Here is a 42690-nt window from a genome sequence, read left to right as displayed (position 1 = left end):
TTTTCCTCGTTGGCCTCTTCCCTGCCGCGCGAGGTGAACTCGTAGTGATACAGCTCGGCATAGGGCGTAAAGATGGTGCGGTAGCCCGCCTCCCCCTGGCGCCAAATGCCTCGACCGCGAAGCTGTCCAATTCAAGATGGTCGGCATCGGTCCAGGCTCGGAAGCCTCTGAGACGCCCGACTCGTAGTACGTGACCTTGTCTATAAACAGGCTTTCCGCACTCACAGCATAAGAAGGCCCGTGCAACAAAACACAAAGGTAGGCCAGAGCAACAAGCAGGATGCAACGGCGATGATGGCCCAACAAGACAACAGGCATGAGTGCGCCGATCTACACGGCAAGCCAATAAACAGGGTTGGGAAATGCCTGGTGGCAGTACTCATCAGCGTATTAAGATCAAATCCTAGCCCAGACTCATAACAGATCGAATCCCTGCAACAGCGGGAAAAGTCGACGTAAATCGTTTAAGTATGCGGCAAGCGGAGAGAGTGTATGGGCGCTCGCACGCGTCTTTGAATCTTCTAATGAGCAAGAAGAGAGGGATCTAGGAGAGACCTAATAGTTCTTGGAAGCTGGGAATCATCGAACTCACCATCTTTAAACAAGAGGGAATCATATAGCTTCTTATCGTTCTGTCTCGAAAAGATATGAGTGACCAGATGCACATCGTGGGCCTTTGAAAAACAATCTTCGTCCCTTAAAGATTCAGCAATATAACAACCGCCCCTTTAGTTCATGAGTAAGGAAAAGTTCAAGTCTGTTGTTCCAAACTTATAGCACTGCGATTTTGTTGATATGTCTTCGAGCATAAAGCACGCGGAGGTTGCAAAAGAGGCAAGCTGAACAATATGGTTGACTTTTTTGCGACACAGAGCGTAGGGATGGCGATTCGAAAAGTCGATCTGCGACGCAGCAAGTTTTCCTCTGGATGCCAATTTGAAAAACTGCTTAGCCGACAAATGACTATCTACGCCAGTTAAATGCTTGAAATTTTCGGCCTTATAAATAACTTCGATATACCTGTCATCGAAAACGTACATGAATGACTTTCCGACAAGAAAACCGCGATAAAGTTTTGCTGCCTGATTAATTTCCGCAACTATCGCCTTCCGATCTTCAGCCCTACCCATACTGCCCCAATCAAAAAAGCCGGGATAACCCCGGCTGATAATCAAAGAGGCGGTTTTCTGCTGGCTGTCAGCCGCGGCATCCTCACGGAAACCTAGTTGTCGCCGGAATTATAGTCCCCGGCGCGGACTCACCTTATCTCCCCGGTGCGGGCTCGATATCCTCTCGGATATCTAATCGTCTTGGACTTTTTACCTGCCCAAGCACAGTACAGCTTTTACGTGCCGCCACACGGAGCTTAGCTCAAGATTATTATCTATAACTCAAGCCACTAAAGCAAGCTACGCACGGGCATGGTCAAATTAAATTCAAACCTTGGTCATCAATCACATCTACCGCGGGCCGATAACGCCCGCCTCATGTGCTGCGATATAATCAATCTCACTAGAAGCCAAATCAGCAAGCCGAAGGAGCTGACGTGCTAACAATTCACTATGGTGATATGGAAAACGTTATCTACAACACGTCCGTTTACTTCGATAACGTATATTCGCCCCAGTGGTTTCAAGACTCCTTTGCCCAAAGGGTCATAAAATCCATCGACAAAGGCACCGTGGTAGGCCCCAATGCAATCGATACCAAGATTCTAGGCATCATTCCTCCCGAGAAACTATCCAGCGGCACCAAAACGCTACTGCTTATGTACTTTATGCCGCAGAATATATATAACGCCTCAAATTGCGGTGATAATTGCGCCTACTGGATTCTGAGGATCGCCGCGCAAAAGGATTTAGCAATCAATCTCTACCACATAATGGATTTTGGAAACGGCAAATTCACGGTAACCATTGCAAATACGGGCGATATAGTCCACACAATGTTTGACCTTGTCCCCATAGCTGGAAAATGCCTAAGGGAGAACTCCTGATGCGCGGATCATACAAGGTAATTTTTCAAAATAACCGGGTTCAGTTTAAACTGACCATCAATAGAAATCTGACCATCATCCAAGGTAACAGTGCTACAGGCAAGACGACTCTGCTTGATATGGTGGCAGCTCACGAAGAGCTTGGGGCACAAAGCGGCGTAACAGTAAGTTGCAAAGTGCCCTGTAAAACAATATCTGGAAAATATTGGCGTAGAGATCTCCAAGAGATTTCCAGCAGTATTGTTTTTATTGATGAGGGCAATACTTTTGTTCGATCAAGAGAATTTGCCCATGAAGCAAAGCGTAGCTCAAACTACTACGTAATTGTCGCCAGAGAGTCACTGCGCCAACTGCCCTATAGCGTTGATGAAATCTACGGTCTTAAGAACACCAACCGAACCACAACGAAGTATCCCGTTTACTCTCGTGTCTACACCTCTACATATCGTATTTACGGTGATACTGATTTTAGAGGCGAGAGGCCCGAGCTTGTCATTGTCGAGGACACAAATTCGGGCTACGAATTCTTCAGTTTGCTATGCAAAAAGAGCAGCATTAAATGCATCAGCGCGGGAGGCAAATCAAATATTTGCAACTGCATTATGGACGCACCGGAAAACGACATCCTCGTGATTGCCGACGGTGCCGCCTTTGGACCAGAAATTGCGGAAGCAGCTGCTCTATTGCGCCGAAAGAACATCAAGCTATTCCTACCGGAATCGTTTGAATGGCTCGTGTTGAAGTCGGGATTATTCAACAGCAAACACATTAAGGACATGCTGCTTAACCCCGCTGAACATATCGAAAGCTCAAAGTTCTTTAGCTGGGAGAAGTTCTTTACTGCAGAACTCATCGAATGCTCACGAGACACACGTTTTCGATATGACAAGAGCTGCTTGAACGAGGAGTACCTGAACCCCACCGCTCTTGCAGCTCTGGAGGATACTTTGCCGGACCTTGGCATTACTTCGCACTAAAACGAGAAATACTCACTGTCGGAGGATAGGTTTGGTCCGAGCCACGGGTCGCCATCGAGGAAGAACTCAGGCCAGTGCTGCATGAACAGCGCCTGTTCACGTTTCCAGCGGCGCAGTTTTTCCTCGTTGGCCTCTTCCCTGCCGCGCGAGGTGAACTCGTAGTGATACAGCTCGGCATAGGGCGTAAAGATGGTGCGGTAGCCCGCCTCCCACACGCGCAGGCAAAAGTCGGCGTCGTTAAAACCGACGGCGAATTCCTCGTTATAGCCTCCGACCTGCTCAAATACGTCGCGTCGCACCATCTGGCAGGCACCCGTCACGGCGCTAAAGTTGCCCGGGCGCACAGCGCGGGCAAGATAGCCCTCGCGCTTTGCCGAGAAGTCCTGGTTGGCATGGGCAAGTGCGCCACGCACGCCAACCAGAATGCCGGCATGCTGCACCAGATGATCGGCAAAGTAGAGTTTGGCGCCCACCACGCCCGCATCGGGACGCTGCAGATAGCTCATCATCTCTTCGATAAAGTCGGGGCTTATGACCTCGGTATCGTTGTTGAGCAGCAGCAGATAGTCGCCCTTGGCATGCTCCACGCCAAAGTTAATGATCTGGGAGTAATTGAACTCGCCCGGCCAGTACACAACACATGCGCTACCTTTGCCTTCAGATACTGCGGCCACGCGCTCTGGCAGGGTTTCGTAATACGCAAACGTCTCCGGGGCTTCGCTGTTGTTCTCCACCAAAACGATCTCGTAGTTGGCATACGAGGCCTTCTGGGCGATCGACATCACGCAGGCATCGAGCGTCTCAACGTGATCCTTGGTGGGAATCACAATACTCACCAGCGGCGTAGGCTCCGGCAGCGCATAGCGCATGCGATAGACAAATGGTGTCTCGGTCTCCTCGACCGTTCCGCGAACGCCCTGCGCATCAAGGTGGCGCTGCAGCGCCAGGCGCCCGGCTTCAATAGCATACGGCTTGCTATCGGCAGAACCGTCGGCGGTCGATCCCGGATGCACGCGCCAGTGATACAGCACATGCGCAACGTGCTCAAAGCGCGCGCCGGCTGCAAGGCAGCGGAGCGTCAGGTCGTAATCTTGGGCGCCCGCGACGTCTTCCGGCGACATGCCAATGCGATCGATAAGCGCCTTCTCCACCATCAGAAAATGCGTCACGCAGTTATGGCTATAGAGCAAGTCGACGTTGAGTTTGGTCTTAAAGACCGGCTGACCCCACTCCCCCGTTTTCTGGAACATGTCCTCGTCGCAGAACAGGACCTGGGGACGCTCGCCCTCGGCAGCCTTGTTCAGCGCGGCAACATAGTGGAATAACGCGTCCGGTTCCAGGATGTCATCGTGGTCCAAGAACGCGATGTAGTCTCCAGTCGCCTGCTGAATACCTGCGTTGGTGTTGACCACAATGCCGCCATTACCGGGCAGCTCAATACAACGGACGCGCTCATCGTTGACGCCCGCCGCAAGATTGGCAACCGCGTCCCATTCGGGCGAGGCGTCCATAAGCAGCAATTCCCAGTTGTCATAGCTTTGGACCAGCACCGAGTCCAGCAGCTCGCGCAGATAGACCCGATCGGTCTTGTAGCACGGCACCACGATGCTCACGAGCGGCCTATAGGCAAAGGCCGCCGAAGCGACACGCTGGCACGCTAAATCGCCCGGCTTTGCGCGATGTCGCTCAAACCAACGTCGATAAGCTGCGTCGTCTGCACGCGCGTCCTTCATGCGGTTCCAACTGTCATCGACCATGCCGTTGTACAGGCGACCATCCATGGCGCAAAACCCGCTTTGGATCTGGCCCGTGGGATCAGTCGCAATCACGACAAAATCGCGTATATCCTGAGGCATCTCGACGCTCAGATACGTTTTATTGACGCGGCAACCGTTGCGCCGGGGAACATCGACCTGCGACTCAAACACATGCACGGTGGCATCGATGGCGTACATATGCGTATCGAAGATCTGGAGCTCAGGGGTGCACTGGGGGTCTCCCGACCAGGTAACCTCATAACGCCAGACGGCGCCCTCATCTGCCGGTAAATAACGAACGGCATCGATCTCGTATCGACCGCAGCACTCGCCGCGTTGCGCATCGCGAACGAGCGCGCACATCGCAGGCTTTGCTTTGTAGTTAATCTTAGATTCCAGCTTGGCAATACGACTATCAAGGTGAATAGAGCCCAGTCTTTTACCGCCGGACGCAAATGAGATGTCAATCGTAGAGCCGTCCAAAAACGGAAGCACCAAGACGACGAGTTCGCCCTCATAATCGGCAACGGTGGGACAAAGCGCAAGCACGCGGCCATGATCGACCGGCAGCGCCAAAGACGGCACGCAAACGCCATTGGTCGTCGCGTGAGCAAAGGCCTGGGAACCCTCCTGCTCAATAAGCCCCGCGATATCCTGGCCGACAAAACGAAGCAGCACAAACAGGCGACCCTGACTGCGGCAAAGCGCCAAACGCTTGATACTCATCTACACTTCTCGCTTTCCCAGAGCGTTCGCAGCCATGCGCTTGCACGCGCCCAAGCGCCCAAACCTTAAGACGTCGTAATCGAACATGAGCTTTTTGCACGAACGAGTAGCAGGCGCCTTACCGACAAGCGCAGCGCGCACCATAGCGGCAACAGAAGGAGCGCATTGTGCGAGCGCAGCATCACTGTCCACGGCAGAACCATCAAGCGCCGCGGCGACGGCAGCAAACACCTTGCCGCAGCCCGCGCTCAGCAGCCTGAGCGCATCGTACAGCACCAAATCGCACAGGAAGTACGCCAGGTCATCGGCATGCTGATCGTCGAGCCCATCACGGCGCCAATCGGCCAGCACCGCTGAGTAAATCTTCACGTGCTCAAGCAAACGTGTCTCGTCGTCATAGCGCATGGTGTCCATGAGCGAACCTTTGCGTGCCACGCGGTAGTCGTACAGCTTGTTCGAGATAAGCGCGGTCTTGCGGGAGCGACCGTACACGGCAAAATCGAAGACCTGGTCCTCGCCATACTTAACGGTTTCATCGAACACGATCCCGTTGCCCAGTAAAAAAGCGCGCTTACAAGCGGTGCGCCATGCAAAGGGGCGAGACGCTTCCTTAAACAGCAGGTCGGAGCTATAGCCCACAAACGACACATCGCGCGGGCTCAGCACATAGTTAAGCCACGGATACCCCGCCTCCAACGGATACGGGTTCGCGCCAAAGGTCAAAACGTCGCAATCCTCACGCTCAAAGGAATCGACGATTACACGGCACGCATCGGGCGTAAAGCGGTCGTCGGAATCCAAGAACGCGACGATAGGAGCCGAGGACGCAGCGATACCCGCATTGCGGGCGCTCGACAAACCGCCGTTGGGTTTATCGACAAGCTTAAAGCGCGCGTCCTTTTTGCAATAGGCAGCGGCGATGTCGCGCGACCCATCCGGCGAGCCATCGTTAACCAGCACGCCCTCCCAATCGGGCATATCCTGCGCAAGTAGGGAGTCCAGGCACCATGCCAGGCACTCCTCCACCTTGTAGATGGGAACGACGACGGAAATCTTAGGGGTAGCCATAGTCACGCGCTCCTACTGTGCCGCCGGCACGTCATCGGGATGCGGGTTATCGCCGTAGGCGCGCTGATACGTCAGCACGCGCCAAACCAGCGGCAGGCCGCCGATCTTAAAGTAATGTTTAAACGTATTGATCTTGCCAGGCTTTTTAAAGCCAAAGCGCGAATCAATATAAGCGCGGGGCGACTTGACCATCAGTCGCAAGTCGGTCTCGCCGCGCGGGTCGAAGAGCGACAGGTCAAAGCGACCGGCATCCCAATCGGCCTTGAGCTCGGGAGATGCCTTCTCCCAAAACTGCTCACGCAACTCATCGACCAGGCGCTCATCATTCCAGCGATACGTATCGACCTTCATGCGCATTAAAATGCCCTGAAGCTGAGCCTTAAGCTCGGGGCGTTCATCCAAAAAGCGCTGCATCTCGGCATATTCGTCGCACACGCAAAACACCTTGTTGGGCGAATTAACAGAGCTCTTCTCGTTATCCTGGCGATAGCACAAAATGGGATCCGCAATAAACGCAGCACGCTCGGCGCTTGCCCAGACCTTAAAGTTAAAACCCGCATCCTGATACGAGGCACCCGGCGTGGGAAGGAACCGAATCTGATTGTCGTTGAGGAACTCGCGCCGATAGATGGCAGACCAAATGGAAGGCTTGCGGTAGAAGATACCCGGACGATCGGCGGGGCGATACGCCGCACCCGTCATATGCTCGTCGATTATTCCAAACAGCTCGCGGCGCTCGCTGGGCGTGGACCAATACAAGTAAAAGTCACCCTTGACGACATCGGCATGCTCGGCGTCGGCCTTGGCAACCAGCTTTTGAAGCGAATCCTCAAACATAAAGTCATCGGACTCCAAAATGCCCACGTACTCACCGCGCGCCATCTCCAGGCCGCGGTTCATCGAGTCGCCGTAGCCGCTATTGGCCTTGTCGATCATCTTGACGCGCGCATCGCACTCCATGTACTCGCGGATGATATCCGGCGAGCTATCGGTAGAGCCATCGTTGATGCAAATGATCTCAATGTTCTTGAGTGTCTGCGCAACGGCAGAATCGAGGCACTCGCGCAGGTAGCGCTCAACATTGCAGATGGGAACAAGCAGCGAAACTTTAGGGGTATCAGAGTTCTGCAAGAGAACCTCCTGTTGAATAGCGTGTAACAGGGTTATTTTAGCAGCGAAGCAACGGACAACGGCAGCGCCTAGAATTAGATAAAGCGCTCCAGACAGGCTTTGAGACCGCGGGTCGAAAGATAGAACAGCGTGGCGTCTGCCATCGAAACGCCCGAGGTCGCTGCAACGAGCTTATGGGCAACGCGGCGAACGGCGCCCTTAGCAGGCATATCCGCCCACTCCGTTCCCAAAAACGTCGTGAAATCCATATTGACGCGACCGGCCACGCGACGGAAACCATCGGCGTCCAGACGCGCCAAGTCAAACACAATAAGGTCCAAGAACCAAGTGATCAGCTCGCCGGGGCACAGGTCCAAAAGGCCGTAAACCGCCCAATCCTCCAAGACCTCCTCGAGCATTCTCATGTGGGCGTCAAGCTTTTTGGCGCGAGCATCGGCACTGTTGAACTCGTGCGTCGCCGATTCGCTCTCCATCACGTAGTGGTAGAACTTGTCCGGCATGACGACGGTCTTGCGGGCAAGCGCATAGGCCGCAAATTGGAATACGACATCCTCGCCCAAGGCCAAGCCGGGAGCAAAGCGAATGCCTTCGCGATTGAGCAGCTCGCGTGAAAAAGCCGCGCGGCAGGCATAGGGCTGTGCATTTGCGTGGAACAGCAGCTGGGGATCTCGTGCGCCAAAGGTGCCCGCTTTGGGACTCATGAGTTGCTGGACACGCTTGGGTGCGGCGTCGGACGGCTCGCAGACACCACCGAATACGGCGACCTCGGCATCCGACGACTCCATGGCCTGCAGCACGCGCTCCACCGTTCGGGCGTCGATGTAATCGTCGGCGTCTACAAAGAAAACCACCTCGCCCTTGGCGGCATCGATTCCGGCATTTCGAGCGCACGAGACGCCCGCGTTTTCCTGGTCAATCACCAGCACACGGTCGTCGGTCTGCGCAATTTGACGCAAGACGCCCAGCGAATCGTCAACCGAACCGTCGTTGACGCAGACAACCTGAATCGAGCGCTCAGACTGGGCCAGCAGCGAATCGAGACATTGCTGAACCGAGTTTGCAGAGTTGTATACGGGAACGACAATGGTCGCTTTGGGGCTCGTAGCTTCTCCCATACCGACCTACCCCCTCAGCGATTCGATGAGGAAGGCTGCAAGTACGCCGGGGCCTCCAACCGATGCGTAGTATTTGGCGCGTCCCAAGGCACCATCCGTCGCAAAACTCGGATGCTCGTCAACCCAGCCCTCAGGATCTTTGAGGATGGCAGCGAGATTCGCACGCTTCCACGGCTTCAGATCGTCCAGCAAAAACTCCCCAGCGTCCAAGGCCGCTTGGAACTCCTTGGCCATCTGCACCAGGAACTCCTTATAGAACTTAGGCGCCAAGCGCACATAGTTCCACATATACGAATCGTACTTAATGAGCTGATTGAACTTGAGCATGCGCGCGACGTCATCACTTGCGTGGTCGCGGGCATATTCCTCTCTGATCCAACGCTCAATCTCGGCATACTCGGCATTGACGCAAAAGACCTTGGCCGAAGAATTGACCGAGGAGCTCTCGTTGTCCTGACGATACGAAAGCACGGCATCGTGCAGGTAAACGGCCTTATCGGCGCACGCAATCACCTTAAAGGCAAACGACGTGTCCTGAAAGGATGCTCCTGGAGTCGGCAGGAACTTGATGCCGTTGCGCTTAAGAAAATCGCGGCGGTACACGGCCGACCAAATCGACGGCTTTTGCTTAAAGAACTGCGTCGTATCGCTCGGGTGTACCGGCTTGCCGCAGTCCTTGGGCCTAAACATCTCGTGTAGCGAGCGTCGCTCCTCGGGCTTGGACCAGTAAAAGTCAAAATTCGCCTTCGCAAAATCGGCGTTGCAGCGCTCAGCAGCTGACACGAGCTTTTCCAGCGCATCGGGCGCCATAAAGTCATCGGACTCCAGAATGCCGACGTACTTGCCGCGCGCCATATCGAGCCCGCGGTTCATAGAGTCGCCGTAGCCACTGTTGGCCTTATCAATCATCTTCACACGCGCATTACGTTCCATGTACTCGCGGATAATCGCCGGCGATTCGTCGGTAGAGCCGTCGTTGATACAGATAATCTCGATGTCTTTGAGCGTCTGCGCCACGGCGGAATCGAGGCACTCGCGCAGGTAGCGCTCAACATTGTAGATGGGAATAAGCAGCGACAGAACAGGGCTGCCAGAGGAATTAGTAGACAAATGTGCTCCTTAGGAAATACCTGTCGTTTCATGGTATCAAAGGGTCAGCGCGCTAGCGGGCGTTTATATAATCTATGGAGCTCGCAGAGGCAAACCGATAAGAAAGGACGTCATGCAGCCCAAAGCCGCACGCAACATACCCATCGAAGCGCTGCGTTTGGTCGCGGTCGCCGGCATCGCGGTGTTCCACACCTTTCAGTGGACCTTCCAAGCCGTCTGCGTCGGCGCCGTGGAATATGCCCCACTTGCGATATTCCCCTATTCCGGCGCGCTCGGTTTTATTAACTTGCTTGGCTGCTGGGCCAACGAGGTCTTCTTTATGATCTCGGGCTATTTTCTCATCGCTTCGGCCGCGCGTGCTTGGGACGGTGGAGCAACGTGGAAGTCGCAAATGCAACGGACGGCGCAGCGCCTTGGCAAGGTCATTATGCCCACTGCGTTTTATTGCCTCGTGGCGCTCGCGTGGTCCACGGTCGTCTCACCCATTCCTGATGTAGCCCTCAACACGCACAACTGGTATACCCTGGGACTCGAGTTCATTTGGGTCTATGCCGCCACGGTCTTCATGGCGCCATGGTTTGGACTAGCAAGGAGTCGACTCCCCCGGAAGAGCTACACGGCGACGGTCATCGCCGTTGGCATCCTCGCATTTGTTGTTAACGGGTATTTAGCCGCTATGAGTGCGACAAGCGCCGGTGAGTTTTCTTGGCTCCAAAAGTTCATGAGCGCCGTCACGTACGTAGTCGCGTTTTTGATCGGCGGACTGCTCCGCGACGTTACCGATGTCATGGATTCGGACAGGGTGGGCGCCTTGGGCATGCGCTCGCTCGTAACGGTTTTGGTGCTCACCATCATCCTGGAAGGAGCACTCTCCTTCACCGACAACCTCACAGCGATGACAATCCTCTCCTACAAATCGACCTCGCTGATCTCGTTTGCCCTCGCTGCCGCCTGCCTGCTCTTTGCGGCAACCCGACGCAGTGCCTCAGGCAATCCGCGGACTGCAGGTGTCATCGTCACCTTATCGACCGCCACGCTTGGTTTCTATGTGATGCAGTCACTCACCAGTAGCCTGTGGCGTCCCGTCTTCAATACGTTGCTCGCAAACATACTGGTCAGCCAAAACAGCCCGGTAGCTATATACATCGTCACGGGTACCGTCATTAGCATCGTCTTTGCTCTGGCACTTCTCATCATCGATGCAGCCAGAAGCTTTATCGCTCGCAAGCTCAAGCGGCAATAGACACGCTGCCGTCAGACGCTAAAGCCGCTACAGCCGTGGCAGGTTCCTGCGTTTTATTCAAAGCTTGCCGTCAAGGTGCGCCGAGCCTTTACAATAGGACAGTCCCAAGGACGTATTCGATAGCTTCCGTGCAGCGCATGCGCGCCGCGCGTGAAAGGATATATTGCCCCATGCCTTCAACCCTTCCCGCCCCCATCGACAAGCTCGCCATCGTCGTCGTTACGTACAAGCGCCAGGAACTCCTGGCCAACTTGTTCGACTCCATGACCGAGCTCACAGCAACGCCCTGGCGCATCGTGATTGTCGATAACGAAAATTCGCGCGAGACCGAGGCCATGTGCACCGCATTCAACGAGCGCCTGGCTAACCTGTGGGGCATCGACACCGAGCAGCCTGACGCGCAGGGCGGCACCGACCGTGTCATCTACGTCCCGCAGCTCGAAAACGGCGGCGGTGCGGGCGGCTTCTCCGCCGGTACTAAATGCGCCTACGACTTGGGGGCCCAGTGGTTCTGGGTCATGGACGACGACGTGCTCGTCATCCCCGAAGGCATCAAGCGTCTTGCCAAGTGGACCGACCGCTATGATGTCATCCAGGGTTCGCGCCTGGACTTTGACGGCGGCGCCTTCTTTTGGCAGTACCAACTCATCCTTTCGCTCGGCATTCCCAACCCCGTCGCCAAGTGGGACTTGGGTCCAGAGGGTTATCGCGCCATGAACCAGCTGTGCTTTGAGGGCGGCATGTTCTCGCGCCGCGTGGTCGACAAGATCGGCCTGCCCGATGCGCGCTTCTTTATCTACGGCGACGATGCCTGCTACGGCTACGTAGCCAGCCAACACTTCCCCGCCGCCGTTGTTGCCGACGTGGTTCTCAAGCGAGCCCGCGCCGTCTCTAACTGGGATATCGCCGGCAAGCGCCAGCTCAACTCTACGAGCGACACCAACCGCTACTACATCATGCGCAACCGAGGCTTCCTCGCTCGCTATATGCAGATCTACGGTGACTACCACCCCATGCTGTTCCGCCTGGGCAATGCCGCGACCTTCTGCAAGGAATTCATTCGCCTGGCTGCGGTCGATAAGTGCTTTAAGACCGGCATTCCGGCGCTGCGCCGCGGCATGAAGGACGCCCGCAAGATCATCAAGGATCCCAACTGGAAGCCCATGCCGCCCATGAAGGACGCAGAGTAGTAAAGGGCTTTCGTCATCCCCTATAACCGCTGGCACACCACGGACACACGCTGGCCGTCAAAGCCAAACCCCCAGCGCATGCGGCCAACTCCGGGTCGTGGCACACGGATTTCGTCGATGCCGTCGCGCTCTATGTCGAGTAGCGACTGCACGGCCAGCAATTCCAGGCCCAGCGCATCCACATCGGGGTCATACATCAAGTTAATCGTTATCAGCGGGCGCTCGTCCAGCATGCCAATCGTATCTGCTACGTCGAACACAGCGCCCGTAGGGAAAACCTGAATGTCCCAGCGACCCGTGCCACACTTTCGCCTCGAGGCAGGATTGGCATAGCCCGGCAAGCCAAAGCAGAGCCCCTGCAAGAGCAGATGGTATGGCAGCGGCGCATCTGGGTCGATCGCACCGATTCCCGCATCTCCCAGGATGCGGCTTAGCGCCCGCCTCACCGCATCCTCATCCCCACGGCACAACCCGTCGCGAAACGCATCGATGTCACAAACGTCCTCGGTAGCGCACTCAAACCACTCAATAATCACCAGACGCAATACCTGGCGAAGCTCGTTATTGGGCAACCGCAAGGCACGGAGGCGATTGCCATGTTCTGGCTCCTCAGTCATATCTGTCGTCAGGAAACCTGACAGATACAGCGCCGTCCACAGGCCATCATCAGGCGAGGCCTCTAGCCCCGCAGCGCCCAAACAAAGCGGGACCTCAACGCACCCATGGGCCTCGAGCAAATCGAACAAGACCGAAAGACGGTCGAGATTCCACCCGGCAACTACCCTACTCAGGCAATCGGCATATCCATACAGATCGGCACGCACGGGCGCCGTGCAGCCTCGGTCCAGAAAACCGATCACACGCGCTGGATTCGAGCAATAAGCCCTACCAAACCGATATCCCTCGAGCCATTCACGCGCATCATCAAGGTATTCCTCGCGCCCAGCATGATTCAACAGAGCCTCGACCTCGGCATCCGAAAAACCGAACCATCGGTCACACCACGCCGACAGCGGCGTCGTCAGACAATACGAGCAGCCGCGCGAAGAAAGCGCCACTTCGGCAGGACCGGGACGCTCCCCCATCAGACACGTCAGCCGCAACGAATCGCGCGCAGTGGCAATGGCCTCGAAAAGCACGCGATCGAATAGCCCTGCCGGATCGGCGCCGGAAGCGTCCCTCGCGCTCGCACGGCCCAACCACGCCGCGTCGTACCCATCAACGAGCAATACAACCTGCTCATCGCAGGCCATCTCCAGCAGCTCAATGAGCACACCGAGCACCGAGTCAACCTCGTCCGCGCTCGCTACGCCACGCGCGACACGTTCGATGTGACGCACCTTATCTCGAGCTAAATCCGGAGCCTCCAAGAGCGCCAACAAGCGAGCGCACTCGCCCGAAAGGGCATCGCGCACGACGCCGGCAATAGCGGGGCCACGCCTCGCAGCGCCAGAAAAGTCCAGCGATATCACCGGATAGCAAGCATACTCATCCCGATAGCGCCCGCCGTTCGCATCCCAAATCTGAGCATCGGCAAACAAACGCTGACCAGAGCGACCGACCGCTGGACGCTCCAGAAAAGCCCTGAGCATCGACAAGTTCATGCTCTTGCCAAAACCCTCGGGTCGACAGCACACCACAACGGACGCGTCGCAGTCCAACACATCGGCAATAAACATGGTCTTGTCAACCAGCATGCAGCAACCAAGGGCCTCCGCATAGTCGTGCATGCCAATGGGCAAAACCGCATCGTCGGCACAGCCGATCAAGCGCACGCCAAAGCCAGCAGCACAATCAACATTTGCCTGTTCAGACACCAAAACGTTCCCCCTAAATCGCTGCACGATGCCAATTGTAATGACCGCCTCGCGCGTACCGACGACGCCGCGCGAACATATCGGGCAACGGTAGCAACAAGAGGTGTGAGGGGGCATAACTAATCGTTGCACAACAAAACGGGGCCCGATGCATTCGCACCGGACCCCGTCCCGACTCTTTAGTTATCTGGCAACCGAGAGGCTACTCCTCCAAGCCGTCCTCCCCAGAAGCCTTCTTCTGCTGATCGAGCTTATGCTTACCACTTACGATAGACGTAGCGCCCAGCGTGGCCAAGCTCGCACTGGCAAGGCTCGCCATCACAATCAGATCGCCCGTCTTGGGCATGTTGCCGCCCGAGAACTTGGTAGTTGTAGTCGTCGTGGTCGTGGTGGTCACCGTTTTGGAGTCATTTTGCTCCTGGACCTGGTTGTCAGCACCGCTCTTGTCGTCGTCTTCGGACTGTTTCTTTTCGCCCTCGGCCTTCTTCTGTTCGGACTTGTCGCTCTTCTCCTCAGAGCTAGAACCCTTATCGGATTCGGTCTTCTCGGAAGCCTTGTCCTTGGAGTCGCCCTTTGCGGCCTCGGTCTTTTCCGTGGAAACCTGATCAGAGTTGTCCTTGTTCTGGGTCGAGCCGTTATTGACGCCAGCCATCAGCGAAGAGCCCAGCGTAGAACCAAGCTGCACAGAGAAAGAAGGCTTCTTGTCCGGCGAAGCAACGGGAGCGTCCGGCGCCTTATTCGAGTCGTCCTTGGAAGCATCGGAATCAGGGGTTGCGTCAGAGCCGGAGCCGTTGTTAGAGCCGGTGCCAACGGACGAATCGCTCGAGCCAGTGGAAGAGTCAGAGGAACCAGCGTCGGTCGAACCAGAGGCGGCGCTGTCCGTATTGCCGGCAGAGCTTGAAGACGAATCGCCCGCAGCAGAGCCGTTTGAATCGGAGCCGTTCGAGGTAGAGCCGTTGTTGGTAGTGCCACCAGCAGAGCCATCACCGTCAGCATCGGTCGAGGGCGCATCCATCCTGTCATCATTGACATCGTCACTCGAGTCGTCATTCGAATCAGGTGTCGGCGAGGGCGCCGGCGTGGGCTCGGGCTGCACGGGCGTCGCAGCGGCAGCGGCCTCGTCCTCAGCGATATAAACCAAGCAGTCCTTCAGCTCGTTGCGGTAGCGGTTCTTCCAGCCCTCATGATACTGGGGCTGGCTCGAATACTTGGTAGCGACGTTATTGACCACGCTATTGGAGAGCGCCGTCACAAACTCGCGGTCGGACATATCATTGGAGAGATTCGCCCAACGGAAGAAGTCCCTGCAGCCACCGGTGCCGCACATGTTGGTGATGCTCCACACCATGCCCTTGACGCAATCGGCGCGGCCCGAAATATCAATGCCCAAGCCGCTCTTGAGCCACGCCTCGGTCACCGCATAGTACGAGTTGTACGCATACGCATCCTGCAGAGCCGAAAACTCAGCAGGGTCGGTGTTATAAGCGCTCTGGAAGGCCTCCTGCGCAATACGGCCCAGCTCAGTGAGCTGGCCGTTCTCGTACATGGCATTGCTCGTGTTGGAAATCTCGCTGCCGCGATCAATCGCATCCTTGAGCATGCTGTATTTTTCGGGGTTGTAGTTGTAGGCCTGCTTCATAAACGGAATGAGCGACCATCGACGGTCGAACTGGTAATAACCCAGCGCGTTATAGCCGTCGCCATACGAAAAGCCCTGATTATAGTTGCCATGGCTCTCGTACTTGGTAAAGTACTTCATCTCGGGGGTCACGTTAACAAACGAAACGCCCTGGACCGACCTCAGCACGCCCGAGAAGGACTGCTGGGTATAGAGACCCTTATCGATATCGGTCGCATCCGAGGCAACGCCCGGTGTGGGCTCCTCGGCGGCAGCGGGTGCGGGTGCGGTAACGGCGCCAAACGAAAGCGCCAGCGTCAGGCCCGCGACAATCGCAGAATGCTTGGGCTGCATAAGATCCTCCCTGCATTGGTGTAGTTAAAGTGCAGTTTGCAAAGATAAAAGTAAGTATTGCAGCTCGCCCGTTGTTGCACAACAACCCCTCGGTAAACGGCAACAACCCTCCGCGAAATCTTAAGGAATTGCGCTCAACCTACAGCTTAATGTCAAAGTTGGTCTCTGGGACGGCGGCAAGGTCGGCCAACGACACGCCGTCGACGTACTTTTCGATCACGTCGTCCAGACCGCGCCAGAACTTGACCGTGGAGCAAAGATCGCTGCGGGTACAGCTGTTGTCGATGCCATCGCACGCCACCGGAGCCGTGCTGCCCTCAACGGCACGCAGGATGTCGCCGGCACGCACCTCGGCGGGGTCCTTGGCCATCATGTAGCCGCCGCCCTTGCCACGCACGCTCTTAAGTAGGCCCGCCTTCATGAGCGGACGGACCAGCTGCTCCAGATACTTCTGCGAGATGTGCTCACGGTCGGCGACCTCGCGCAGGGCAATCTTGCCCTCGACGTCACCAAGCGCTGCGATATAGATCATCAGCCGGAGGGCATAGCGGCCCTTGGAAGAAATGAGCATACCTACCCTCCCATTGCATCTAGGACAACATAACCAGGTTTGTTTGTCCCAAATCTTAAGTAAGTGGGACAAACACAACAGGTTATTTTGTCCCAGAATTTGAAAAGTCGAGTGGATTAGTCGGGTTTTCCCTTGACTAAAGCCGAACCCATAGTAACTTTATTCCGAGAAGATTCCTAGGGTTTCGTACACCCATGAGTACACCATATACAGAGAGGGACAGCATGAGCGCAAATCCGCTGCTTTCCATCGAAGGTCTGACCGCCTCCGTGGACGAGAAGACCATCCTCCACAACGTAAACCTCAACGTCGCCGCCGGCGAGACCCACGTGCTGATGGGACCCAACGGCGCCGGCAAGTCTACCCTCGGCCACCTGGTCATGGGCGACCCCGTCTACATGGTCAACGACGGACGTATCGTCTTTGACGGCCAGGACATCACCGAGCTCACCACCGACAAGCGTTCGCGCGCCGGCCTGTTTCTGAGCTTCCAGGCCCCGGTCGAGATCCCGGGCGTGCCGCTGTCGAGCTTTTTGCGCGCCAGCATCGCCGGCCGCCCCGGCCTGGAGATGAAGGGCAAGGAATTCCGCCGTCGCGTCAAGGAGCTCGCGGCCGAGCTCAACATGGATACCGCCTACCTCAACCGCGAGCTGGGCGTAGGTTTCTCGGGCGGCGAGAAAAAGAAGGTCGAGATGCTCCAGCTCCTGCTGCTGCAGCCCAAGCTCGCCATCCTGGACGAAACCGACTCCGGCCTGGACGTCGACGCCCTGTCCACCGTCAGCCACGGCATGGACGCGTATCGCAAGAGCTGCGACGGCTCCATGCTCATCATCACGCACAACACGCGCATTTTGGAGCACCTGGATGTCGACCGCGTCCACGTTATGGTCAAGGGCAACATCGTGCGCGAGGACGACGCCTCGCTCATCCCCTGGATCGACAAGAACGGCTTTGAGACCTTCGAGCGCGAGGCCGCCGAGCAGCGCGCCCAGGCCGAGGCCGCCGCTGCCGAGCAGCAGGCGTAAAGGGGCGACGCAATGACCAAGAACCGCACCGAGGTCGCGGACATCGACCGCAGCCTCTACGACTTCACCTATGGCGAGGAGGGATTCGAACGTCTCGACGCCGGCATCACGCCCGACATCGTGCGCGAGATCAGCGCCAAGAAGGACGAGCCGCAGTGGATGCTCGACCTGCGCTTAAAGTCCCTCGAGATCTTCAACCGCTTCCCCGACCCGACGTGGGGCCCCTCCATCGAGGGCCTGGACATGGACAACATCGTCACCTACGTCAAACCCAACACCGACCAAAAGCACGACTGGGAGTCGGTGCCCGACGACATCAAGAGCACCTTTGAGCGCCTGGGCATCCCCGAGGCCGAGCGTAGCTACCTGGCGGGCGTCGGCGCGCAGTACGACTCCGAGCTCGTCTACCACAACATGCAGGACACGGCGTCCAAGATGGGCATCGTCTACTCCGGCATCGAGGAGGCCCTGCACGACCCGCAGTGGGAGCCGCTCATCCACGAGAAGTTCATGACACTTATCCCGCCCACCGACCACAAGTTTGCGGCACTGCACGGTGCCGTGTGGTCGGGCGGCTCGTTTGTCTACGTGCCCAAGGGCACCAAGCTCGACTTCCCGCTGCAGAGCTACTTCCGCCTCAACGCCAAGGGCGCCGGCCAGTTTGAGCACACGCTCATCATCGTCGAGGACGATGCCGACCTGCACTTCATTGAGGGTTGCTCCGCGCCTAAGTACAACGTGGCAAACCTCCACGCCGGCGCTGTGGAGCTCTTTGTGGGCAAACGCGCACACCTGCGCTACTCGACCATCGAGAACTGGTCCAAGAACATGTACAACCTCAACACCAAGCGTGCGCGCGTGGACGAGGACGGCGACATCGAGTGGATCAGCGGCTCCTTCGGCAGCCACGTAGGCTACCTCTACCCCATGAGCGTGCTCAACGGCCGCCGCGCCCGCTCGAGCTTTACCGGCATCACCTTTGCCGGCGCCGGGCAGAACCTCGACACCGGCTGCAAGGTCGTGCTCAACGCGCCCGAGACCTCGGCAACGGTCGAGACCAAGGGCATCTCCAAGAGCGGCGGCATCCAGACGTTCCGCAGCTCTATTGTGGCGACGCCCAAGGCCGAGGGCTCCAAGGCAACCGTGAGCTGCCAGTCGCTGATGCTCGACGACCAGAGCCGCTCCGACACTATTCCGGCCATGGACATCCGCGCCAAGAACGTCGACATCGGCCACGAGGCCACCATCGGCCGCATCGGCGACGACAAGGTGTTCTACCTCATGAGCCGCGGTATCTCGGAGGAAGAGGCCCGCACCATGATCGTCAACGGCTTTGCGAACCCGGTCTCCAAGGAGCTGCCGCTGGAGTACGCCGTCGAGATGAACAACCTGATCAAGCTCGAGATGGAAGGAGCGATCGGATAATGAAACAGACCACCAACACCGCTGCTACCACGCTCGAGCAGGTTAATGCGATGCCGGCCGCCACTTGGGGTTGGCTCAAGATGAACCAGACCAAGCTTGAGCTCTCTGACGAGCTTGCCGCCGCTCCCACCGAGACCGTTGAGGTCGAGGGCTTGGAAGAGCAGTTTACTGGCGTGGCAGACGCCTTCGACACCGCCATGGACGCCATGGCCGAGCGCTTCCCCGAGCGCCGCGCCTCCGCGCCCGGCGATGCCGCCGACCGCGCCCGCATCACGCCCGAGACCGAGCTCGACGTGCCCGCAACCTCCGTCTACCAGGCCGGCGCCATTAAGCTCGAGGAAGAGCTCTCCCCTGCTGAAGCCTTCGAGACCGGCATGGGTGAGGCTGCCTACGCCTACTTGGCCGAGCACGCTACCAAGCGCATCGTCATCGATGTGCCCGCATACAAGCACGCCACGGTTACCGTGCGCGTGAGCGGTGTCGATGCAGCCGCGGCCATCGCCGCCATCGACGTCGTCGCCCGTCCCCAGTCGACGCTCGATCTGCTTATTGCCCTGGACTCCCCCGTTGCCGGCCAAGGCGTCGTGGGATCCGTGCTACGCGTGTGTGCCCACGAGTACGCCACCGTCAACGTGACCTGCACGCAGACGCTCGACGATAGCTGGATTGTGCTCGACGACACCGGCCTATTCCTGGACGAGGGCGCGCGCGTCAACGTGCAGCACACCGTCCTGGGTGCTGGCGCCAGCGCCACCGGCCTTGCCGGCGACCTGCTAGGCGATACCGCCAAGGTCACCATCGATACTGACTACCTAGGCGCCCGCGAGCAGGTGCGCGACTTTAACTACGAGCTGCGCCACCGCGGTCGCAAGACCGAGTGCGAGATCGACGCCAACGGCGTGCTGACCGGCACGTCCAAGAAGGTCTACCGCGGCACCATCGACCTCGTGCACGGTTGCAAGGGTGCAACCGGCACCGAGCGCGAGACGGTGCTTTTGGCCAACAAGGGCGTCGACAACAAGACCGTTCCCGTCATTCTCTGCGACGAGGACGACGTCGCCGGCAACCACGGAGCCACCATCGGCCACGTCCGCGACGAGCAGCTGTTCTACCTCGCCTGCCGCGGCCTTGACCAAAACGCCGCCGAGGACCTGTTCGTCCGCGCCAAGCTGGAGGACGCCGCACTTTCCGCCACCGACGAGCGCACCCGCGCCGCCGTCGTCCGCCTGGGCAACAACCTGATCGACAACTTTGAAGAGGAGCTCGCATGATCGACACCGAGCACGTTAAATGCGATACCTGCACTGCCCCCGAGCCCATGGAGCTCGACGCCAGCGACGAGGCTTCGCGCGGCTGGCCCACCGTAGACATCGAGACCAACCCCTACAAGGCGCAGTTCCCGCTCTTCCAGCAGCACCCCGAGATCGCCTTCCTCGATAGCGCCGCCACCGCGCAGCGCCCTGCCTGTGTGCTCGACGCCGAGCGCGACTTCTATCAGCGCATGAACGCCAACCCCCTGCGCGGCCTGTACTCGCTGTCCGTCGAGGCAACCGACGCCATCGCGAAGGTCCGCCAGCAGATCGCCGACCTCATCGGCGCCTCACAGGCCAACGAGATCGTCTTCACCCGCAACACGAGCGAGTCGCTCAACCTGGTCGCCAAGAGCTTTGCACCCACGGTGCTCGAGCCCGGTGACGAGGTCGTCATCACCATCATGGAGCACCACTCCAACCTGATTCCGTGGCAGCAGGTCTGCCGCGAGACCGGCGCCAAGCTCGTCTACCTCTACCCCACCAAGACCGGTCAACTCACCACCGAGGAGGTTCTGTCCAAGGTGGGCCCCAAGACCAAGATCCTGGCCGTGGGTCAGGTTTCTAACGTGCTGGGCGTCGAGAACCCGGTCAAGAACCTCGGCAAGCTCGTGCACAAGTACGGCGGCTATCTGGTCGTCGACGGCGCACAGTCGCTGCCGCACATGCCGGTCGATGTGGCCGACCTGGGAGCCGACTTCTTTGCCTTTAGCGCACACAAGGCCATGGGCCCCATGGGCATCGGCGTGCTGTGGGGCAAGATGGACCTGCTCAACGCCATGCCGCCCATGCTCACCGGCGGCGAAATGATCGACTCTGTCACCGAGCAGGACGCCGTCTGGGCGCCCGTCCCCGAGAAGTTCGAGGCCGGCACGCAGGACGCCGCCGGCATCTTCGCCACGGGTGCGGCACTCGACTACCTGGTCAACACCGTGGGTTACGAGAACATCCAGGTCCGCGAGCGGGCACTCGTCCACTACCTGATGGGCGAACTCATGCAGCTCAACTTTGTCCAGATCATCGGCTCCATCTATTGGGACAACCACCACGGCGTTGTGAGCTTTAACGTCAAGGGCATCCACCCGCACGACGTCGCGAGCATCATGGACATGGACGGCGTCTGCATCCGCGCCGGCCACCACTGCGCGCAGCCGCTGCTTACCTGGCTGGGCGTCGAGAACCTTGCCTGCTGCCGCGCCAGCGTGGCCTTCTACAACGACAAGGCCGACATCGACAAGTTCATCGCCGGCCTGCATCACGTTTGGAGCACGTTCAATGGGTAATCTGTACACCTCCACCACGTTTATGGAGCACAACTCGCACCCCGACTATAAGTACGAGATGGATGCTCCCACGCACGAGCACGACGGTATCAACCCCAGCTGCGGTGACGAGCTCACCTTGCAGCTACGAGTCGAGAACAACGTGATCGAGGAAGCCTCCTTTACCGGCCACGGCTGCGCCATCAGCCAGGCAAGCGCCGACATCATGGCCGACCTCATCACGGGCGAGACGGTCGAGGAGGCGCGTCGCTTGGCGGAACTCTTCCTCGCCATGATCCGCGGCGAGAAGCTCTCCGAGGACGACCTGGAAGACCTGGACGAAGCCGCCCAGCTCCAGGACATCTCGCACATGCCCGCCCGCGTCAAATGCGCCGAGCTCGCTTGGCGCACCCTCGACGGCATGCTCGAGGGGCAAGCAAACCAGTAGTTTATGCCCCGAATCCAAGTTTTTTGATTGCCGAGCCGCCCGATACGGGCGGCTCTGTTTTTACCTAATGAGCGCGAACGCACAAAGTCCGCGCGTCCGGCGCCCCGTCTGACATTTGCCACACAGCCAGACGCGAGCACGGGCGTTTTCCACAGCACCAAAGGCCTGCGGCAGGGCCCCGGGCCCGCCAAGCAATGCGCCAAGCCCCGTTCTGCGAAGCTCCGACTCGCTTCGCGCCTGCCGCAGACGGGTCCCATAGGAAGCGGCGTGCATTTTTGCGAGTATTCAGCACGCCAAGCTGTGTGTATACGCATCGAAAGCGTTAATCAATGTCTTTAGGCGCATATATATTGTGTTTTAGAACAAGCATCGCGGTCTGACGGGACGCAGGCACGTGCTTCGGGGGCGCAACGGCAGGAATCAATAGCTTCGGGACCCGTATGTTGCAAGATTGCGGCGGTGCCGACAGCAACACGATGCTGAAAACTCCGTTTTTTGCACGGCGCAGACGGGGGTAGGCACGGGCAAACCCGGACTGAGCTGTTATTTTATGCAAGATGACGATTGTTCTATGCATATTAAGAAGTGCAGTTACCGTACCAAGCTTTTGAACGCTGGTTGCGGCGTATGGACGACCCCAGCTGCGGTGAACAGGCGACCTTACATCACGTTTCCGCCAGCCCGCATCGCCGTTCGCGCGCGGGCGCGCACGATACGAGAAACGGTACTTTTGCCAATCCCCGTATATCGCTCAATCTGACGCACCGTAAAACCGGCATCGTGCAATCCAAGAATGACGATATTGCGCTGCGCCGACGGCGCGGCTTTAACCCCGTGGAGCGGAACCCCGAGCCCCTTCGCCAACTTTTCGGCAAAGGCATGCCGCTCCCACTCCGTCTCTTCCAGAACGGGCATCGCTGAATCGCAGCCGTCGGGCGTTGAAAGCGAATAGGCAATAAAGCCCTCGGCAGAACCAAAAAGCTCAAGCACGCAAGAAGGATCAGAAAATCCCCTCGCGACATCAGCCGCGTCACCGTCGTAAGCGCACAAATGCTCCGCAAAGCTACTCCAGGGATAACGCTCGATTAGGCTCATGCCCGCCTCCTGCGGATTGGCGTGAACGGAGCGAATAGCCTCCATCACCTGCCAGTCGGTATCGAGCGAACGCCGGTCAAAACGGTTCTGGAACAGATGGCCCGTGCGCCCCGTGCGTTTATTGAACCGCCGCGCGTACGTCAAAAGCAGCCGGTGCATCGCCGCGCTCATCGCGTCCTCGTAATCTGCAAGCACCAGACGCACGTGATTGCCCATAAGGCACCAGGCGATAACCGTCACGCCCGCCTTGCGGCAGCACTCACGCATCAGCTCCAAGAACTCCCACCGGTCTTCATCGCCCTCAAAGATGAGCTGCTTGCCCGTACCGCGGGCACAGACATGGTAAAAGCCGGTAACCGTTCTCCAAACGCGCTGCATGGCGCTCCCTTCGCCAGGATCTGCTTGCCATCCAATACAGCACGATTGAAGCGTGCCATCAAAACATTCACGCAAAACAATACACTCGCGCGGCCAAAGGCAGTAAACGGGCGGCGAACGGCACCGTTGCAACAGGTCAACCCCTGCAACGCTTACAAGAGCTGACCAAAAGCTTGCCCAAGACGGACCCCCTCTATGGTAGCCCACGACCACAGAATATAGAGTTAAACCGTTTCAATTTAAACTTCCGGACTTCTCGCTACGAAAACTGAGCCGTTCGCCGAATATTCCGTGCATTTCGCGGTATTATAGGGGCTGCATGTCATGTCCCTTTCGAAGGGTCGCCCGGCAATCGCCAGCCACGACCCCCAGACGGGACGCCAACACGATAGAGAGGAGAGGCATGCAGTACTCACAGGAAGTGGAGAACATGTGCCCCGTTGCCAAGGGTGCATACCACGGCCCCGCACCCATCCCCGAGGAGGGCAAGTGGGTCCAGGCTAAGGAGATTTCCGACATCTCCGGTCTTACGCACGGTGTGGGTTGGTGCGCACCTCAGCAGGGCGCCTGCAAGCTCACGCTGAACGTCAAGGACGGCATCATCGAGGAGGCCCTCGTTGAGACCATCGGCTGCTCGGGTATGACCCACTCTGCCGCCATGGCTTCCGAGATCCTCCCCGGTAAGACCATCCTCGAGGCCCTCAACACCGACCTCGTCTGCGACGCCATCAACGTTGCTATGCGCGAGATCTTCCTGCAGATCGTTTACGGCCGCAGCCAGACCGCGTTCTCCGAGGGCGGCCTGCCCGTGGGCGCCTCCCTCGACGACCTCGGCAAGGGCCTTCGCTCTCAGGTCGGCACCATGTTCGGCACCAAGGCCAAGGGCGCTCGTTACCTCGAGCTCGCTCAGGGCTACGTCACCCGCATGGCTCTCAACGACAAGAACGAGATCATCGCATTCGAGTTCCTGAACCTCGGCAAGTTCACCGACGCCGTCAAGGCCGGCAAGACCCCCGAGGAGGCCATCGCTGGCGCTATGGGCCACTATGGTCAGTGGGAGAACGCTGCCAAGTACATCGACCCGCGCACCGACGAGGAGACTCACTCCGTCGCCAGCGTGTTCCCGGTTCACGAGTAGAAAGGGAGGGAAATAACTATGACTGTTACGTTCGAAGGTTACGAGCGCCGCGCTGACAAGATCAACAAGTGCCTCGCCGACAACGGCATCGCCTCCCTCGAGGAAGCTCTGCAGATCTGCACCGACAAGGGCTTCAACCCGCGTGAGATCGTCAACAACACCCAGTCCATCGCCTTCCAGAACGCCGAGTGGGCCTACACCCTCGGTTGCGCTCTCGCTGTCAAGCGTGGCGCCAAGACCGCTTCTGAGGCTGCCGCCATCATCGGCGAGGGCATCCAGGCCTTCACCGTTCCCGGCTCCGTCGCCGAGGACCGCAAGGTCGGTCTGGGCCACGGCAACCTGGGCGCTATGCTGCTCTCCGACGACACCGAGTGCTTCGCCTTCCTGGCCGGCCACGAGTCCTTCGCTGCCGCCGAGGGCGCTATCGGCCTGGCTCTGAACGCCAACAAGGCTCGCAAGAAGCCGCTGCGCGTTATCCTTAACGGTCTGGGCAAGGACGCCGCCCAGATCATCGCCCGCATCAACGGCTTCACCTATGTGAAGACCCAGTTCGACTACTACACGGGCGAGCTCAAGGTCGTCGAGACCATCCCCTACTCCGATGGTCCCCGCGCTGCCGTCAACTGCTACGGCGCCGACGACGTCCGCGAGGGCGTTGCCATCATGTGGCACGAGAACGTCGACATCTCGATCACCGGTAACTCCACCAACCCCACGCGCTTCCAGCACCCCGTCGCTGGCACCTACAAGAAGGAGCGCCTCGAGGCTGGCAAGAAGTACTTCTCCGTCGCTTCTGGTGGCGGCACTGGCCGTACCCTGCACCCGGACAACATGGGCGCCGGCCCTGCCTCTTACGGCATGACCGACACCATGGGCCGTATGCACTCCGACGCCCAGTTCGCTGGTTCTTCTTCCGTGCCTGCGCACGTCGACATGATGGGTCTCATCGGCATGGGCAACAACCCCATGGTAGGTGCCACCGTCGCCTGCGCTGTCGCCGTCGAGGAGGCCCTCAAGGCCTAATCGCGCCCGCGCGATGCTCATATAGTTGAGCTTAGGAGCCGCTACCTTTCGAGGTGGCGGCTCTTTTTGTTTGCGCTGTCACAGGGCAGCTAATGCCGATATATCAGTTGTGGCGAAATACGAGATGTGATGAGACGGAGCGTCAGAACGCCTATGACGCCCACCTGCCATATTTGCCCTTTACCGATTTGCCGAGTCTTTGCGGCCCCATTGCCGATCACCCATGCGACAATGCGCCGGACGAGAAAGGAATCCGATGGAATCGACTGATGTACTGGTAATTGGATCTGGCATTGCGGGCCTTTGCGCCGCCATCGAAGCGGCACGCACGGGCGCAACCGTCGCTGTGGCAAGCGCCGGCAAGATTATGAGTGGATCGAGCTTCTTCCCCGGAACCTGGGGCCTGGGGCTTATCGGACCCGTTAACGAAGACGACGAACAAGACCTCATCGACACCATCCAGACCGTCGGCGGCGGTGTCGCCGACCCCGAGCTTGTCCAGACGTTTGTCCACGGCATTCCCCAGGCAATTGAATGGCTCGAGCAAGACCTGGGCGTTGAGCTCCAGCGTCCGCAAAGCGCTGAGAGCGCTCAGCAAAAGCAGTTTATCCCCTGCTTTGACCACAAAACGCGCATGTGGCGCGGCCTCACCCGCAAGCCCCTTGATGACGCTCTGACGGCCCGGATCGAGTCGCTCGGCATTCGTCTGCTCCCCCGCCATGAGCTTATCGACCTTGTTGAGGACACGAACGGCAGAATAACCGGAACCGTGCTCTACGACCTCACCGAAAATCGAATCGTGCCCTTTGCTGCCAAGGCCACGATCATCGCAGCCGGTGGCACAGGCGGCCTGTTCGAGCGCAGCCTTACGTCGGCTGATGTGCTCAGCTCCTCGCAGGCCATCGCGCTGGCGCACAGCGCAACACTTACTAATATAGAGTTCATGCAGATGATGCCCGGCTTCATCGAGCCCAGGCGTAACTTGGTCTTCAACGAGAAAACCTGGCGCTACGTACATGTAGACCAGCCGGCAGATATTGCCGACGACAAGCTGGACGAACTGCTCGAGCAGCGCTCTGGATATGGTCCCTTCACGTCACGTTTGGCCTCCCGCGCTATCGATCTCGTCATCGATAAGGCAGGTGCCGAAGGCCTGGCACTCCACTACGACTTCCCCAGTGAGGATGTCCCAGAATTTGTGCAGACTTTTGCCACCTGGCTGCAAGACGAGCACGGCATCGCCCCGACTGACGAGATGCGCGTTGCGATGTATGCCCACGCCGCTAACGGCGGCATCAAGATCGATAAGACCGCGTACACGGGCGTTGAGGGCCTCTACGCTTGCGGCGAGGCGACAGGCGGCATGCACGGCGCCGACCGCATTGGTGGCTTGTCAAGCGCCAACGGCATCGTGTTCGGACGCATCGCAGGAGCATCGGCAGCCCTTGCAGCGCAGAATGCACCTGAGATGGCCCCGAAGACGGATATCGACCTCCCCCAGCATGGCATTGCCACAACAGATGCCGAACGCCTGACACACAGCCTTAAGCACACGATGAGCACCTATTGCATGATCAACCGCACCGAGACGGGCCTATCCGAGGCTCTGCAACAGCTTGAAAGCCTGCAAGACAAGGCCATGGCGCTGAACAAGCCGCATGCCGATGACAGCGAGATCGCAGCCCTCGCCCGCCTACAGTCGCAGATTCGACTAGCACAGGAAATGGTCAAAGCCATGCGCAAGCGAACTGAAAGCTTAGGTTCGCACTATCGAGCAGACTAAATCGATTCTAGCTTTGAGTTTGATCACAACTTCTCAACATGCATCGAGCCCCGTAAGCATGATTCCCCTAAGGAGAACACGCCTACGGGGCTTTAGCCGTGTTTCCCTAAGGGAATCACGGCGCAGATTACTCAGCTCCGCGCCCTTTCGGGTTCGACCCCATGCGTGGTCAACAAAAAAGCGACCAGCATGAGCCAGTCGTTTTAACAATCTTTGGGTGGGCCGTCAGGGGGTCAGCCTGCTGCGCAGGCGGTCGCTGCGGCGCTTCGCGCCTTGCGCGCTGCGCTGGCAAATGCTTACGCATTTCCTCAGCTCCGCGCCCCGACGGGTTCGACCCCATGTGAGGTTAACAAAAAAGCGACCAGCCTAAGCCAATCGCTTTAACATGCTTTGGGTGGGCCGTCAGGGGGTCGAACCCTGGACCTTGGGATTAAGAGTCCCCTGCTCTACCAACTGAGCTAACGACCCAAAGCTAAAGTCCGTTGTGGCGGACTTTAGAGGAGATATCGTGTGGTGGGCCGTCAGGGGTTCGAACCCTGGACCTTGGGATTAAGAGTCCCCTGCTCTACCAACTGAGCTAACGACCCGATATCAACACGAAGCAAGAACTGGGGTGGGTAAAGGGACTCGAACCCTCGACCTACGGGACCACAACCCGTCGCTCTAGCCAACTGAGCTACACCCACCGTGTCCTGTGCGCTTCGCGCTCGACTATTATTGCAAGGAACGCCATGCGATGCAAGCCCCAATTTTCAAGAATTTTGAAAAGAGTTTTTTAGATCCATTTCGGGCAAATCCTACCGGTTCCATAGGAGTAAACTTGCCCCACTGCAAATGCTCGAAAGGACCGGCATGAAAGAACTATCCAACCGCACGGCAACGTTTACCGATTCGGTCATCCGCCGCATGACACGCATCTCCAATAAGTATGGCGCTGTCAATCTCTCGCAGGGCTTCCCTGACTTCGATCCCCCGGCGCAGCTGCTCAACAGCCTGAGCACCATCGCCGCCGATCCCAAGCCGCTCTATCACCAGTACTCCATCACCTGGGGCTCCCAGGCCATGCGCGAGGCGCTCGCCGCCAAACAGGAGCACTTTATGGGCATGCCGGTGAACCCCAACGAGAATATCGTAGTCACCTGCGGCTCTACCGAGGCCATGATGGCCGCCATGATGACGGTCACCAACCCCGGCGACAAGGTCGTCATCTTCTCGCCGTTCTACGAGAACTACGGCGCCGACACGATCCTTTCGGGTGCCGAGCCCATCTACGTGCCGCTCAACCCGCCCACATTCGACTTTGACCGCGAGACACTCGAGGCGGCCTTCCGCGACAACGACCCCAAGGCCATCGTCCTGTGCAACCCTTCCAACCCCTGCGGCAAGGTCTTTACACGCGATGAGCTCACCTTTATCGCCGACCTCTGCAAAAAGTACGACACCTACTGCATCACCGACGAGGTCTACGAGCACATCGTCTACGCGCCCCACGAGCACGTCTATATGGCCACGCTGCCCGGCATGTTTGAGCGCACCATCAGCTGCAGCTCGCTGTCCAAGACCTACTCCATCACCGGCTGGCGTCTGGGCTACACTATCGCCCCTGCCGAAATCACCGAGCGCATCAAAAAGGTCCACGACTTTCTCACCGTGGGCGCCGCCGCTCCCCTGCAGGAAGCCGTCGTTACCGCCCTCAAATTCGACGACAGCTATTACGATGAGGTCCTCGACCTCTACACCGCCAAGCGCGACCTGTTCTGCCAGGGACTCGACAGCATCGGTCTTGAGCATAACGTGCCGCAGGGCGCCTACTACGTCATGATGGACATCTCTGAGTTTGGCTATGACAGCGACCTCGAATTCTGCGAGGACCTCGCGTCTAAGGTGGGTGTGGGCGCCGTGCCCGGCTCGAGCTTCTTCCGCGAGCCCGTCAACCACCTGATTCGTTTCCACTTTGCCAAGCGAGACGAGACGCTTAACGCGGCGCTGGAGAACCTCAAGTCGCTACGTGATAAAATCAAGCCGCGCGGGTAAGGACGGCCCGGCAACTAAAGTAACCAAAGAAGCCCCGCACCGCCCGCCGCGTTGCGAGGCTTCTTTCTATAGCGCTTTCTTAAATGGTTTAGAGCTCTATACTTTAGTCACGGAGCAACTCGTCCCAGAGAAAGGAATACTATGGCAGAGCAGCAGCTTATCGGAGCGCTCGAGGCCGGCGGCACCAAGATGGTCTGCGCCACGGGCTATGCGGACGGTACGGTCCTGGAGCGTGAGCAGATCGCGACCACGACCCCGCAGGAGACCGTCGAGGCCGTCAACGCGTGGTTTGCCGACAAGGGCATCGCCGCGCTGGGCATCGGCGCCTTTGGCCCCACCGCAGTCAACCCTGCCTCGCCCCAATACGGCAAGATCCTGGAGACGCCCAAAACGGCATGGCGCTACTTTGACCTGCTGGGCACTATCCAAAACGAGCTCAATATCCCCTGCGGCTACGATACCGACGTCAACGTCGCCTGCCTAGGCGAGGTCACGTTTGGTTGCGCCAAGGGCCTTACCGATGTGGTCTACCTGACCATCGGCACCGGCGTGGGCGCCGGCGTGCTCTCGGGCGGTAAGCTCGTGCACGGCATGATGCATCCCGAGGCCGGCCACATCCTGGTCACGCGCGACCCGCGCGACACCATCGGCGAGCATAGCGCCTGCCCCTTCCACGACAACTGCCTCGAGGGCCTCATCGCCGGCCCCGGCGTTAAAAAGCGCTGGGATGGCAAGAGCGCCGGAGACATGGCCGATGATCCGGAGGCCATGGACCTGCTCGCAGGCTATCTGGCACAGGCGCTCATGACCTACACGCTGTGCTACGCGCCGCAAAAGATAATCATCGGCGGTGGCGTTGCCGATCACACCCCTATCGTGCCGCTCGCCCGCAAAAAGTGCGCCGAGATGCTCAACAGCTACATCGTCACGCCCGAGGTCAACGATATCGACACCTACATTGTCAACAACAGCCTCGAGGGCAAGCAGGGCATCATGGGCTGCCTGGCCCTGGGCGCACAGGCGCTTCAGTAGCAGACGCACCCACAGGGCGTGGCGCGCTCGGCAAATCCAACCTACGGAACGACGCCACCATGCCCCATATAAGCCCTCAAATAAAAAAGGCCGCCTAGGACCAAACAATACGTCCTAGGCGGCCTTTTTGGCGTACATCAGCGACTGTAAGAGATATCGGAGCACAACGCCCATTGCCGCTCCACAGCAGTCGATCATCACATCGGTGATCATGCCGGCGCGTCCCGGCACAAAGAGCTGAATCGTCTCGTCGATCGAGGGAATCAGCAGCAGGAACACCGCCGTGGGCAGCAGCACGTCAAAGGTGTGCCGGCCCTCAAAATCAAAAGCGTGCGTTGCCAGGATGCCGAGCACCATATACTCGGTAAAATGCGCGCACTTGCGAACAACAAAGTTGGTCACCCATTCATATGGAAGTCCCACGCCGTGCAGGAAACCGCGGATAGCTTCCATGACCGTTAGGCTCAGCGAGCCCGACCCCGAGCCGGGAACCAGCGAATTGCCCCAGATCAAGAGCGCCATCAGGCAGGTCACGACCGCCCATTTTCGATTGATCTTAACCATGCAGAAGTTATGCCTCCGCGCGGAGCGGCGCGAAGCTGGCGGTACCGCCCTCGATAACGCTCAGATAGGCACGGCCCGTACGCTTGGCGGTAGAGGACTGCAGGCGCTCGATCTCTTCCTCGAGGATCTGATTGACGCGCTCGTGACGACGATTTTCCATAATGCCGGCGGCAATAGCCTCGGCCCGCTCGATGCTCTCGCGCGAGATACGGGCGGTATCCTCGGGGAACACAGCGCTGTGACGGCCGACATAGGCGGGAGCAGCAGGCTGAGGGGCAGCGACGGGAGTGGGGACTGCAACAGGAGCGGGCTCGTCAATCTCATCCAGAATCGCGGTGGCGGCGGCCCACATGTCCTCGTGGCCCGAATAATCGGCCATGGGGACATCGACCTCGAGCGAGGCGTCCGGAAGGTCGCCGGTGTCGATGCGATCTTGGGCATCAATCGATGCGGTGATGGCTGCAGGCTCATCGAGGTCATCGAGATCGATGTCCGCGGCACCGGAGATGATAGGCATGCTGGCGAGGTTTGCATTGTACGGCGCAGCCTCGGCCGCCTGCTGCTGGGCAGGAGCGCCCCACAGTGAGCTTTCGGCGGCACGGCGGGCGGCAACGGCCTCCTCGTCCGCGGCCATGGCTTCATCAACGTACGAATTGTCGGCAGAAGCGTTCGCGTCCGCCGAGGTAGCACTGTAGGCGTTATTGGCTGCCGCGTTGGCGACGAGTGCCACGAAAGCCGCCGTGCTGCCCGCAGGGGCGGCCTGGGAGCCAGATACGGCGCGTGCCGCGGCGGCGATGTCGTCGCGATTGAAGGAGCCGGTCTGCCCGCCGTTGGTGAGCTCGTCGATGGCGACTTGATAGACGTCGCGCGAGTGTGCAGGGTCGCAGCTCACCGGCGAATCGTCGTCGAGCATACTGTCGATCATGGACCAAGCCTCGTCCTCGTCCATAGCATCTGCGGCTCGAGCGATGGTAGGGACACCATCATCGGTATGACGGCGCTGGAACGCACCAGTCAGGCCGGAAAGGAATGCCGAGGTAGACTGCTCCGACTGAGCCTGAGAAGCAGAAGCGGTAGCATAAGGAGTCGCATCCTGCTGCTGAGCTGGAATCGAGGCGGTCTTGAACTCGCTTTGATGCTGATTGAGATTGGCGGCACCGCCCATGGCATCGGGCTGGAACAGACGCTCTTCACGCTGCGCATGGTACTCGGAGATACCCAGCGAGGCGGCATAGATACCCACGCCCGCCACCGCGCCCACGGCGAAGGGAACCGCACCCGCCACGACCGTCTCATTCACCGACGAAAACGGTAGCGTCGCGGCATACATAACCACGGGAGCGGCAAGGCCGATCCCGCACGAAAGTCCGGCAAGGACTGCTCGTTGTGTTGCATCAGAAGAAGCCATGAGCTCTCCCCATCTTCCAGCACCCAAATCGCATCATTCAGTTGGCTGCGCGAGAGAAGATGAAGCGGGGCTATGCCCCAAAGCAACGGTATATGGTTCGTTTCATCTGCGTTATCCGTCGCGAAGCTTAAAAGCTATTATGCGAAACCGCCCCGTCGATTGCAAGCGACGATGTCGGATTGAAACGGGAAACCTGCTGCTCGTCGGTCTTATGGTTAAAAATAAGCGCGGAGCGGCGATATGGAAAAGGGCCGAGGCTCAAAGCCCCGACCCTTTATCGCATTGATGACTATCGCTGCGCGTGGATGACAACCTAGAACGTCTGCTCGTAGTCGCTGTGCTTTTTGGCCGAACGCACCAGGAACTCTTGGTTGGTGTTGGTGCCCTTAAGACCCTTGATAAACGATGCGGCTGCGCGCTCGGTGTTGTTCATGCCGGCAAGAATGCGACGCAGACCAAAGACAAACGGACGCATCTGCTCGTCGACCAACAGGTCCTCATTACGCGTACCGGAGGCAACGGGGTCGATAGCCGGGAAGATACGGCGGTCGGCCAGGTCGCGGTCGAGCTTAAGCTCCATGTTGCCGGTGCCCTTGAACTCCTCAAAGATGACCTCGTCCATCTTGGAACCAGTGTCGATGAGGGCAGAGGCCAGGATGGTGAGCGAGCCACCGTTCTCGATATTACGGGCTGCGCCCAGGAAGCGCTTGGGAGGATACAGTGCCGCCGAATCGACGCCGCCCGAAAGGATGCGGCCTGAGGCGGGCGCCGCCAAGTTGTAGGCGCGGGCAAGACGCGTGATGGAGTCGAGCACCACCACAACATCGCCGCCCAGCTCCACGATGCGCTTGGCGCGCTCGATGACGAGCTCTGCCACGCGAGTGTGGTTGTCGGCGGGCATATCGAAGGTCGACGCCACAACCTCGCCCTTGATGGAACGCTGCATATCGGTGACCTCTTCGGGGCGCTCGTCGACGAGCAGGCAGATGAGGTGCACCTCGGGGTTGTTAATCGAGATAGACTGGCAGATCTTCTTGAGGATCGTGGTCTTGCCGGCCTTGGGCGGGGACACGATCAGGCCACGCTGACCCTTGCCGATCGGCGACACGATGTCGATGGCGCGACCGGTAATGGAGTCCTTGCCGTGCTCCATGCGCAGCGGCTCGTTGGGATAGACCGGGGTGAGGTCGCCGAACTTGGGACGGTTGCGAATCTGCTCGGGGTCCAGACCGTTGACGGTCGTGATTTTGGCGAGGCCGGCGCGCTTGTCGCCGCCGCGCGAAGGACGCAGCGAGCCCTCGATGACGTCGCCCGTGCGCAGGCGCGCTGAGCGGATGAGGTAGGCGGGCACGAAGGCGTCGTCGTTGGACTTCATGTAGCCATGGGCGTGGATGATGCCGGAGCTGTCCGGGCGAATCTGCAGAATGCCCTTGATGTCGCGGAAGCCCTCTGCCTTCGCGGCGGTGACGTAGATCTCCTCGACGAGCTCGGCTTTCTTCTTGCCGGTCGTCTCGATCTCGAACTCCTTGGCCTTCTCGCGCAGTTCGGCGACCTTCATGGCAGCGAGCTCCTCACGCGAAAGCGTGGGCTCGGTGGGGGCGGCGTTGCGCTCCTTGTTGCGCTGTTTGCGATCGCGCTGGCGGTTGCGGCGGTCGTTGTTGCGCTCGTCCTTGCGCTCGTTGCGCTCGTCGTTACGCTTGTGCTGGCGACGGTTGGGGCGAGCGCCGTCTTCGCCCTCGGCGGGCGCGGCACCCTCGGTTGCGGCGGCGTCAACATTGGCCGCAGCGGCGTCATTGGCCTCGGCGCCGGAATCAATCTGCGCTTCGGCATCAGCCTGCTGCTCGGACGCCTTGGCCTTAGCGGACTTCTTACGACCGCGCTTGGGCTTCTCGGACGCAGACTGTTCGACGTCTTGGGGCTCGGCGGCATCAGTCGATGCATCGGCGGTCGTCTCGGCGGAATCCTCGGACGCACCCTTCTTGGCAGCCTTGGCCTTGGACGTGCGCTTAGCAGCAGTACGATGGCTGCGACCAGGACGGACGTCGGCGGGCTCGGCATCGACGGGAGCGGCCTCGGAAGTCGTAGCATCCTGAACGGGTGCATCGGCAGCAGTTGCAGACTCGGCGGTCGCCGCAGCATCCCGAGCAGCTGCGGCTGCGGCTGCAGCCTTCTCTGCCTCGACGAAGGCCTTGGGCTTGCGACCGCGACGGTGCGGGCGCAAAGCCGGATCGACAACGGGAACTTCGCTGGCCTCGACAGACGCAGCGTGCTCAGCAGGCGATGCGCCCTCCCCTGCCGTGGAACGGACCGAAGCCTCAGTGAGCTCGGGGGTTACCTGTTCAGCAACCTGCTCGGCCTTAACAGCCGTGCGACGGCGTGTGCGCGTTGCCGGCTTCTCGGTCGGCTGGTCGGCGGCAGGGGTCTCGGGCACAGACGGAGCTGCAAGCTCGGTCAGAGCCGCGGCCTCGCGCTCGGCAGCACGACGGCGGGCGCGCACCACCTGAGCCTCGCTAATCTGCGCCAACGCACGTGCCTGCGCGACCTCATCGGAAATCGACGCCGAGGAGTCAGCTGCAACGGTGCGCTTGGCGCGCGTCGTGCGCGTGGTACGGCGCTTGGGCTTGGTGACCTCCTCGCCGTCAGCGGCAGGCTTGGCCGTGCGGCGCATGCGCTTGGGCTTTGCCGGAGCAGCCTCCTCACCAGTTGCAGGCACGGCCTTCTCAGCCGCTACAGGCGTAGGCGTCGAAGCAGCCTTAGGCGTCTCAGGAGCCGAGACTTGCGCGGGCGCCGCAACCTGGTCCGACGCAACCGGTGCAGCGGGAGCGGCCTGCGTCGTCGTTATTTCGTTTTCTTGCTGTTGATCAGACACAGTGTTTGCTCAACTTTCTTTTCAAGCCCTGTGATCACATGCTCCCTGCATAAACCTTCAGGGCGGCTAAACAGTCTAGCTCCGTCAAATACCGACGGACATCATTGATCTGTATCGAGATATTTGCGTCATATACGCAGCGTTAGTGTAACACAACCGCCGCCACCTGCAACTTAGTCATTGGGGACGTTCTTAAACGACTAGTCAAAAGGGACACTCTTTGGTTTAACACCCACAAATCTGACTGCCTCCGCCAAAACTATGGCGGTTTACTACGATGAATCGCTCAACCGCGACCACTCCGAAACTTGTTGAACTAAAACCGCAGGTAGATGCCTTGCACTTTTTAGCGAAAAGCCGGCGTGGTTGGAATACCTCAATTCATCGTAGTAAATCGACATAGTTTCGTATTTCCAGCAGTTCCAAATTCGTCAATACGTCGGCGTTTGCAAAAAAGCCCGACCTCCGTGGGAGATCGGGCTTTCAAGGCTTAGTTAAACCAAGTCTGTACGGTCAAATGACTCGCAGATTACATCTGCTCGGGAGCGGAAACGCCAACGAGGGTGAGAACCAGGGCGAGCGTCACGCGGACGGCGTCGCAAGCGGCCAGACGGGCACGCGAAAGCTCGGGGTCGACGGGACGGCCCTCGCTCGGCAGCACCTGGCAGGCAGCATAGAAGCTGTGGAAGTCGCCGGCGAGCTCCTCGGCAAAGTGCGTCAGACGGAACGGAGCGCGGTCGCGAGCGCAGCTGGCGATGAGGTCGGTGAGCTCGTTGAGCTTACGCGAAAGGGCGAGCTCGGTCGGGTCGGTCAGCAGCGAGTAATCGACGTTCTCACCGATGGCCTTGGCGGCAACGGCCTTCATGCCCATCTCGTCAGCCTGCTCGGGCGTAACGTCAGCGGCACGACGCAGGATGGAGCACACGCGGGCGTGAGCGTACTGCACGTAATAGACCGGGTTGGAGTTGTCGCGCTTCTTGACGGCCTCGATATCGAAGTCGACCATCTGGTTGGAGCTCTTGGAGATGAGCGTGTAACGAGCGGCGTCGGAGCCAACCTCGTCGACGAGCTCCTGCAGGGTCACCATGGTGCCCTTGCGCTTGGACATACGGACGGGCTTGCCGTTGCGCAGCAGGTTGACGAGCTGGCCCAGCAGAACCTCAAACTTGCCGGGATAGCCAAGAGCGTCGCAGACGCAGCGGACGCGCTCGATGTAGCCGTGGTGGTCGGCACCCCAGATGTCGATGACGTGGTCGACGCGCTGGAACTTATCCCAGTGATAGGCAACGTCGGAGGCGAAGTAGGTGTACTCGCCGTCGGACTTGATCAGGACGCGGTCCTTGTCATCGCCCAGGTCGGTGGAGCGGAACCACAGGGCGCCGTCCTTGGTGTAGAGGTAGCCCATCTTGTCGAGCTTCTCAAAAGCGCGGTCGACGGCAGAGGTGCCGGCGGTCTCGCCCTCGGTGTCCTTCACGTACAGCGAACGCTCGGAGTACCAACGATCGAAGTCGCAATTGACGGCGTGGCAGAGGTCGCGCATGTTGTCGACCATCTTCACATAGCCGCGCTCGCGGAAGCTCTCCATGCGCTCCTGAGGATCGGCCTCGACCCACTTATCGCCGTCGGTGCGCCAGAACTCGGCGGCCTCGTCGATAATGTAGTCGCCGCCATAGGAGTCCTTGCCCAGGGTCTCGGCAAAGTTGTCCTGGTACGGATGGGTCTCGGGATGCTCGTCGTTCTCGTCGGCAACGAAGGCGTCGCGGTCTGCGATCAGCAGCTTGTGAGCCTCGTCGATATCCACGCCCTGCTTGGTGATGATGTCGGCAAGCTGCATATAGCGCGTGCTGATGGAGTTGCCGAAGGTGTTCATCTGAGAGCCGTGGTCGTTGATGTAGAACTCACGCTGGATGTCGTAACCGGCATGGTCCATAACGCGGCAGAGCGAATCGCCCAGCGCGGCCCAGCGGCCGTGACCGATGTGCATGGGGCCGACGGGGTTGGCGGAAACGAACTCGACCTGGGTCTTCAGGCCACCACCGACGTTGGACTTAGCGAAGTCCATGCCCTTCTCGCGAGCCTCGCCAAAGATGGCATTCTTGACGGCAACGGAGAGGTAGAAGTTGATGAAGCCGGGGCCTGCGATCTCGACCTTCTCGATCGCGGGGTCCTCGGGCATATGGGCAACGATGGCCTCGGCGATCTTGCGCGGGGCGCAATGGGCCAGCTTGGCGGACTTCAGGGCCATGGTAGAGGTCCACTCGCCATGAGAAGTGTCAGCCGGTCGCTCGATAGCGCAATCGTCAAGTTCAAATGCGGAAAGGTCGCCGGCCTCCTGGGCCGCAGCAAGCGCAGCGCGTACCAGCTCTTCAATCTTCTCGGGCATAGATCCTCCTTGTGTTAAAGCCCCCGAGCTCTTGGTCACTCGTAGGGCAAAAGCCAGAGTTTGTAGCACTCTATCACAAGCGACGGGCACTGTCGCAGGGTAAAGCCAATCGATATTGCATATGCACAAAATTGACTACAGCTTGTATGGAGTCACTCAAAGATGCCAGTCTGCCTGCAGATTATGCAGGCGTTGAAAATGCATAAAGGTGTGAATGAGCTGCGCCTGTTATCGAATACTCTTACCTATCGGTGTTGTGTGCTTTTCCTGCATAAAGTAAGGGTTTGCGCACGTCAGCGTGTTATTCTAGACATACGTAAATTCGTATAAGTTGGAGGTAGCATGTTCTCAATCGGTCAACACGTCATTCATCCGGGTCAGGGAGTCTGCACCGTCGTCGGTTTTAGGGACGACACACCGCAGCCCATGCTACTGCTCGAGACCAAGCAGGGACATGCGCAGACGATCCTCATGTACCCCGTGGCGCAGGCCGACCGTTTGCACGCCGCCATCTCGCAGCAAGATGCCGAGCACCTGCTGAGCCACTATGACGAGCTTGAGTGCGACACCTTTACCGAGCGCAACATCTCGCTTGAGGAGACACACTTTAAGCAGCAGCTCAAGCTGGGCGCGCCCGAGACGGTCCGCGTGGCAAAAACCATGATGCACCGCATTCGCCAGGCCGAGGAAGCTGATAAAAAACCCAGCTCCTACTACATGCGCGTACTCAAGGAGGCCAAACGCCGCTCCATCGAGGAGTTCGCCGTGGCCCTTGGCGTCACCGAGGAGGCCGCCGAAGCCCGCCTAGCCCAAGCCGCCCTCAACTAACCCAACCGCGCCAAAACCGCCACAAAGGAGACAGGCACCTTTGTGGTGGTTTTCTTGTTCTAGTAGTATTCATTCTTATCGATCCCCACGAGCACAAGGAGTCTCCTATGGCAGAGCCGCTTACCGCCGGAATCACCCGCGACCGCGCGTTCGAACTGCTCAACGAGCACAACAAGGACCCGTTCCACATCACCCATGGCGAGACGGTCGAGGGCACTATGCGCTACTTTGCGCGCGAGTTCGACCCCGAGAACGAGGAGTTTTGGGGCATCGTCGGTCTGCTGCACGACCTGGATTGGGAGGAGCATGAGGACGACCCCATGAACCACACCATCTATGCTGCCGAGATTCTTGAGGGCGAAGGTGCGTCTCCCGAGCTCATTCGCGCCATCCAGACGCACACGTCCGACTTCAACACCTCGCTGCCCAAACCCGAGCTGCAGATGGAAAAGATCCTGTTTGCCTGCGATGAGCTCACCGGCCTGATCGGCGCTGCCGTCATCATGCGCCCGAGCAAGAGCGTTATGGACTTTACGACCAAGTCGCTCAAGAAGAAGTTCAAGGACAAGCGCTTTGCCGCCGGCTGCTCGCGCGACGTGATTTCGCAGGGCGCCGAGATGTTGGGTTGGGAGCTCCCCGAGCTCTTCGACCGTACCATCGCGGCCATGCAGTCCTTCGCCCCCGACCGCGATACCTTCCAGGCTTAATCGCCCACGCCACCTAAAACCACCACAAAGGGGACAGGCACCTTTGTGGTGGTTTTTGTTTGCGCGGGCGTTAGGGGCGGACCTGGCCGGTGCCTCGGAGCTTGTATTTGTAAGTGGTGAGGGCCTCGGCGGCGAAGGGGCCGCGGGCGTGGAGCTTTTGGGTCGAGATGCCGATCTCGGCGCCCAGGCCAAACTCGCCGCCGTCGGTGAAGCGCGTGCTGGCGTTGGCGTACACGGCCGAGGCATCGACCGCATCCAGGAAGCGCTCGCAAGCATCCGTGTCCTCGGCAATGATGGCCTCGGAGTGCATCGTGCCGTAGCGGTTGATGTGTGCGATGGCCTCGTCCTCGCTTGCCACGACCTTCACGCTCATCTCGAGCGCCAGGTACTCGCGACCCCAGTCCTCCTCAGTCGCGGCGACGTAGTCATCACCCTCGGCAAGCCCGGCATCGGCGCATGCGGCGCAGGTTGCCTCGTCGCCGTGAATGAGCGCGCCGTGGTCATGCAGCACGGCCACGACTGCGGGCAAAAACGCATCGGCCACAGCACGGTCGACCAGCAGCGACTCGGCGGCATTGCACACGCCTACGCGCTGGGTCTTGGCATTAACGATAATGTTGAGCGCCTTATCAAAGTCGGCGGATTCATGCACGTAGATGTGGCAGTTGCCCGTGCCCGTCTCGATCACCGGCACAAGCGACTCACGCACGCAGCGCTGGATCAGGCCTGCACCGCCGCGCGGAATGAGTACGTCGACAATACCGCGGAGCTTCATGAGCTCGCCAGTGGCCTCGCGGTCGGTGGACTCGATCATCGACACGGCCTCGCGCGGGAAGCCCTTGGCCTCGAGCGCATCGGCCAGCAGCTCGGCGATCATGGCACACGAGTGATAGGCCAGCGAGCCGCCGCGCAGAATGCAGGCGTTGCCGGTACGGATGCAGATGCCCGCGGCGTCGGCCGTCACGTTGGGGCGCGCCTCGTAGACCATAGCGACCAGGCCCAGCGGAACACTCACACGGGTCAGGTCCACGCCGCTTGCAAGCACGCGGTGGTCGAGCACGCGGCCCACGGGATCGGGCAGCTCGGCGAGCTTTTCCAGGCCGGCGGCCATGCCCTCGACGCGCTCAGGCGTCAGCAGCAGGCGATCGAGCAGTCCGGCCGAAGTGCCCGCATCGCGCGCGGCGGACATGTCGAGCTCGTTGGCGGCGACGATGGAGTCGACACCGTTGCGCAGTGCTGCGGCCATGGCGCGCACGGCCTCCTGGCGCTGCTCATCGCTCGCCGTGGCAAGCGAGGCCGACGCTGCCTTGGCGGCAACGGCAAGATCGTGGACATACGTGGCTATATCGACCGACATGGGCGGCCCTTTCTCCTAGAAGTTTGCAACCATGGTAGCCGATTTGTGCATGGCCTCGCCCGCGGCGGTAGAATTGGTCAACCCGAAACACCGCAACGAATGGAAGCATCACATGGCGCTCATCACTTCGTACCACGTCCCCGGCCTCTACGTCGAGGACCACAGCATCGACGTCCCCCTCGACTGGCGCGGCCTGGAGCCCATGCTTTTGGCCGTCGGCAGTACCATGCGCCGCGGCGCAATGCCGGCGCCCATCGCCGGTGCACCCGAAAGCATCAAGCTCTTCTACCGCGTGGTTTGCGCGCCCGACCGCATTAACGACGACTTGCCGCTCCTCCTCTTTTTGCAGGGCGGCCCCGGCGGCGAGAGCCCGCGTCCGCTGTCGCCCACAAGCGATGGCTGGATCGAGGAGGCCGTCAAGCATTTCCGCGTCGTGCTGCCCGACCAGCGAGGTACCGGGCGCAGCAGCTGCGTAGACGGGCGTACGATCGCGGCTCTGGGCGATCGCGCCGAGGCAGCAGGAGCCGATGCCGCACGCTCGCAGGCGGACTTTCTCAAGCGCCACCTCGCCAGTTCCATCGTGCGCGACTTTGAGTACCTGCGCCTGGTGGGCTTTGGCGGCAAGCCCTGGGTCACACTCGGGCAGAGCTACGGCGGCTTTTTGACGTTGAGCTATCTATCGCTTTTCCCCGAGGGCGTAACGGCAAGCTTTACCTGCGGCGGCATTCCGCACGTGCCGGCGAGCGCCAGCGAGGTCTACGCGCACACCTTCCCGCGCATGGCGGCCAAGACCCAGCAGTATTATGACCGCTACCCCGCCGACGTCGAACGCGTGGCGGCCCTGGCAGATGCCCTCGAGGAGCAAAAGCCCGCACTGCCCGACGGCTCGCCGATGACGGTCGAGCGCCTGCAGCTCATGGGCAGCGACTTTGGCATGAAGCCGAGCTTTGAGCGCATGCACTGGATTATCGACCACGCGTTTGTTGATGGCGACGGTACGTTGAGCTGCGGTTCCTCGGTATCCGACAGCTTTTTGATGCACGCCTTCGAGCGCACCAGCACACGCACGAATCCGCTGTACTGGACGCTGCAGGAGTTCATCTACGCCGACGGCGACACCATGCCCATCCGCTGGGCCGCGGCAGAAGAGAAGGCGCACCGCGCCGAGTTCGACACGCTCGCGCGCCCGCTCATGTTTACCGGCGAGGCCATGTTCCCGTGGATGTTCGAGCAGATGCCCGAGCTCAAGCCCTTCAAGCCCGCCATGGACCTACTAATGGAAGACACCAGCTGGGACAAGATCTACGACCCGCAACGACTGGCGTGCAACGAGGTGCCCCTGCAGGCCGCGGTGTATTTCGACGACATGTACGTGGATTCGGGCCTGCAGCTTGATACGCTCAGCCGCGTGGGCAACTCGCATGCCTGGGTGACCAACGAGTTCGAGCACGACGGCCTGCACGGCAGCGTGGTATTCAAGCACCTCTTCGACGAAGCCCTCAACCGCGGAGACCTGCGCCGAATCTTCTAGCGAAGGAGTGTCCCCACCCGCCGGCACAGACGATATGAGCAGGACATAAAAACATTGAGAGCCCCTGCTGCATGAAAGACCGCGGATTAGGCCGACAATGGTGAGTGTCTAATTCAGCCGCGGCGGCCACGCCGCATTCATGGAAGGGGCTCCCATGCTCGATACTACCACCTTCGTCGGCCTCGACGTCCACGCCCGCTCGATAAAGGCCGTCTCCCTCGACGTCATGACCGGGGAGGTGCGCTGCGCGACCTTCGGCTACGACGCCGGCGCCGTCGCGGAGTGGGTCCGTTCCGTGGACCCCAGGGCCAGGTGCGTGTACGAGTCCGGGGTCACGGGCTTCGACCTGCAGAAGAGGCTCTCCGGCCTGGGGGTCGACTGCGTGGTCGGCGCCGTCTCGAAGATGATCAAGCCCAG

32 protein-coding genes, 3 tRNA genes and 1 pseudogene are annotated in these 42690 nt (G+C 59.4%); 18 read left to right on the top strand and 18 right to left on the bottom strand.

The features are described 5' to 3' along the window. Positions 1 to 728: 728 nt before the first annotated feature. On the bottom strand, positions 729 to 1130 hold the full coding sequence (locus I2D57_RS05080; RefSeq protein WP_195361706.1) for a PBECR4 domain-containing protein: 402 nt from the start codon (positions 1128 to 1130) through the stop codon (positions 729 to 731). Positions 1131 to 1546: 416 nt separating this feature from the next. Between I2D57_RS05080 and I2D57_RS05075 the strand changes: the two genes are divergently transcribed. Both I2D57_RS05075 and I2D57_RS05070 read left to right on the top strand, forming a co-directional pair. After that, positions 1547 to 1996: a DUF4869 domain-containing protein gene (locus tag I2D57_RS05075; RefSeq protein ID WP_195361705.1), complete on the top strand. Its 450-nt coding sequence runs from the start codon at positions 1547 to 1549 to the stop codon at positions 1994 to 1996. Continuing rightward, complete coding sequence (locus I2D57_RS05070; protein ID WP_195361704.1) at positions 1996 to 2973, top strand: translation initiation factor 2; 978 nt, start codon at positions 1996 to 1998, stop codon at positions 2971 to 2973. Before I2D57_RS05075 ends, I2D57_RS05070 begins: the two co-directional genes overlap by 1 nt. Here I2D57_RS05070 and I2D57_RS05065 read toward each other — a convergent pair. The 5 genes from I2D57_RS05065 to I2D57_RS05045 form a co-directional block, all read right to left on the bottom strand. Then, positions 2970 to 5456 (bottom strand): glycosyltransferase family 2 protein, encoded by a 2487-nt coding sequence (locus tag I2D57_RS05065; protein ID WP_195361703.1) that lies wholly within the window; start codon positions 5454 to 5456, stop codon positions 2970 to 2972. The two genes, I2D57_RS05070 and I2D57_RS05065, sit on opposite strands and share 4 nt — an antisense overlap. After that, positions 5457 to 6524, bottom strand: coding sequence for a glycosyltransferase family 2 protein (locus tag I2D57_RS05060; protein WP_195361702.1), 1068 nt, complete (start codon positions 6522 to 6524; stop codon positions 5457 to 5459). It abuts the gene before it with no gap. Positions 6525 to 6536: 12 nt separating this feature from the next. Continuing rightward, the gene (locus I2D57_RS05055) at positions 6537 to 7655 is read right to left on the bottom strand and encodes a glycosyltransferase family 2 protein (RefSeq protein WP_195361701.1); all 1119 of its coding nucleotides are present in this window, start codon (positions 7653 to 7655) and stop codon (positions 6537 to 6539) included. Positions 7656 to 7729: 74 nt separating this feature from the next. After that, a complete protein-coding gene (locus tag I2D57_RS05050; RefSeq protein WP_195361700.1) occupies positions 7730 to 8770 on the bottom strand; it encodes a glycosyltransferase family 2 protein in 1041 nt (346 codons plus the stop codon). A 6-nt stretch (positions 8771 to 8776) separates the two neighbouring features. Further along, a complete protein-coding gene (locus I2D57_RS05045; RefSeq protein ID WP_195361699.1) occupies positions 8777 to 9880 on the bottom strand; it encodes a glycosyltransferase in 1104 nt (367 codons plus the stop codon). A gap of 112 nt (positions 9881 to 9992) precedes the next feature. On the opposite strand from I2D57_RS05045, the gene I2D57_RS05040 reads away from it, so the two are divergent. Both I2D57_RS05040 and I2D57_RS05035 read left to right on the top strand, forming a co-directional pair. Continuing rightward, a complete protein-coding gene (locus I2D57_RS05040; protein ID WP_195361698.1) occupies positions 9993 to 11123 on the top strand; it encodes an acyltransferase family protein in 1131 nt (376 codons plus the stop codon). 170 nt (positions 11124 to 11293) lie between these two features. Then, positions 11294 to 12313 carry a glycosyltransferase gene (locus I2D57_RS05035; protein ID WP_195361697.1) on the top strand — a complete coding sequence of 340 codons (1020 nt, stop codon included), beginning with the start codon at positions 11294 to 11296 and terminating at the stop codon, positions 12311 to 12313. A 20-nt stretch (positions 12314 to 12333) separates the two neighbouring features. On the opposite strand, the gene I2D57_RS05030 is transcribed toward I2D57_RS05035, so the two are convergent. From I2D57_RS05030 to I2D57_RS05020, 3 genes are all read right to left on the bottom strand, one after another. Next, complete coding sequence (locus I2D57_RS05030; RefSeq protein ID WP_195361696.1) at positions 12334 to 14130, bottom strand: AAA family ATPase; 1797 nt, start codon at positions 14128 to 14130, stop codon at positions 12334 to 12336. Between the two features lie 202 nt (positions 14131 to 14332). Beyond that, on the bottom strand, positions 14333 to 16102 hold the full coding sequence (locus I2D57_RS05025) for a VgrG-related protein (protein ID WP_195361695.1): 1770 nt from the start codon (positions 16100 to 16102) through the stop codon (positions 14333 to 14335). A 139-nt stretch (positions 16103 to 16241) separates the two neighbouring features. Next, positions 16242 to 16673: an RrF2 family transcriptional regulator gene (locus I2D57_RS05020; RefSeq protein WP_195361694.1), complete on the bottom strand. Its 432-nt coding sequence runs from the start codon at positions 16671 to 16673 to the stop codon at positions 16242 to 16244. Positions 16674 to 16897: 224 nt separating this feature from the next. Here I2D57_RS05020 and sufC point away from each other — a divergent pair, with 224 nt between their 5' ends. Genes sufC through sufU form a run of 5 tightly spaced genes read left to right on the top strand, consistent with a single transcriptional unit; the run spans position 16898 to position 22143 of the window. Further along, the gene (sufC, locus tag I2D57_RS05015; protein WP_195361693.1) at positions 16898 to 17698 is read left to right on the top strand and encodes a Fe-S cluster assembly ATPase SufC; all 801 of its coding nucleotides are present in this window, start codon (positions 16898 to 16900) and stop codon (positions 17696 to 17698) included. A 12-nt stretch (positions 17699 to 17710) separates the two neighbouring features. Further along, entirely contained in the window at positions 17711 to 19123 is a 1413-nt protein-coding gene (sufB, locus tag I2D57_RS05010) for a Fe-S cluster assembly protein SufB (protein WP_117848423.1), read from the top strand. Further along, entirely contained in the window at positions 19123 to 20394 is a 1272-nt protein-coding gene (locus tag I2D57_RS05005) for a SufB/SufD family protein (protein WP_195361692.1), read from the top strand. The genes sufB and I2D57_RS05005 overlap by 1 nt, the downstream gene beginning before the upstream one ends. Then, the gene (locus I2D57_RS05000) at positions 20391 to 21716 is read left to right on the top strand and encodes an aminotransferase class V-fold PLP-dependent enzyme (RefSeq protein ID WP_229055635.1); all 1326 of its coding nucleotides are present in this window, start codon (positions 20391 to 20393) and stop codon (positions 21714 to 21716) included. Before I2D57_RS05005 ends, I2D57_RS05000 begins: the two co-directional genes overlap by 4 nt. Continuing rightward, entirely contained in the window at positions 21709 to 22143 is a 435-nt protein-coding gene (gene sufU / locus I2D57_RS04995) for a Fe-S cluster assembly sulfur transfer protein SufU (RefSeq protein ID WP_138375174.1), read from the top strand. Before I2D57_RS05000 ends, sufU begins: the two co-directional genes overlap by 8 nt. Positions 22144 to 22803: 660 nt before the next feature. Here the strand turns inward: sufU and I2D57_RS04990 are convergent. Beyond that, a complete protein-coding gene (locus I2D57_RS04990; RefSeq protein ID WP_195361691.1) occupies positions 22804 to 23616 on the bottom strand; it encodes a transposase in 813 nt (270 codons plus the stop codon). A gap of 403 nt (positions 23617 to 24019) precedes the next feature. Here I2D57_RS04990 and I2D57_RS04985 point away from each other — a divergent pair, with 403 nt between their 5' ends. The 3 genes from I2D57_RS04985 (at position 24020) to I2D57_RS04975 (ending at position 27560) form a co-directional block, all read left to right on the top strand. Further along, positions 24020 to 24754, top strand: coding sequence for an iron-sulfur cluster assembly scaffold protein (locus I2D57_RS04985; protein ID WP_006235554.1), 735 nt, complete (start codon positions 24020 to 24022; stop codon positions 24752 to 24754). A gap of 18 nt (positions 24755 to 24772) precedes the next feature. Next, positions 24773 to 25777, top strand: coding sequence for a GGGtGRT protein (locus I2D57_RS04980; protein WP_195361690.1), 1005 nt, complete (start codon positions 24773 to 24775; stop codon positions 25775 to 25777). Between the two features lie 256 nt (positions 25778 to 26033). Further along, positions 26034 to 27560: an FAD-dependent oxidoreductase gene (locus I2D57_RS04975; RefSeq protein ID WP_195361689.1), complete on the top strand. Its 1527-nt coding sequence runs from the start codon at positions 26034 to 26036 to the stop codon at positions 27558 to 27560. Between the two features lie 395 nt (positions 27561 to 27955). On the opposite strand, the gene I2D57_RS04970 is transcribed toward I2D57_RS04975, so the two are convergent. The 3 genes from I2D57_RS04970 to I2D57_RS04960 form a co-directional block, all read right to left on the bottom strand. Further along, positions 27956 to 28028 (bottom strand) — tRNA-Lys (locus tag I2D57_RS04970). Between the two features lie 43 nt (positions 28029 to 28071). Then, positions 28072 to 28147 (bottom strand) — tRNA-Lys (locus tag I2D57_RS04965). A 22-nt stretch (positions 28148 to 28169) separates the two neighbouring features. Continuing rightward, positions 28170 to 28246 (bottom strand) — tRNA-His (locus I2D57_RS04960). Positions 28247 to 28412: 166 nt separating this feature from the next. Here I2D57_RS04960 and I2D57_RS04955 point away from each other — a divergent pair. Together I2D57_RS04955 and I2D57_RS04950 are read left to right on the top strand one after the other, a co-directional pair. Next, on the top strand, positions 28413 to 29594 hold the full coding sequence (locus I2D57_RS04955) for a pyridoxal phosphate-dependent aminotransferase (protein ID WP_195361688.1): 1182 nt from the start codon (positions 28413 to 28415) through the stop codon (positions 29592 to 29594). A gap of 141 nt (positions 29595 to 29735) precedes the next feature. After that, complete coding sequence (locus tag I2D57_RS04950; RefSeq protein ID WP_195361687.1) at positions 29736 to 30626, top strand: ROK family protein; 891 nt, start codon at positions 29736 to 29738, stop codon at positions 30624 to 30626. A gap of 114 nt (positions 30627 to 30740) precedes the next feature. Here the strand turns inward: I2D57_RS04950 and I2D57_RS04945 are convergent, their stop codons facing one another. From I2D57_RS04945 to argS, 4 genes are all read right to left on the bottom strand, one after another. After that, positions 30741 to 31190, bottom strand: coding sequence for a VanZ family protein (locus I2D57_RS04945; RefSeq protein ID WP_195361686.1), 450 nt, complete (start codon positions 31188 to 31190; stop codon positions 30741 to 30743). Positions 31191 to 31197: 7 nt separating this feature from the next. Then, positions 31198 to 32598, bottom strand: coding sequence for a hypothetical protein (locus tag I2D57_RS04940; RefSeq protein WP_195361685.1), 1401 nt, complete (start codon positions 32596 to 32598; stop codon positions 31198 to 31200). 313 nt (positions 32599 to 32911) lie between these two features. Then, positions 32912 to 35467, bottom strand: coding sequence for a transcription termination factor Rho (gene rho, locus I2D57_RS04935; RefSeq protein ID WP_324249203.1), 2556 nt, complete (start codon positions 35465 to 35467; stop codon positions 32912 to 32914). Between the two features lie 529 nt (positions 35468 to 35996). Further along, positions 35997 to 37850, bottom strand: a complete 1854-nt coding sequence (gene argS / locus I2D57_RS04930) for an arginine--tRNA ligase (protein ID WP_195361684.1) — start codon at positions 37848 to 37850, stop codon at positions 35997 to 35999. Between the two features lie 342 nt (positions 37851 to 38192). Between argS and I2D57_RS04925 the strand changes: the two genes are divergently transcribed. Both I2D57_RS04925 and I2D57_RS04920 read left to right on the top strand, forming a co-directional pair. Continuing rightward, positions 38193 to 38678, top strand: coding sequence for a CarD family transcriptional regulator (locus I2D57_RS04925; RefSeq protein ID WP_195361683.1), 486 nt, complete (start codon positions 38193 to 38195; stop codon positions 38676 to 38678). Between the two features lie 107 nt (positions 38679 to 38785). After that, the gene (locus I2D57_RS04920; protein ID WP_089572031.1) at positions 38786 to 39385 is read left to right on the top strand and encodes an HD domain-containing protein; all 600 of its coding nucleotides are present in this window, start codon (positions 38786 to 38788) and stop codon (positions 39383 to 39385) included. Between the two features lie 70 nt (positions 39386 to 39455). Here I2D57_RS04920 and I2D57_RS04915 read toward each other — a convergent pair whose 3' ends face one another. Continuing rightward, positions 39456 to 40742 carry a glutamate-5-semialdehyde dehydrogenase gene (locus I2D57_RS04915; RefSeq protein ID WP_195361682.1) on the bottom strand — a complete coding sequence of 429 codons (1287 nt, stop codon included), beginning with the start codon at positions 40740 to 40742 and terminating at the stop codon, positions 39456 to 39458. A 112-nt stretch (positions 40743 to 40854) separates the two neighbouring features. Between I2D57_RS04915 and I2D57_RS04910 the strand changes: the two genes are divergently transcribed. Together I2D57_RS04910 and I2D57_RS04905 are read left to right on the top strand one after the other, a co-directional pair. Continuing rightward, positions 40855 to 42273 carry an alpha/beta fold hydrolase gene (locus tag I2D57_RS04910; RefSeq protein WP_195361681.1) on the top strand — a complete coding sequence of 473 codons (1419 nt, stop codon included), beginning with the start codon at positions 40855 to 40857 and terminating at the stop codon, positions 42271 to 42273. A 154-nt stretch (positions 42274 to 42427) separates the two neighbouring features. Further along, positions 42428 to 42690 (top strand): annotated as a pseudogene (locus I2D57_RS04905) (IS110 family transposase); the annotation flags it as partial.

The organism is Collinsella aerofaciens (assembly GCF_015553355.1).
Classification (GTDB): Bacteria; Actinomycetota; Coriobacteriia; order Coriobacteriales; family Coriobacteriaceae; genus Collinsella; species Collinsella aerofaciens_V.
Note: the sequence above shows the minus strand (reverse complement) of the source record. Positions and strands in the feature narration are given on the sequence as shown.

Bases quoted from the DNA above. Each gene is read 5' to 3' on its own strand.
- I2D57_RS05035 (WP_195361697.1), top strand. From the start codon at position 11,294: ATGCCTTCAACCCTTCCCGCCCCCATCGACAAGCTCGCCATCGTCGTC.
- I2D57_RS04990 (WP_195361691.1), bottom strand. From the start codon at position 23,616: ATGCAGCGCGTTTGGAGAACGGTTACCGGCTTTTACCATGTCTGTGCC.
- I2D57_RS04915 (WP_195361682.1), bottom strand. From the start codon at position 40,742: ATGTCGGTCGATATAGCCACGTATGTCCACGATCTTGCCGTTGCCGCC.
- I2D57_RS04975 (WP_195361689.1), top strand. From the start codon at position 26,034: ATGGAATCGACTGATGTACTGGTAATTGGATCTGGCATTGCGGGCCTT.
- I2D57_RS04945 (WP_195361686.1), bottom strand. From the start codon at position 31,190: ATGGTTAAGATCAATCGAAAATGGGCGGTCGTGACCTGCCTGATGGCG.
- sufC (WP_195361693.1), top strand. From the start codon at position 16,898: ATGAGCGCAAATCCGCTGCTTTCCATCGAAGGTCTGACCGCCTCCGTG.
- I2D57_RS05050 (WP_195361700.1), bottom strand. From the start codon at position 8,770: ATGGGAGAAGCTACGAGCCCCAAAGCGACCATTGTCGTTCCCGTATAC.
- I2D57_RS04955 (WP_195361688.1), top strand. From the start codon at position 28,413: ATGAAAGAACTATCCAACCGCACGGCAACGTTTACCGATTCGGTCATC.
- I2D57_RS04980 (WP_195361690.1), top strand. From the start codon at position 24,773: ATGACTGTTACGTTCGAAGGTTACGAGCGCCGCGCTGACAAGATCAAC.
- I2D57_RS05020 (WP_195361694.1), bottom strand. From the start codon at position 16,673: ATGCTCATTTCTTCCAAGGGCCGCTATGCCCTCCGGCTGATGATCTAT.
- I2D57_RS04950 (WP_195361687.1), top strand. From the start codon at position 29,736: ATGGCAGAGCAGCAGCTTATCGGAGCGCTCGAGGCCGGCGGCACCAAG.
- I2D57_RS05000 (WP_229055635.1), top strand. From the start codon at position 20,391: ATGATCGACACCGAGCACGTTAAATGCGATACCTGCACTGCCCCCGAG.
- sufB (WP_117848423.1), top strand. From the start codon at position 17,711: ATGACCAAGAACCGCACCGAGGTCGCGGACATCGACCGCAGCCTCTAC.
- I2D57_RS05065 (WP_195361703.1), bottom strand. From the start codon at position 5,456: ATGAGTATCAAGCGTTTGGCGCTTTGCCGCAGTCAGGGTCGCCTGTTT.
- argS (WP_195361684.1), bottom strand. From the start codon at position 37,850: ATGCCCGAGAAGATTGAAGAGCTGGTACGCGCTGCGCTTGCTGCGGCC.
- I2D57_RS05060 (WP_195361702.1), bottom strand. From the start codon at position 6,524: ATGGCTACCCCTAAGATTTCCGTCGTCGTTCCCATCTACAAGGTGGAG.
- sufU (WP_138375174.1), top strand. From the start codon at position 21,709: ATGGGTAATCTGTACACCTCCACCACGTTTATGGAGCACAACTCGCAC.
- I2D57_RS05070 (WP_195361704.1), top strand. From the start codon at position 1,996: ATGCGCGGATCATACAAGGTAATTTTTCAAAATAACCGGGTTCAGTTT.
- I2D57_RS05005 (WP_195361692.1), top strand. From the start codon at position 19,123: ATGAAACAGACCACCAACACCGCTGCTACCACGCTCGAGCAGGTTAAT.
- I2D57_RS05080 (WP_195361706.1), bottom strand. From the start codon at position 1,130: ATGGGTAGGGCTGAAGATCGGAAGGCGATAGTTGCGGAAATTAATCAG.
- I2D57_RS04910 (WP_195361681.1), top strand. From the start codon at position 40,855: ATGGCGCTCATCACTTCGTACCACGTCCCCGGCCTCTACGTCGAGGAC.
- I2D57_RS04940 (WP_195361685.1), bottom strand. From the start codon at position 32,598: ATGGCTTCTTCTGATGCAACACAACGAGCAGTCCTTGCCGGACTTTCG.
- I2D57_RS05025 (WP_195361695.1), bottom strand. From the start codon at position 16,102: ATGCAGCCCAAGCATTCTGCGATTGTCGCGGGCCTGACGCTGGCGCTT.
- I2D57_RS04920 (WP_089572031.1), top strand. From the start codon at position 38,786: ATGGCAGAGCCGCTTACCGCCGGAATCACCCGCGACCGCGCGTTCGAA.
- I2D57_RS05040 (WP_195361698.1), top strand. From the start codon at position 9,993: ATGCAGCCCAAAGCCGCACGCAACATACCCATCGAAGCGCTGCGTTTG.
- I2D57_RS04985 (WP_006235554.1), top strand. From the start codon at position 24,020: ATGCAGTACTCACAGGAAGTGGAGAACATGTGCCCCGTTGCCAAGGGT.
- I2D57_RS04925 (WP_195361683.1), top strand. From the start codon at position 38,193: ATGTTCTCAATCGGTCAACACGTCATTCATCCGGGTCAGGGAGTCTGC.